The following is a 50,853-nucleotide window of genomic DNA, read 5'->3' on the forward strand; positions in this document are numbered from 1 at the left end:
CAGCGGATCGCCGATCTGCTGCCGCTTGGCTTCCCGTTCGTGACCGGCAAACAGGCTGATCATCATGGCCTCCTCGGCGTGTCCTTTAAGCCAATGATGCCAAAGCCGAGGTTTTTAGAGGTGCCCTAAAGCCGCTCCTATAACAGCAGGCGGACCGGCCGCTTCTAACGAATCCCTAATCCCGACTCCCCAATCCCCGCCTTCCCATGCCTGCGCCGCAGTGCCAGACTCGGCGGCCGAACGGACGAGCGAAGCGACGCATGAGCGACAAGATTCCCCTGTTGATCGATACCGACCCCGGCGTGGACGATGCGCTGGCGCTGCTGATGGCCTTCGCCGATCCGCGCCACGAGGTGGTCGGGCTGACCATCGCCGCCGGCAACGTCGGGCTGCGCCACACCGTGCGCAATGCGCTGAAGCTGTGCGAGGTGGCCGGGCGCGAGGACGTGCCGGTGTTCGCCGGCTGCGCCGACCCGCTGCTGCATCCCTCGGTGGACGCCGGGCACGTGCATGGCCAGGACGGCTTCGGCGACGTCGACCTGCCGCCCGCCGCGCGTGGCGCCGAGGCCGAGCATGCCGCGCTGGCGATCCTGCGCCTGTCGCACCAGTACGCCGGGCGCCTGCTGCTGGTCGCGCTGGGGCCGCTGACCAACATCGCGCTGGCGCTGAAGCTGGACCCGACCCTGCCGCAGCGCGTCGGCCGCTTCCTGGTGATGGGCGGGGCGATCACCTGCCACGGCAACATCACTCCGGCTGCCGAGTTCAACATCGCCTTCGATCCGGAGGCGGCGCACATCGTGTTCAAGGCGTTCCCGCACATCGAGGTCGCCGATTGGGAGGCGACGGTGGCGCACGGCCTGCCGCACCGCGAGGTCGAGCAGTGGCTGGCGGTGGATGCGCCCAAGGCGTGCTTCTACGAGCTGATCTCGCGCAAGACCCGGCTGTGGTCGGAAGACGCGCGCGGTGAGCACTGGTATGCCGCCGATGCGCTGGCGATGGCCTGGGCGCTGCAGCCCGATGGCGCCGAGGAGGTGCAGTCGCGGCCGATGCAGATCGAGCTGTCCGGGGTGCACACCCGCGGCGCCACCCTGGTCGACTGGAACCGCCAGTTGGGCCTGGCGGACAACGCGACCATGCTCATCCGCTACGACCATGCACGTTTCCTGGGACTGGCCCGCACGGCGGTCGGTGCCGGCTGAGCTTGAGGTTCCCGCCCATGCTCGGGCGGGCTCTTCCGGGAGCAGGGCGTCCCAGGTGACGTCCGCTCCATCTGCCGATACGTAAACGTTGCGTGCAGGGCAGGAGGGCTGTTATAGTTTCCCTCTTGTCCAGCAGCCACCTACGGTGCGAGCCCATGAAGGCCGACATCCATCCCCAGTACCGCGACGTCGTGTTCCACGATGTCACCTCCGATTTCAAGATCCTGACCCGTTCGACCATGTCCTCGAAAGAGACGGTCAAGTGGGAGGACGGCGAAGAGTATCCGCTGATCAAGGTCGAAATCTCCTCGGCTTCGCACCCGTTCTACACGGGCAAGCACAAGGTCATCGACACCAGCGGCCGCATCGACAAGTTCCAGAAGCGCTACGCGCGCTGATCGGAACCGTCGAACGGATGTAAAGCGACGGCCGCCTGCGCGGCCGTTTTGCTATCCGCTGTCTCCTCCCGGCGTTGATGCGCCGGTGTCATCCTTCCGTGAAAGTGCGGCGAGGATGCAACGCTGTGTCGCTTTCCTGCCGCCATCGTGCAGCGTGGGTGGTGAGCGACGACGCAAATGCTGCTGTGCGATAATGGCGCGATCCGTGGCGATTGCCGTGGACTTCCTTCACGCGTCTGTTCGCAACGTAATCGGACAGGCGCCTTCCATCGAGGAGCGCACACTGTGTCCGATCTTGATCAGGTCACGTTGAACGCCGGCGACAAGTCGGTCGTTCTTCCGGTACTCAAGCCCACCCTGGGCAACGATTGCGTCGACATTTCCAAGTTGACCAAGGAGACCGGTCTCTTCACCTACGACTCGGGCTTCACCGCGACCGCCAGCTGCAAGTCGGCGATCACCTACATCGACGGCGACAACGGCGTGCTGCTGTACCGCGGCTACCCGATCGAGCAACTGGCCGAGAAGTCCAACTTCCTCGAAGTGGCCTACCTGCTGATGAACGGCGAGCTGCCCACCGCCGACGAATTCAAGAAGTTCGACCACGAAGTGACGCATCACACGATGATGCACGAGTCGCTGAAGAACTTCCTCGGCGGCTTCCGCCACGACGCGCACCCGATGGCGATGATGGCCGGTACCGTGGCCTCGCTGTCGGCGTTCTATCACGACACCCTCGACCTCAACGATCCGGAGCAGCGCCGCCTGGCCGCGATCCGCCTGATCGCCAAGGTGCCGACGATCGCCGCCGCCGCCTACCGCTACTCGATCGGCTGGCCGATCCGCTATCCGCGCAACAACCTCGGCTACGTCGAGCGCTTCCTGCACATGATGTTCGAGGTGCCGAGCGAGCAGCTGCAGATGAACCCGGTCGTGGCCAAGGCCCTGGACCTGCTGTTCATCCTGCATGCCGACCACGAGCAGAACGCCTCGACCTCGACCGTGCGCCTGGTCGGTTCCACCGGCGCCAATCCGTACGCCGCGGTCGCCGCCGGCATCACCGCGCTGTGGGGCCCGGCGCACGGCGGCGCCAACGAAGCCGTGCTGAAGATGCTGGAAGAGATCGGCACCGCCGACAACGTCGAGAGCGCCGTGGCCAAGGCCAAGGACAAGAACTCGAGCTTCCGCCTGATGGGCTTCGGCCACCGCGTGTACAAGAACTTCGACCCGCGCGCGAAGATCATCCGCGAGATGACCCACAAGGTGCTGGGCGAGTTGGGCGTCAACGACCCGCTGCTGGAAGTTGCGCTGAAGCTGGAAGAGGCCGCGCTGAAGGACGACTACTTCGTGCAGCGCAAGCTGTATCCGAACGTCGACTTCTACTCGGGCATCATCTACAAGGCGCTGAACATCCCGGTGGAGATGTTCACCGTGATGTTCGCCATCGCCCGTACCGCCGGCTGGGTCTCGCACTGGCTGGAACAGCAGGTCGATCCGGAAATGAAGATCGGCCGTCCGCGCCAGATCTACACCGGCTACGACAAGCGCGACTACGCCAGCGCCGACCAGCGCTGATCGATCGCCGTCAGGTTGTCCGGAACGCCCCGCCTTGCGGGGCGTTTTCGTTGGGCGGCGCCGAAGCGGAAAGAGGGGGGGGCGCCTCGTTGCGTCCGCTGCGCGCCGGAGCACCGGCTTCGACGCGGTCGTACGGTGCCCGTCGCATCCATTGCCGCATCCGCGACGCGGCGCGGTACGCGCTAGCCGTACTGGTAGTCGGCGATGTCCTGCTCGGTCAGCAGTTGCCGCAGTTGCGGCATCGAGGCGCGCCGCATCGGCTTTTCGTCCACCTGCGACAGCGGCGCCTGGCGCAGCGCGTCGTAGGGCAGCACGGTCAGGTCGAAGGTCAGTTCCTCGGCGGCGAACAGCCACACCGGGAAGTCCTCGCTGCGCTCGCGGTCCAGGCGCAGGCGACGGCTGCGCAGCTCGGCGGGGATCCGGTGCTCTTCGAGGAAGCGCGCCACCGCTTCGGCGTCGTCGCTGTGCAGGTGCAGTTGCACCGGGCTGTTGGCGTCGGCGGTGCCGTCGTGCACCGGTCCGGCCAGGCGTGGCGCGAACGCATGCAGGAAGTCCATCGCCCGCAGCGCCGCCTCGCGGCGCCGGCGCAGCTCGCCGGCATGGTCCGGGCCGGCGAACAGCCGCTGGTATTCGCGCAGGGCGTCCTCGATCTCGCTGTTGCGCGGCAACGAGGCGTCGTCGTGGATGCCGAGCCGGTCGGCGGCCTTGAGCTTGGCCTGGTGGAAATCGCGGATGCCGCCTTCGGCCATCAGCCGGGCGGCTTCGTGCGCCAGCCGGCGACGGCGTTCGTGCGTGCGGGTCCGGGCATGTTGCCGAGCGTGGTGCATGGTGCGCCTCCCCTCAAAGCCTGACCCGACTGTACCGCAGCCTTGAGAAATTCAGGTGTACCCGGCCGCACTGCGTGATGCGGTGTCCGTCGCGCGAGGCGCGCCCGGCGGACCAATGCCCCCGGCGGGCGCCGGGGGCGGGGGAGGCGAGATCAGAAGATGTCGAATGCCGCGTCGTCGGTCTTCTGGTCCTGCAGGCTTTCGTCGAACTGCTGGATGCGGTCCATGTCCTCGGTCTTGACCCATTCCGTGGCGCCGTTGAAGCTGACCTGGACCATGCCGCCCGGCGGATCATTGCGGGCGATCGGCTGATCCTTCAGCGCGACGCGCATGTAGTCGATCCAGATCGGCAGCGCCGCCTTGCCGCCGTACTCGCGGTAGCCGAGCGAGCGGTAGTCGTCGCGGCCGACCCACACCGTGGTCACGTATGGGCCGCCGAAGCCGGAGAACCAGGCGTCGCGGTGGTCGTTGGTGGAGCCGGTCTTGCCGCCCACGTCCTCGCGGCCGAGCACCTTGGCCGCGGTGCCGGTGCCGCGCTGGACCACGTCGCGCATCATCGACACCAATTGATAGGCAGTGCGCTCGTCGATGGCGCGCGGCGCCACCTTGGCCTCGGGGTCGGCAGGCTTCTCGGCTGCGGCCGCCGTGGCCGCGGTCTCGGCCGGCTTGGCCGCCGGCGGGGGCGTGGCCGCACCGAAGTTGAAGCCGTCCACCACCTGGCTGACCGGGGCGGCATTGCCGCCAACGCTGCCGCAGCTGCGGCAGGCAGTCAGCGGGTGCTCCTGGAACAGCACGTTGCCGTCGCGGTCGGTGACCTTGTCGATGATCCAGGTGTTGACCAGCGAGCCGCCGTTGGCGAACACGGTGTAACCGCGCGCCACCGACAGCGGGGTCAGCGAGGCGGTGCCCAGCGACATCGACAGGTTCGGCGGGAGCTCGGCTTCCTGGAAACCGAACTGGCTGATGTACTTGCGTGCGAAGTCCACGCCGATGGCGTCCAGCAGGCGCACCGAGACCAGGTTGCGCGACTGCACCAGCGCCTCGCGCAGGCGCATCGGGCCGCGGAAGCCGCCGCCGTCGTTCTGCGGCGACCAGGTCTTGCCGCGGCGGTCGCGGAACACCACCGGCGCGTCGAGCACGATCGAGGCCGGATTGAAGCCCTTCTCGAACGAGGCCGCGTACAGGAACGGCTTGAAACTCGAGCCGGGCTGGCGACGCGCCTGGGTGGCGCGGTTGAACTTGTTGCCGGCATAACTGAAGCCGCCGACCATGGCGCGCAGCGCGCCGTTGTTGGCGTCCAGCGAGACCAGCGCGGCCTGGCCGCGCGGGATCTGGGTGATCTCCCATTCGCCCGGCTTGTCGCCAGCCTGGATGCGCACCAGGTCGCCGCGCTTGAGCAGGGTGGCCGGGCTGCGCCCGGTCCAGCGGCTGGCGGCGACCGGCAGCACCAGTTCGGTCTTGTTGGCGAGCACCACGGTGGCGCTGCCGTCGCTGCCGGTACTGGCGACGATGCTCGGCAGCATCCCGCCCTGCGCGTAGACGCCGCTCAGGTGGCTGGCCAGCGCTGCCGCATCGGCATTGGCGGGCACGTCGAAATGCTTCTCCACCCCATGCCAGCCGTGGCGGCGGTCGTAGACGACCAGGCCCTGGCGCACCGCATGGTTGGCGGCGGTCTGCAGGGTCGCATCGATCGTGGTGTAGACGTGGTAGCCCTTGTCCAGCACGTCGCCGCCGAAGCGCGCGATCATCTCCTGGCGCACCAGTTCGGCCACGTAGGGTGCCTCGACCTCGACCGGGCGCTCGTGCGGCGCGGCGTGCATCGGCACCGCCTTGGCCGCCTCGGCCTCGGCCGGGGTGATGAAGCCCAGCGCGGCCATGCGGCTGAGCACATAGTTGTCGCGGCGCTGCTTGGCGCGCTCGGGGTTGCTGATCGGGTTGCCGCTGGAGGGGAACTTGGGGATGCCGGCCAGCGAGGCCATCTCGTCCAGGCTCAGTTCGTTGAGCTTCTTGCCGTAGTAGTACTCGGCGGCGGCGGCGATGCCGTAGGCGCGGTTGCCGAAGAAACTCTTGTTCAGGTACAGCTCGAAGATCTCGTCCTTGCTCAACTCGGCCTCGATCTTGCGCGCCAGCAGGATCTCCGCCAGCTTGCGCGTGTAGCTGTACTCCGAGCTCAGGAAGAACTGGCGGGCGACCTGCTGGGTGATGGTGGAGCCGCCCGGCACGCGCTTGTCGTTGGTGGTGGCCAGCAGCCACACCGCGCGCGCGATGCCCTTGTAGTCGACGCCGCCGTGCTCGTAGAAGCGGGCGTCCTCGGTGGCCAGGAAGGCCTGCTTCAGCCGCTCCGGCACGTCCTTCATGGTGATGGGGTAGCGCCGGGTCTCGCCGAACAGCGCCATCAGCTTGCCGTCGCTGGAGTAGACGTACATCGGCTCCTGCAGTTCGACCTTGCGCAGGGTCTGCACGTCCGGGAGCTTGGAGGAGACGACGTAGTACAGCCCGCCTGCCACGGCGGCGCCGACCAGGCCAAGGAGGACGAACAGGACCAGCGCCCAGCGCAGCCAACGACGAAAACGGGGCATCGCGAGAGATTCCGATTGCAGATTTCTTGGGCGCAGAGTATAGAGTACGCCGGGGAACGGCTGGGGCCGGTTCCGGGGATGCGACGGGTTTGCTGCCGCAGGTCATGCCGTGACACGGATCGCGACATGCAACCGGGCGGTTGCCAATTGCAAAAAATTTGTTATTAATGCGCTGGCGCAACATTGGCGTCCAAGTGCCCGCCGGCAGGGGAAAATCCGTGGGGCTTATCCCAAAGAGTCAGCAACCGCTGATCGGCATCGACATCAGCTCGACCGCGGTCAAGCTGCTGCAGCTTTCGCGTAACGGCAACCGGTTCCGCGTCGAGCATTACGCCGTCGAACCCTTGCCGCCCAATGCCGTGGTCGAAAAGAACATCGTCGAGGTCGAGGCGGTGGGCGAGGCGATCCGCCGCGCCGTGACCCGTTCCGGCACCCGCGCCAAGCATGCCGCGGCCGCCGTGGCCGGTTCGGCGGTGATCACCAAGGTGATCCCGATGCCGGCCGAGCTGGACGAGAGCGAGCTGGAAGCCCAGGTCGAGCTGGAGGCGGTGAACTACATCCCGTATCCGATCGATGAAGTGAACCTGGATTTCGAGGTGCTGGGCGTCATTCCCAACAACCCCGAGATGGTGCAGGTGCTGCTGGCCGCCTCGCGCTCGGAGAACGTGGAACTGCGCCAGTCGGCCCTGGAACTGGGTGGGCTGGTGGCCAAGGTGATGGACGTGGAGGCCTTCGCGGTCGAGAACGCCTTCGCGTTGGTGGCCAGCGAGCTGCCGGTGGCCGCCGACGGCATCGTCGCCCTGGTCGACATCGGCGCGACCATGACCACCCTCAATGTCCTGCGCGGCGGGCGCAGCCTGTACAGCCGCGAGCAGGTGTTCGGCGGCAAGCAGCTGACCGACGAAGTGATGCGCCGCTACGGCCTGACCTACGAGGAAGCCGGCATGGCCAAGCGCCAGGGCGGGCTGCCGGAGAGCTACGAGGTCGAGGTGCTGGAACCGTTCAAGGAAGCCACGGTGCAGCAGATCAGCCGCCTGCTGCAGTTCTTCTACGCCGGCAGCGAATTCAACCGGGTCGACCACATCGTCCTGGCCGGCGGCTGCGCCGCCCTGGCCGGGTTGCCGGAAATGGTGGAGGAGCAACTGGGCGTGGCCACGGTGGTCGCCAACCCGTTGGCGCAGATGACCCTGGGGCCGAAGGTCCAGGCGCATGCGCTGGCCCAGGATGCGCCGGCGCTGATGATCGCCACCGGCCTGGCGCTGAGGAGCTTCGACTGATGGCGAAGATCAATCTGCTGCCCTGGCGGGCGGAACGGCGCAAGCAGCGCGAACGCGAGTTCTATTCGATGCTTGGCCTGGCCGCGTTCGCCGGGGTGCTGCTGGCGGGGCTGATCTGGTTCTACTACGACCTGCAGATCAGCGGCCAGAACGAGCGCAACGCGTATCTGCAGACCGAGATCGAGAAGGTCCAGGCGCAGAACAAGGAAATCGACACCCTCGACGAGAAGAAGCGCCGGCTGCTGGCACGCAAGCAGGTCATCGAGGAACTGCAGGCCAAGCGCTCGCAGATGGTGCACCTGTTCGACTCGCTGGTGCGGACCATTCCCGACGGCGTGGTGCTGACCTCGGTGAAGCAGGAAGGCGACATGCTGACCCTGGAGGGCCGCTCGCAGTCCAATGCGCGGGTCAGTACCTACATGCGCAATCTCGAAGGCTCGGGCTGGATGACCAATCCGGAGCTGACGGTGATCGAGGCCAAGGCCCAGGAGAAGGAAGCCAAGGGCCCGATCGTCGACACCAAGGCGCTGCCGTACGTGTTCACGCTGCGGGTCAAGCTGCCGGTGCCGGGTGAGAACGCCGATCCGGCGGCCGACGGGACGGCACCGGCGGGAGCCGCCACGCCTGGCACTCCTGGCGCAGCTCCTGCGGGCGGCGCGCCCGGCACGCCACCGCCTGCGCAGGCGCCGGGCGCAGCCCCTGCGGCTGCACCTGCCCCCGGCAACTCTGCCGCACCGGCTCCGGCCGCGCCGCCGGCACCCGCCGCCAAGCCAGCGCAACAGGGACCGGCGTCATGAGCAAGAAATTCAACATCAAAGAGCTGGATTTCAACAACATCGGCAACTGGCCGCAGCAGGCCAAGATCGTGTTCTGCGTGCTGGTGACGCTGTTCATCCTGACCCTGTCGTGGTTCCTGCTGATCAGCAGCAAGAGCGACGAACTGCAGGCGCTGGAACAGAAGGAAACCGAGCTGCGTGCCACCTTCGAGAAGGAACAGAGCCGTGCGGTGAACCTGCAGCCGCTGAAGCAGCAACTGGTGCAGATGGAACAGGTGCTGCAGCAGATGCTGCGGCAACTGCCGAGCAAGACCGAGATGCCCGACCTGATCATCGACATCTCGCAGACCGCGTTGTCCAGCGGCCTGACCAACGAGTTGTTCCAGCCGGGTCCAGAGTCGCCGAAGGAGTTCTACGCGGAGAAGCCGATCGCCCTGCGCATGGTCGGCAGCTACCACCAGTTCGGCGCCTTCGTCAGCGGCGTGGCGTCGCTGCCGCGGGTGGTGATCCTCACCATGCACGACATCAATCTGAAACCGCGCGACAAGAGCAACGGCATCACCGCACGCGGCGAACTGGAGCTGTCCGGCACGGTCAAGACCTATCGCTACCTGGACGACAAGGAAATGGCGGACCAGGAGCAGGCCGCGGCGGCCGCGAAGAAGGCGGGCAAGCAAGGCGGTGGCGCATGAGCCGGCAGCAGCGGATGGTCAGGATGTTCGCCGCGGGCGCGCTGGCGCTCGTGCTCGGCGCTTGCGGCCGCACCACCACCAGCACGCCGGGGGATGCGCCGAACCTGGAGAACTGGGTGAAGGAAGTGCGCGCGCGACCGGCGCAGCCGCTGGAGCCGTTGCCGGTGATGCAGCAGTTCGAGACCTTCGAGTATGCCGCGCAGGGCCTGCGCGATCCGTTCAGCGATGCCTGGGCCAATCCCGACGGCAGCAGCGGACTGCGTCCGGATCCGAACCGCCGCAAGGAGCCGCTGGAGCAGTTCCCGCTGGACAGCCTCAACATGGTGGGCACGCTGGGCAGCGGCGCGGGCCAGGTCGCGCTGGTGATGGCGCCGGACAAGGTGACCTACCGCGTGCGTCCGGGCGTGTACATGGGGCAGAGCGATGGCCGCGTGACCGGGGTGCACGAGGATCGCATCGATTTGATTGAACTGGTGCCGGATGGCGCCGGCGGCTGGCTGGAACGTCCTGCCTCCGTCGCGCTGGACGATCAATGATTGATTATGGGGATAGCACGATGACTTTTTCCAAAGCCCTGAGCCTGCGCCCCATCCGGCGCCACGCGACGATGCGGCTATGCGCGTTGGGGTTGGCGGCGATGCTCGGGAACGCGGTCGTCGCCAGCGCGGCGCCGCCTGCGGCGCCTGCTGTTGCGCCTGCGGCATCCGCGACGGCGCCGGCCAGGCTCACGGTGTCGAAGGTCGACTTCAAGCGCGGCGATGGCGGTGCGGGGCGACTGATCCTGTCCTTCAACGGCACCGGCGCCAGCCCCGACCTGCGCACCCAGGGCAACAACGTGGTGGTCGACGTCGGCAACGCGATGCTGCCGCCGGAACTGCAGCGGCCGCTCAACGTCACCGATTTCGCCACCCCGGTGCAGCGCATCGATGCCAAGCCCTATGCGGGTGGCGCGCAGCTGACGCTGAGCACCAATGGCCCGTTCGAGTCGCTGGCCTACCAGTCGGGCAACGAGTACGTGGTCGAGATCACCCCGCGCGCCGCCGCGCCGGCCGTCGGCGCGGTCACCGCGGCCACGGTCAGCCAGGCCGCCGCACAGGTGGCCGAGCGTGGCTACAGCGGCAAGCCGGTGACCTTCAACTTCCAGGACGTGCCGGTGCGCACGGTGCTGCAGCTGATCGCCGAGGAATCCAATCTCAACATCGTCGCCTCCGACACCGTGCAGGGCAGCGTCACCCTGCGCCTGGTCAACGTGCCGTGGGACCAGGCGCTGGACATCGTGCTGCGCGCCAAGGGCCTGGACAAGCGCCGTGACGGCAAGGTGATCTGGGTCGCGCCGCAGCAGGAACTGGCCAAGTTCGAGCAGGACAAGGAAGACGCGCGCATCGCGATCGAGAATCGCGAGGACCTGATCACCGACTACGTGCAGATCAATTACCACAGCGCCACGGCGATCTTCAAGGCGCTGACCGAGGCCAAGGGCATCGGCGGTGGTGGCGGTGGTGGCGGCGGAAATGGCGGCAGCAACGGCAACAGCCAGAACGACAACGGCTTCCTGTCGCCGCGCGGTCGGCTCGTTGCCGACGAGCGCACCAACACGCTGATGATCAGCGACATCCCGAAGAAGGTCGCGCAGATGCGCGAGCTGATCAACGTGATCGACCGGCCGGTCGATCAGGTGCTGATCGAAGGCCGCATCGTTATCGCCACCGATACCTTCGCCCGCGATCTGGGCGCGCGCTTCGGCATTGCCGGCCGCCGGCAGTACGGCGGCAATACCGGTGTGGTCAGCGGCAACTTGGCCAACAACACCTCGATCATCAACAACAACGTGCACAACATTCCGGGCGGGCTGAACTTCAACATGCCCGCCGGCACCTTCACCACCGGCACGCCCGGTGCCATCGCCTACACCTTGCTGGGTGCCAATTTCTCGCTGGACATGGAACTGTCGGCGCTGCAGGAAGAAGGGCGTGGCGAGGTGATCTCCAACCCGCGCATCGTGACCTCCAACCAGCGCGAGGCGGTGATCAAGCAGGGTAAGGAAATCGGCTACGTCACCATCACCGGTGGTACCGGCGGCACCGCCGCCACCCCGAACGTGCAGTTCAAGGAAGTGCTGCTGGAGCTGAAGGTGACTCCGACGATCACCGACGACAACCGCATCTTCTTGAACATGAACGTCAAGAAGGACGAGGTGGAGCGCTACGTCACCCTGCAGAACTACGGCACTGTGCCGGAAATCAATCGCCGCGAAATCAATACTGCGGTGCTGGTCGACGACGGGCAGACCGTGGTGATCGGCGGCGTCTACGAGTTCACCGATCGCAGCAGCGTGTCCAAGGTGCCGTTCCTGGGGGACGTCCCGTTCCTGGGCAACCTGTTCAAGCAGCGTGGCCGCAGCAAGAGCAAGGCCGAACTGCTGATCTTCGTGACCCCGAAGGTGATGCGCGTGGCCAAGCGCGCCGGCTGATCGGCGCTGACAGGCGGGATCCTCCGACGGGAGAGGCGCAAGCCTCTCCCGTCGTCGTTTACGCCGCGTGGATGAGGAAATCCTGAATTCGCAGCACGCGGCGTCGGCCGCGCGCGGAACCATTTTCACCGGCGATCGGTCAGACTGAGCAAATGAACACTCCATCCCCGACCCTCGATTCCCCACCGGCCGCGCCCGAGCAGCAGCGCCTGCACGCCGCGTTCGTCGCCCTGCGCGACGGCCTGTCCCAGACCATCGTCGGCCAGTCGGCGCTGGTGGAGCGCCTGCTGATCGCGCTGCTCGCCGACGGCCACCTGCTGGTCGAAGGCGCGCCCGGTCTGGCCAAGACCACGGCGATCCGCGCACTGGCCTCGCGCCTGGAGGCGGACTTCGCCCGCGTCCAGTTCACGCCCGACCTGCTCCCGGCCGACCTCACCGGCACCGAGGTGTGGCGTCCGCAGGAGAGCCGCTTCGAATTCCTGCCCGGGCCGATCTTCCATCCGATCCTGCTCGCCGACGAAATCAACCGCGCGCCGGCCAAGGTGCAATCGGCGCTGCTCGAAGCGATGGGCGAGCGCCAGGTCACCGTCGGCCGGCATACCTATGCGCTGCCGAAGCTGTTCCTGGTGATGGCGACGCAGAACCCGATCGAGCAGGAAGGCACCTTCCCGCTGCCGGAGGCGCAGCTGGACCGTTTCCTGATGCACGTGCGCATCGGTTATCCGGAAGCGGCAGCGGAAGCGGAGATCCTGCGCCTGGCGCGCGAGCGCGCACGCGAGACGCTGGAGGCCGGCGAGGCGCCGCCGCCGCGCATGCCGCTGGAAGACGTGTTCGCGGCGCGCCGCGCGGTGCTGGCGCTGCACATGGCGCCGCCGCTGGAGCGCTATCTGATCGAGCTGGTGTTGGCTTCGCGCGATGCCAGCGGCTACGACGCCGCGTTGGCGCGGCGCATCGCCTGGGGCGCGAGCCCGCGCGGTTCGATCGCGTTGGAACGCTGCGCGCGCGCCAGGGCCTGGCTGGCCGGGCGCGATTTCGTCACGCCCGACGACGTGCGCGCGGTCGCTGCCGATGTGCTGCGCCATCGCGTGCTGCCCAGCTACGAAGCCACCGCCGAGGGCTGGGACGGCGATCGCCTGGTCGCCGCGCTGCTGGACAAGGTGCCGCCGCCGTGACCGGGTGTCACCAAGCACGGCTGTTGCCCGCCGCCCGCCGACGCGCGGAGTAACGACGATGGCACCGCAGCCGACCGCGCCGGGCACGCCGCACGCCGCTGCGCCGGCCGAGGCGGGGATCCGTCCCAGCCTGGCCGAGCTGGTGGCCCTGCGCGCCGCGGTCGCGCGAATGCCGCCGCCGCGGCGCGGTCGCCATGGCCTCAGTGGGGCTGCCCCGTCGCCGATGCGCGGGCGCGGCATGGAATACGCCGAATCGCGAGAGTATGTGGTGGGCGACGATGTCCGCCACATCGATTGGCGGCTGACCGCGCGTAGCGGCCGCACTCACACCAAATTGTTCCAGGCCGAGCGCGAACGGCTCAGCCTGATCGTCGCCGATACCGCGCCATCGCTGTATTTCGGCACCCGCGTCCGCTTCAAGTCGGTGCAGGCGGCCCGCGCCGGGGCGGTCGCGGCGTGGGCGGCGCAGCGCCAGGGCGATCGCCTGGCCGCCCTGCGCGGCAGCAGGAGCGAAGCGCCGGTGCCGCCCGCCTCCGGGCCGCGCGGCGTGCTGCGCGTGCTCGATGCGTTGGTGCGCTGGTATGCGCAGCCGCCGCAGAACGACGCCGGCCTGGGCATGGCCCTGGATCACGCGGCCAAGCTGCTGCGCCCAGGATCGCGTTTGACCGTGCTGGCCGATCCGGCCAGCGCGCAGGCGGTGCCCGCGGCACGTTGGGCCGGCTTGGCGCTGCACAACGAAGTGGAACTGCTGCTGCTCGCCGATCCGCTGGAAGTGCAGCCGCCGCGCGCGGCCCTGCCGTTCTGGGCGAGCGGCCGCCGCGTGGAAGTGGATCTGCTGGCGAGCGCCGCGCAACAGCGCTGGCGCGCGCAGTTCGTGCAGCCGTTGGAAACCCTGGCGGCAGAGCTGCCGGGCCGCGGCGTGCAGGTGCGGGTGCTGCTGAGCGACGCGCCCAGCGAGTCGTGGTTGCTGCCGGTGCAACGGGGGGCGACGGCATGAGCCCGCAGCAATTGCCTCTGCGCGATGTGCATCTGCCGCCGGCACCGGCCTGGTGGCCGCCCGCACCGGGCTGGTGGATGCTGGCGGCGGTACTGCTGCTGGTGATCGGCGCGGTGCTGTTGGTGTGGTTGCGCCGCCGCCAGCGCGTGCAGCGCTGGCAACGCCAGTTCGACGCGGCGACGCGCACGGGCGAGCCGCCCGCGCAGGTGGCCGCGGTCTCGGAGCTGTTGCGGCGTGCGACGCAACGCCGCGACCCGGCCGCTGCCGCGTTGCAGGGCGAGGACTGGCTACGGTTTTTGGATGGCGGTGACAAGCGTCAGGCGTTCTCCGCCGGCCCAGGCCGTGTGCTGCTCGACGGTGGCTATCGGCCCAGCGTGGACCCGGCGCAGGTGCAGGCGCTGCTGCCGCTGGCACGGCGCCGGTTCCTGGCGCTGATGGCGGCGCGGCACGGAGGACGGCGATGAGCCTGTTGCCGTCCTCGTGGCAGAGCCTGAGCGACCTGTTGGCCGGCTTCGCCTGGCCCTGGATGTGGTTGGCGATGCCACTGCCGCTGCTGGCCAATCTGCTGCTGCCGGCGCGGCGCGGCACTGCGCCGGCCCTGCGCGTGCCGTATGGCGAGCGTCTGCAGGCCGTGGCCGCGGCACCGGCGCGCGGTGGGCTGTGGCGCGCCAGCGTGTGGCTGGCCTGGCTGGCCTGGTTCTGCCTGTGCGCGGCGGCGGCGCGGCCGCTGCAATTGGGCGAACCCATCGCGCCGCCGCAGCAGGCGCGGCAGCTGATGCTGGCGGTGGATCTGTCCGGCAGCATGAGCGAGCCCGACATGACCCTGGGCGGACGCGTGGTCGATCGTTTGACCGCGGCCAAGGCGGTGCTGGCCGACTTCCTCGATCGCCGCGATGGCGACCGCATCGGCCTGCTGGTGTTCGGCCAGCAGGCATATGCGCTGACCCCGTTGACCGCGGACCTGGCCACCGTGCGCGACCAGTTGCGCGACAGTGTCGTCGGCCTGGCCGGGCGCGAGACCGCGCTGGGCGATGCGATCGCGCTGGCGGTCAAGCGCCTGCGCGAGCAGAAGCAGGGCGAGCGCGTGCTGATCGTGCTCACCGATGGCGTCAACACGGCCGGCGTGCTCGACCCGCTGAAGGCCGCCGAACTGGCCAAGGCCGAACATGTGCGCGTGTACACCATCGCCTTCGGTGGCGATGGCGGCATGTCGCTGTTCGGCCTGCCGATCCCCGGCAGCGGCGGCGACGATCAGGTCGATGAGGATACGCTGCGCAAGATCGCGCAGGACACCGGCGGGCGTTTCTTCCGCGCTCGCGATACCGGCGAACTGGCCTCGATCTACGCCGAACTGGACCGGCTCGAGCCGGTGCGCTCGGCCGGTCCGGCGGTGCGGCCGCAGATCGAGCGCTATGTCTGGCCGTTGGCCGCGGCGCTGACGCTGGCGTTGCTGTCCTTCATCTGGCCCTGGAGGCGGCAGTGACCCGCGTGATGGAATTCCTCCAGGCCCTGCACCTGTTGCGCCCCGCGTGGCTGTGGGCCTTGCTGTTGCTGCCGTTGCTGGGCTGGAGCTGGTGGCGCCGGCGCCGCCGCCGCGACATCTGGCGGCGCACGGTGGACCCGCATCTGCTGCCGCACCTGCTGGCGCGTGGCGACGCCAAGGGCAGGGCCGGCCTGCTGCTGGGTGCGCTGGGCTATGCGCTGGCGGTGCTGGCGCTGGCTGGGCCGAGCTGGCGCCAGGAACAGCAGCCGCTGTGGCAGGCGCACACGCCGCTGGTGATCGCGATGGACCTGTCCGCGCAAATCGACGCGCGCGATCTGCCGCCGTCGCGGCTGTTGCAGGCGCGGGCCAAGCTGGCGCGGCTGCTGCACGAGCGCGCCGGCGGCGAAGTGGCCCTGCTTGCGTATGCCGGCGAGCCGTACACGGTGGCGCCGCTGACCGACGATGCGGCGAACGTGGGTCTGTTCCTGGATGCGCTGTCGCCGCAGGTGATGCCGGTGGCGGGGCAGCGGACCGACCTGGCGATCGACTGGGCGGCGCAGTTGCTGCGCCAGGCCGGCTTCTCCCGCGGCGACATCCTGGTGCTCAGCGATCGGGCCGACGCGCAGGCGCAGCAGGCGGCGGCACGCGCGGCCGGGCAGGGGTATCACGTGTCCGTGCTGGGGTTGGGTACCGCGCAGGGTGCCGCCTATCGCGACGACCAGGGCCGGCTGGCGCATGCGCAACTGGATGCGGACGCGTTGCGGGCGCTGGCCGCCGCTGGCGCGGGACGCTATGCCGCGTTGACGCCGGATGACGCGGATCTGCGCGCGCTGGGCGTGCTGCGGCCGCAGGAAGAAGAGGCGACGGCGGCCGACGAAAGCCATGGTCGCGTGTGGCTCGATCAAGGCTATTGGTTGCTGCCGCCGCTGATGCTGCTGGCATTGCTCGCGTTCCGCCGTCGTGGCAGTGCCGCGGTGCTGCTGCTGGTGTTGGCGCCGCTGGCGATGCCGCTGCCGGTCCATGCGCAGGCAACGGCGGGGCCTCAGGCACAGACGCCGGCGTCCGGTCCTGTCGCAGGCGGATGGTGGGAACGTGCCGACCAGGTCCGCCAGCAACGGCTGGACGCGGGCGTGCAGGCCTATCGCAAGGGCGATTTCGCCGCTGCGCAACAGCAGTTCGAAGGCATCGACAGCGATGCCGGCTGGTACAACCTGGGCAATGCGCTGGCGCGCCAGGGCCGTTACGACGAGGCGATCGACGCCTACGACAAGGCATTGAAGCTGCATCCGCAGATGGCCGACGCGATCGCCAACCGCGCCGCGGTGGAGGCCGCGCGCAAGCGCCAGTCGTCGCAGAACTCCAAGTCCGGTCAGCAGGGCAAGGACGGCCAGCAGCAGAAGAGCGGGCAGTCGCAGAATGGCCAGCAACAGAACGGCCAACAACAAAACGGCCAGCAGCAGTCGGGCCAACAGCAGAACGGTGCGCAGAAGGACCAGCAGCAGAAGGACAAACAGCAGAACGGCCAGCAGCGGAACGGCCAGCAGGGACGCGATGGCGCAAAGGATGCGCAACAGGCGCCGCCGAAACCCGGCGATGCGCAGGCGCAGCAGCAGGCCGATGCGGCGCAGCGCCAGCAGATGCAGCAGGCGATGGCGCAGCAGGGCGGCGCCGACAAGCAGGCGGCCGAACGTGCCGCTGCCGCCGCGAACGAAACGCCGCAGCAGCGCGAGCAGCGCCAGGCGGTGGAGGCGTGGTTGCGGCGGGTGCCGGACGATCCGGGCAATCTGCTGCGCGCCAAATTCAGGCTGGAACACGAACGCAGGCAGCGGGAACAAGAGCCATGATCCACTTCAAGCGACTGGGCCAGGGGGCACGCGATTGCGCGGTACTGATGGTGTTGGCCGCGCTGCTGCTGGCCTTGCCGGCGGCTGCCGCCACGCGCGCGTGGCTGGATCGGGACAACGTTGGCGCCGGCGAGGGGGTGACCCTCAACATCGAGACCGACCAGGCGGCGGCGACGCCGGAGTACGCGCCGCTGCGCGCGGATTTCGCGCTCAGCAACGAGGTCAAGAGCCGGCAGATGCAGATCGTCAACGGTGCGGTCTCGACGAAGTCCTTGTTCGGGGTGATGCTGACGCCGCGCGGCACCGGCACGCTGGAGATTCCGTCGCTGCAGGTCGGCAACGAGCGCACTGCGCCGTTGCGGCTAGAGGTCGCTGCGGCCAGTGCCGCGGTGCCGGCCACCACCAATGCCGATGTGCCGGCGCAGGTGGGCAACGCCGACGTGTTCGTGCAGACCGTCGTCGACGACGCGCGGCCCTATGTGCAGCAGAGTGTGGGCGTGGTGGTGCGGCTGTATCTCGGTGTGCCGCTGAGTTCCGGCGAACTCGATCTGGATGCGCCGGCCGGTGCGTCGCTGCAGCGCGTCGGCGACGACATCCAGAACCGTCGCCAGATCGACGGGCGCATGTACACGGTGGTCGAACGGCACTATCTGCTGGTCACCGAGCGGAGCGGCTCGCTGTTGCTGCCGGGGGCGCGTTTCAGCGGTCGTGGTCCCACCGGTTTCTTCGACGACTACTTCGGCCGCGGCGGCGAACTCAATGCGCGTGGCACCGCACAGACCCTGCAGGTGCGCGCGCAGCCGGCCAATGCGCCGCAGCCTTGGCTGCCGCTGCACGAACTGCGCCTGCGCTACACCGCCACGCCGCAGCGCGCCAAGGCCGGCGAGGCCGCCGACATCGTGGTCGAGGCGACCGCACGCGGCGCGACCCAGGCGCAGTTCCCCGAGCTGCCCACGCCCAGCGTCGATGGCGCGCAGGTGTTCGCCGAGCCACCGCAGGTGCAGGAACGCTTCGTCGACGGCGGTCCGCAGGTGACCGTCAGCCGCCGCTACTCGATCGTGCCGCAGGCGGCCGGTCCCTTGTTGGTGCGTGGCCTGCGCATGCCGTGGTGGGACGTCGGCGCGGGTGCCGCACGCGAGGCCAGCCTGCCGGACCTGACCCTGCAGGTGCAGCCAGGACAGGGCATGCCTGCGCCGGCCCCGGCCAGCCCCACGGCGCCGACGCTGAGTGTGGTGCCTGCCGACAATGCGGTGGCGCCGACGCACACGTTGCAGGAACGGCTGGCCTCGTTGCCGCTGTGGATGGCGCTGGCCGCGGGCTTCGCGGTGCTGTGGCTGGCGACCCTGATCTGGGCCTGGCGCCGCGTCCGCCGCACGCGCGCTGCCGCAGCGCTGCCGGCGACGGCGCCCGATGCTGCGCCTGGCGCGACATCGGCACCCGCGACTGCACGCGTCGCGCTGCCGGAGCTGCGCAAGGCCCTGGACAGCGGTGGCCTGGACGACGTCGCGGCGATCCTGTGTGCCCAGGCCGGCGTCGCCGACCTGGATACGGTGGTGCAGCGCCTGGACGATCCGACGCAGCGCGATGCGGTGCGACGCATGCAGCACGCACGCTGGGGCGGTGGCGGCGATGTGAGCGGCGCGCGCGCCGCGTTGCGCCAGGCGTTCTGGGCTGGGCCGCGCTGGCGCACTAAGCCGCGCAAGCAGGACAAGGACGAGTTGCCGCCACTGTACCCGCGTGATGCGTGAGGCATTGGCGCTCGCGGCCCGCGATTGGCGGGCGCTGTGACGCGGGTGTTTGCCGACGAGGACGCGGTGGTGCCGGGACGATGGCGCCGCTTGCTCAGTCGAGGAAGCGCATTCCCGCATACGGCCGCGCGCGACACGAGGCCAGCCGCGAATGCAGGTCGCCGACATGCGCCTCCAGGCGATGCCCATCCGGATCGAGGAAATACAGCGAGTCGCCTTCGCTGCGATTGCGCTGCCACAGCGGCACTGCGTGATCTTGCAGGCGCTGGGCAAAGTCGGCGAAGGCGTCGGCGGCGATGGAGAACGCATAGTGCGTGTAGTCGGCCGACGCCGCGGGGCCGCGCTGCGGGTCCAGCGACAGGCAGAGCCACAGTTCGCCCAGACTCAGGTAGGCGCCGTGGTCCCAGCACGCATGCGCGCGCAGACCGAGGACATGCCGGTAGAACTCCAAGCTGCGCTCCACGTCGCGCACGGCCAGCGTGAGGTGGTTGAATCCGGTCAGCATGGGCGGCGTTCGAGACGGTTGATGTGGGCACTTTAGCGTCTGCGCCGTAGGCACGCTGGCCGCCGTATGGCCCTGCTGCGGGGCGCAGGGCGGACACCGGTCATGCGATGACTTAAGAACGGCCAGTGTGGGTTTGTTAAGCTCCACGCTTCTTCTGGCCAGGCGCTGCTCATGACCGATACCCCCGTGAAGGCCGAAACCGGCATGCCGTTGCACTGGAAAATGGCGATCGGCTTCGTCCTCGGGCTGGTGCTGGGCCTGGCGGTGCATCTGAGCGTGGGCGGCGATGCGGCCTGGGTGCAGGCGCTGACCAAGTACCTCACCACGCCATTTTCCAAGCTGTTCCTCAACCTGATCTTCATGCTGATCGTGCCGCTGCTGTTCTCGGCGCTGGTGATGGGCATTTCGGAGATGGGCGACATCCGCGCGCTCGGCCGCATCGGCTGGAAGACGCTGGGCTACACGGTGGTGCTGTCCGGCGTGGCGGTGCTGCTGGGCCTGGTGCTGGTCAACGTGCTCAAGCCCGGCATCGGCGTGGATCGCGAGCTGGCGCAGCAGTTGCTGCAGCAGAACGTGGAGCGCACCGCGCAGATCGTCGACCAGAGCAGGCACCAGCCGCACGGCATGGACATGCTGCTGTCGATCGTGCCCGACAACGTGGTCGAGGCCGCGTCCAGCAACGGCGCGATCCTGTCGCTGATGTTCTTCGCGGTGATGTTCGGCGTGGGCATGGTGCTCAGCGAAGACGCCAAGGTGGCGACGCTGCGGCGCGGCATCGAGGGCGTGTTCGAGATCTCGATGACCCTGATCGGTCTGGTGATCCGCCTGGCGCCGTATGCGGTGGCGTGTTTCATGTTCAACCTGGCGGCACTGTTCGGCTTCGAGTTGCTGGTGCGGCTGGGTGCCTACGTGGGCGTGGTGGTGCTGGCGCTGGGCCTGCACATGGTGGTGAGCTACGGCGTGGCGGTGCGCCTGGCCGGGCGCTCGCCGCTGTGGTTCTTCCGCGCCACCCGCGAAGCGACGGTGATGGCGTTCTCCACCGCGTCCAGCAACGCCACCCTGCCGACCGCGCTGCGCGTGGCCGACCAGATGGGGCTGCCGCACAAGGTCTCGCGCTTCGTGCTGACCGTCGGCGCCACCGCCAACCAGAACGGCACGGCGCTGTTCGAGGGCGTGACGGTGATCTTCCTGGCGCAGTTCTTCGGCGTGGAGCTGAGCATCGCGCAGCAGTGCATGGTGATGCTGGTCTGCATCCTCGGCGGCATCGGCACCGCCGGCGTCCCGTCCGGCTCGCTGCCGGTGGTGGCGCTGATTTGTGCGATGGTCGGCGTGGACCCGGTCGGTATCGGCATGATCCTGGGCGTCAACCATTTCCTAGACATGTGCCGCACCGCGCTGAACGTGACCGGCGACCTGGCGCTGACCACGCTGGTGGCCAAGGGTGAGGACGGCCGGGATTAGGGATTGGGGATTGGGATTGGTAAGGCGGCAGTGTCGCCGCCTGATGGGCCACGCGCGGAAGCGGCTTCAGCCGCGATGGACCATCCTGGCAAACGCCTGTCGCGGCTGAAGCCGCTCCTACGCCATCTCAGGCATGCAGCCGGTGACGCTCCGAAGCCCCAATCCCCAATCCCCGCCTGTGGGACAATAGCGGACCCGACGCCACGCGCCCGCTTCCGACAGATCCCTCATGACGACGCCCACCCGCCGCGAACTCGCCAACGCGATCCGTTTCCTTGCCGCCGATGCGGTCGAGGCCGCCAATTCCGGCCATCCCGGCATGCCGATGGGCATGGCCGACATCGCCGAAGTGCTGTGGAACGACTTCCTCAGCCACAACCCAAACAATCCGCACTGGTTCAACCGCGACCGCTTCGTGCTGTCCAATGGCCATGGTTCGATGCTGCAGTACGCGCTGCTGCACCTGTCCGGCTACGACCTGCCGATCGAGGAGCTCAAGCGCTTCCGCCAGTTGCACAGCAAGACCGCCGGCCATCCGGAACGCAGCGAGACCCCGGGGGTGGAGACCACCACCGGTCCGCTCGGCCAGGGCTTCGCCAACGCGGTCGGTTTCGCGCTGGCCGAGAAGCTGCTGGCGCAGCGCTACAACCGCCCCGAGCACCAGATCGTGGACCACCGCACCTGGGTGTTCATGGGCGACGGCTGCATGATGGAAGGCGTGTCCCACGAGGCTGCCTCGCTGGCCGGCACCTGGGGCCTGGGCAAGCTGGTCGCGTTCTGGGACAACAACCATATCTCCATCGACGGCAACACCGCCGGCTGGTTCAGCGACAACACCCCGGCGCGGTTCGAGGCCTACGGCTGGCACGTGATCCGCGACATCGACGGCCAGGACGCCGATGCGGTCAAGGCCGCGATCGAGGCGGCCATCGCCGAGAGCGAGAAGCCGACCCTGCTGTGCTGCCGCACCACCATCGGCTTCGGTGCGCCGACCAAGGCCGGCAAGGAATCCTCGCATGGCGCCGCGCTGGGCAAGGAAGAGCTGGAAGGCGCGCGCAAGGCGCTGAACTGGCCGTATGCGCCGTTCGAGATTCCGCAGGCGATCTACGACGGCTGGCGCGCCGGCGGTGCCGGCACGCTGCGCCAGGCCGAGTGGGAGCAGGCCTTCGACAAGTACGCCAAGCAGTACCCGGCCGAAGCCGCGGAACTGACCCGCCGCTCGCATGGCGAGCTGCCGGAGGACTTCCTCGCCCAGGCCGACGCCTACATCGCCAAGCAGGCCGCTGAATGCCAGACCATCGCTTCGCGCAAGGCCTCGCAAATGGCGATCGAAACCTTCGCGCCGCTGCTGCCGGAACTGATCGGCGGTTCGGCCGACCTGGCGCATTCCAACCTGACCCTGTGGAAGGCCAGCAAGTCGGTCGCCAGCGACGATCCGAACGCCAACTATGTGTACTACGGCGTGCGCGAGTTCGGCATGACCGCCATCGCCAACGGCCTGGCGCTGCATGGCGGCTTCATTCCGTTCGACGCCACCTTCCTGGTGTTCAGCGACTACGCCCGCAACGGCGTGCGCATGAGCGCGCTGATCCCGGCGCATGCGATCCACGTCTACACCCACGACTCGATCGGCCTGGGCGAGGACGGCCCGACCCACCAGCCGGTGGAGCACCTGGCGTCGTTGCGCTACATCCCCAACAACGACGTGTGGCGCCCCTGCGACACGGTGGAGTCGGCGGTGTGCTGGAAGGCCGCGATCACCCGCAAGGACGGCCCGAGCTGCCTGGTGTTCAGTCGCCAGAACCTTCCGTTCCAGGCTCGCACTGAGGCGCAGATCAAGCAGATCGAGCGCGGTGGCTACGTGCTGGCCGATGCCGAGGGCGGCACGCCCGACGTGATCCTGATCGGCACCGGCTCGGAAGTCGGCCTGGCGGTGGAAGCGAAGCAGGCGCTGGATGCCGCTGGCCTGAAGACGCGCGTGGTGTCGATGCCGTGCACCGACGTGTTCGATCGCCAGGACGCTGCCTATCGCGAGTCGGTGCTGCCGTCGGCGGTGCGCAAGCGCGTGGCGGTGGAAGCCGGCGTCACCGCGTTCTGGCGCGCCTATGTGGGCCTGGACGGCGCCGTGGTCGGCATCGACAGCTTCGGCGCCTCGGCGCCGGCGAACGTGCTGTACAAGCACTTCGAGATCACCGCCGAGCACGTGGTGGCGGCAGCGAAGGCGCTGTAAGCCAGCGTCCACGATGGGTGACGGAAAAGGCCGGCGCATGCCGGCCTTTTTCTTGTCAGTGCGTGTGCGTCGTATCAGGGAAAAGCGGATTCCGTAGGAGCGGCTTCAGCCGCGACCGCCGTTCTCTGTAATGCCCGTCGCGGCTGAAGCCGCTCCTACAAAGACGGTATCAGCGCTAGGTGCACTGGCGATGCGGTCAACCGCGCTTGCGCGGCTTGCTGCGCGGTGTCGCCGGTTTGCTGGCGGCGCTGCCGGATTGCTGCGGCTTCGCCAGTGCGCCGCCATCGTGTAATTGCTGCAGCCAGGACAGTGCGTCGACGTAGGACAGGAAGTGCTGCAGGTAGCCGGGCGAGAGCGTGCGCATCAGCGCCAATGCGCGATGCACCAGCACGCCGGAGTTGAGCGGGCCGGCATCGGTGGGGGCCGGTTGCAGCGACTGCCGCAACTGGCTGCGGCTGCGCAGTTCGGTCCACAGCCGGCGCGCGTCTTCGACCGCGGGCAGTTGCGGCGCGGTGAGTCGCGCCGCGGCGGTTGCTGCGGCGGGCGAGGGCGCTGGTGCAGGGGCTTCTGCGCCGCTTGCGTCGGCCGCCCTGGAGGCTTCGCCGCCGGCATCCAGGTCGGTGGCGGTGCCAGCGGCGTGGTCGGTGCCGGCGCGGGTCGCAGTGGCCGCGGGGCGGCACTGTGCCAGCAAGGCACCGAGCGGGCCGGGTTGCGTCGCTCGCACCGTCGCGGCGGGCTCATCGTCGACGACGCCCTGCGGCGCCGCGGCCAGTGTCGCGGCATAGGCATCGAGCAGGGCCGACAGCTTCTGCTCCAGCAGTTCCCGCGCCTTGCCTTGCTGTGCCTCGGTGCGGCGCGCCAGTGCTTCGATGACGCGGAAGCGCAGCGGGTCCAGCCGCTCGGCATGCTGTGCACGCCAGGCGGCGAGGCGATCGGCGGCGGCGATCCGATCAGGGCGCATGCGGTGTCGCGGCGCGCTTGCGCATGCGCGGCAGCGGTGCCATTTCCACGCGGCGATTGCTGGCGCGTCCGGCCTCGTCCACGTTCGGCGCCACCGGCTGCTGCGCGCCGAAGGCCGCGGCGAAGACGGCATCGGCCGGGACGCCTGCCTCGATCAGCGCTCGGGTCACGGTCAACGCGCGTTCGGCCGACAGCTCCCAGTTGTCGGCGAACTGGCGATTGCTCTCGCGCACCTGGCGGTCGTCGGTGAAGCCGCTGACCATCAGGATCTCGTCGCGCGCCTTGAGGTAGCCGGCCAGTGGCGCGGCCAGGCTCTTCAGCAGGTCGCGGCCCTCCGGCTGCAACTGGTCGGAGTTCAGCGCGAACAGCACGTTGCCGCGGATGCCGATGCGGCCGTCGACCAGGGTCACCCGGCCCGCCGCAAGCGGCGCGGCCAGCGCCTGTTCCAGGGTCTTGCGCTGTTGCGCTTCCAACTGACGCTGGCGCATCTCCGCATCCAGCTTGTTCGACAACTGCAACTGCACGCCGATCACCCCGATCAGGATCAGCACGAAGGCGCCGAGCAGCACCGACATCAGGTCGCCGAACACCGCCCAGACCGGCGCGCCGCTGTCCGCGTCGAGTTCCAACTCGTCGCTCATGCTGCGTCGGCCTGGTCGGGCGCCTGGCGCGCGGCGAGCTGGCGCAGCTCCTCGGTGATCTGCTGCTGCGAGAGCATGCTCAGGTCGATCACCTCACGCGCCTGCGCCACGTAGTAGGCCAGTTGTTCGTCGCTGCGCGCCAGCGACTTGTCCAGTGCCTGCTCGATGCCCTGCAGGCGTTCCAGCAGGGCCATGTTCGATTCGCCGAAGGCCTGCACCGCGCCGGAGAACGCGTCGCCCAGGCTGGCGACCTCGGTGGCGCCGGCGACGACCTGCGCGGCGGCGTCGTCGAGCTTGCCGGTCTGCGCTTCGATCTGCTCGGTGAAGCGGCTGCCGACGCGCTCCAGCAAATCCGCCGAGGTTGCGACCAGGGCATCCACCGCGCTGCGTTGCTCGGTGGAGGCGTGGTTGACCGCCTTCAGCAAGGTCTGCAGCGTGGCCAGCAGGCGGTTGCGCTCGTCGAGCATCGCGGTGTCGCGGACCATGCTGTCGGAGAGCTTCTGGCGTAGTTCCGCGACCATGTCGGCCGCGGCTTTCGGCGCTTCCGAGGCCACCTGCACCAGCCGCTCGATCTCGGCGATGGTGTCGCGCGCCTGCGCCTGGCTCTGCTCGGACATCGCCGCGGCGGTCTCCTGCAGGGTGCTGCAGATCTCCTGCTGGCGCTGCGCGATGCGCTCGCCGTGGTGCTCCCATTGCCCGCCGAGGGTTGCGGCCATGCTGGCGAAGCTGTCGGTCCAGGCCCGCAGGCGCGCCTGGTCGCGCGCTTCCAGCGCGTCCTGCAGGCCGGCATGCGCCTGCTGCAGCGTCTCGGCAAGCGCGGCGGCGCGCTGTTCCAGGCTGGCCGCGGCGGTGTCCAGCGCCTGCGCATTGCGCACCGCCAGGGCCTCGTTGATCTCGCGCTGCTGCGTCAGCGCCGCGCGCCAGGCCTGTTGCGCGGCCTCGGCGGTGGCGTCCAGGCGGGTCGCCACGGTCTCCAGCGCCTGCGCATGGCGTGTGGCGAGGGTGTCGTTGACCTCGCGTTGCTGTGTCAGCACCGCCCCCCAGGCCTGCTGGACGGCCTCGGCGGTGGCGTCCAGGCGCGTCGCCACGCTGTCCAGTGCCTGCGCGTTGCGTGCGACCAGGGCTTCGTTGGCGTCGCGCTGCTGCGCCAGCGCGGCGTTCCAGGCCTGTTGTGCAGTCTCGGCAGTGGTATCCAGGTGGCTCGTTACCGTATCCAGTGCCTGCGCATGACGCGCGGCGAGGCCGTCGTTGGCCTCACGTTGTTGCGTCAGGGCCTCGGCCCAGGCTTGCCGGGCGTCGTCGCTGGCGGCCTGCAGGCGGGCTGCGGTCGCCTCCACCAGGGTGCTGGCACGCTGTTCCAGGCCGTCGCCGGCGCGTTGCAGCGCGCTGCCGAGCTCCTGCAGCAGCGCGCCATTGGCGCGGTGCTGCGCGGCCAGCGCGCTGTCCCAGCGCTGCGTGGCCTGCTCGGCGGCCTGGGCGAAGCCGTTGGCCAGGCCGTCCAGTTGCCGCTGCACTGCCTGGCCGACGGTGTCCTGCAGCGCGGCGGTCTCGCGCGCCACGCCGTCGAGCGTGCGTTGCACCACCGGTTCCAGCGCGTCGCCGAACGCACGCGCGTGCGCGGCCACACCGGCCTGAAGGGCCTGTTCGACTGCCCCGGCCAGGCGCGTGTAAGCGGCCTCGGTGCGGCTGTGGAAGGCGTCCTGGCTGCTGACCAGACGGTCGCCGCTGACCGCACTGTGCTGTTCCAGCGCCGCCATCATCGTCTGCATGCGCTCGATCAGGCCCGGCATCAGCGTGGCCTGGGTCTGCAGCAGCTTGAAGGCCTCGTTGCGCTGGTAGGCCAGCGAGTGCGTGCGCAGCGCGGTGGCCGCATGCAGATCCAGTTGCTGCACTGCCTGCAGGCGCTCGCGCCGGCACAGCGCAGCGAGCAGGCCGAGCATCGCCGAGGCGGCCACGCCGGCGATGGAGGTGCCGAAGGCGAAACCCAGGCCCTTCAGCGGCGCCGCCAGCGAGGCGCGGATGGCATTCAGATCGGTGGCGCTGTCCAGCGCCAGGCCGGTGCCGCGCAGCGTCGCCATCATGCCCAGGAAGGTGCCGAGCATGCCCAGGAGCACCAACAGGCCGACCAGGTACGGGGTCAGCGCCGGCACCGGCAGGGCCGCGCGCTCGCCTTCGATGCGCAGGCGCACCGCGTTGCGCAGGCTCGGGTGCAGCCGTTGCAGCCAGCCGCCCAGATCGTCGCGCGCGGACTCGGCCTCGCGCAGCGCGGTCTGCAGGGTCGCGGTGGCCTGGCGGTAGCGGTACAGCTCGGCGATGCCGGCCAGGTAGCACAGGCCGATCAGCGCGGCGAAGCTGGCGCCCAGCGGGTTGGAGCCGAGATAGCCGACGCCGATCCAGCAGACCACGGCGAGGCCGGCGAGGAACAGGACGGAATGGAGCAGGGTCTTGGGCATGAGGGTCGAATCAACGGCTGCGAAGCGCGGCGAGCAGCGCTTCGATGGGATGGAAACGGACGTCCAGTTCGGCGCGCAGCACGCTGTGCAGGTCCTGGCGGAACAGGGCCAGCCAGGCCGCGTCGGACGGCGCCGGCGGAGCATCGGTGAGAGTTGGATCGGGAACAGGCGCGGCGGTGGCGCGCAGGCGCTGGAAATGCGTTTCCAGCAGGTTCGGCACCGTCGCCAGCAGGGTCTGCTCGCGCGGGCTGAGGGTCAGCTCCATGACCGCGTCGACCTCGGCCAGCCGCGCCATGTCGGGCGAAAGCGGGACCAAGGCATCGCGTAGCAGGCCGCGCAGACGCCCGGTGGCGGTGAGCATCGCCCGCTGCAGCGCCAGGTAGCGCTGGCGGAACGGCGCGTACTCGATGGGGGCATCGGGGTCGTGCTGGCGCTTGCCCACGGGCTTGCCGGTTTCCTTGGCGATGTCCAGGGCGATGCTCTCTTCCAGCGCGGCGCGCACGCGGCCGCATTCGGCCTCCAGCGCCGATGGTTCCGGCGCCGCGGGAGCGTCCTCGGCAGGCTCGGGCAGTTTGCCGTCCAGCGCCCGCGACACCGCCACCGCGCGGTTCCAGTCGATCCATTGGCCGAGCCGGTCGGCCAGCGCGGGGCTGGACGCGGGCATCGGCGCATCGCTCAGGCGCGCCAGCAGGCGAATGAAGGCCGGGCCCGGGACGGGCGCCCGTGGAAGGGCTTTCGCCATGTGAGTGGTCAAAAACCCGCAATTTTACACGCGAATGACATCCCCCGCCGGTACCCGCCCCGGAAGGGCGGAAACCGTTGCGTGGCGGGCGCCGCGCGGTATTGGCGGCGTGCAGGTGGGCTGGTGGCGCAGACGGCCGGGGATGCGTGATTGCGCTGGAACGGTGCGCAGGAAAACGCCCGCTATCCCACGCGCGCACCGCAACGCCGGTGGCGCATCGATGTCGGCGATACGCAGCACGGCCTCCGGCGTGCCGCGCCTGAGGCCGATGCCGCGTCAGTAGGTATAGCTCAGCGTGAGCATGTACACGCGCCCGGTTTCCACATAGGCGCCATCGGCACCGGGGTCGTAGGCCATGTAGCGCGTGGACTTGCCCTGGGTCTCGTAGAACGTGGCCGAGTTCAGCAGGTTCTTGGCGGCGATGCCGAGGTCGATGCCGTGCGGCAGGTGGTAGGTGGCGGTGAAGTCCAGCGACTTGACCGGTTGCAGGTAGTAGTTGAGCCGGTCGCTGGTCAGGCCGAGCAATTGCAGGCCGGTGTAGTTGTAGCTCAGGTCGGCGCGCAGGCGGCTGTCGTCGTAGAACAGGTCCAGGTTGTAGATGCGCTCGGGCGCACGCGGCAGCCAGGTCTTTTCGGGCTGGTCGGCGCGCTTGCTGTCGGCGGAACTGTGCTGCAGGGTCAGGTTGGCGGCGATGCCGAGATTGCCCCAGAACCCCGGCAGGTCCTGCAGGCGCTTGCTGCCGGCCAGCTCCACGCCGTACAGCCTGGCGGTACCGCCGTTCTGCGGCATGGTCACCGGCACGCCGTCTTCGAAGGTGGTGCCGGTCGGGACCAGGCCGCCGAGCGTGTTGTCGTTGCTGGTCGCCGACTGCGAGGTGTAGATGAAGCCGGTGATGCGCTTGTAGTAGGTCGAGGCGCTGAGCACGCCGCCGTTGCGGTCGTAGAACTCCGCGGACAGGTCGGCGTTGTCGGCCTTGCTCGGTTGCAGGTCGGGATTGGGTCTGGAGATGCCGATGACCTTCTGGGTGGGATCGACCGTGTACACGGTCTCGCCCGAGATCAGCCCGAACGCCGGACGGCTGAAGCTGCGCCGCAACGAGGCGCGGTAGACGGTGAGCTCGTCCGGGCGATAGTTGAGGCTGATGCCGGGCAATACCTCGCCGTAGCTGCGGCCGCTGCCGACGAAGCGGCCGTTGATGCCGTCGCCGTTCGATTGCCACGCGTCGGCGGAATAACGGGTCAGTTCGTAGCGCACGCCAGGCAGCACCGTCACCGCGCCGACATGCAGCGTGGCCATCACGTAGCCGGCGTAGATCGCCTCGGTGCTGGAGGTAGTGTTGGCGTTGTAGTCGTTGGCGGTATAGATGCCGGCGCCATTGGGATCGTTGACGTACTTGTACGGCACCGCCTGCGCTCGCACCCAGTCGCGGTCCAGGATCTTGAACGGGCCGGCATAGTGGCCATCGAAGGCGGCATAGGTGAGGCGCCCGGGCAGCGCGCTCAGCGGCGGGCCGCCGGCGTTGGGGAAGACGTAGTTGGTGCCGCCGAAGTAGGGACCGTTGTAGACGAAGTTGCCGTCCTTGTGGAAGAACGGGTGATCGTAGGAACCGCGGTCGGCGTGGTCGAGCGACAGGCCGGTCTTGACCTCGTCGAGCACGTCGCCGTCCACGCGGTAGCGGATGTCGGCATGCGCGCTGGCGCGGTTGTCGTGGCTGCCGGCATCGTGGCCCTGGGTCTTCCAGAACAGCGCCGAATCCAGGCTGTAGAAGAAGTTCTTCAGGGCCGGCGAACTGGGTTCGATGCTGGGATAGGTGGGATCGTTCAGGTCGAACGCGAAACTGCCCGGGGTGAAACCGTACAGGCTCGCGGCGACGTAGTCCGGTCGGCTGCGCGTGCCGCGGCCGAACGATCCGCCGTAGTCGAAGCGCAGGCGGTCCAGCGTGGTCTGTCCGCCCAGTTGCAGGGTGGCGAGGGTTTCCTTGATGTCGTGGGTGTTGAAGTAGCCGCCACGCACCGCGGTCGGCTGGTTGTTGACGGTTTCCAGGCGTGCGCTGGATTGGTCCTGTTGGCCGGTGACGTTGTAGCTGCCGTAGATGGCACGGGCGAAGAGGGACGTGTGCTCGCCCTGCCAGTCGAAGGCGAGGTTGCCGCCGTAGCGTTCGATCTGGCTGGTGTAGACGCTGTACTTGTAGCGGGCGCTGAGCAGCGGGCCGACGTCGCGCAGATCCACCGCCTTGGCCTGCGCCGGGTCCGCCGGGAAGTACGCGCTGTTGGGTGCCGGCGCCTGCGCCATGTTGTTGTTCTTGCCGTAGTAGGCCGAGGCATAGACGCCGAACGCGTGGTCGTCGCCGAACTTCCAGGCCAGCTCCTGTTGCACCGTGCCGCCGGTGTGCTTGCCGCCGAGGTCGGAGGCGAGCGCGTTGAACTGGCCTTGCGTGGTGGTCTTGCCGTAGAAATCGCCGTCGAAGTCGAACGCGCTGGGCGTGCGCATGTCGATCGCACCGCCGATCGCGTCGCCCGGCAGGTCCGGAGTCGGCGACTTGGAGACCTGCACCGACTGGATGCCGAACGGCGCCAGCATGTTCAGCGAGATCGCGCGCGTGGACGAATCGGTCTCGGGCATGCCGAAGCCGTTGAGGCGGTAGTTGTTGTAGCTGGCATCCAGGCCGCGGATGCTGACGTAGGCGTTCTCGCCGGTGGTGGCCTGGCCCAGGTGCATGTCGCTGTAGGCCGATAGGCCCGGCAGGTGCGCGACCACGTCGGCGATGCCGGCCGAGGGAATCGCGTCGATCTGCTGCTTGCTCATCACGCTGTTGACGCCGTTGGACAGGCGCTGTTCGTCCAGCGAACCCGGCACGGTGGCCTGCGCGGCCTGCACGTTGACCGAATCCAGGGTGGTGGTGCGCGCGCTGGCGTCAGGGACGTCATCGGCGTCGCTGGCGTGGGCGGCGGGCGAGAGCGCAAGCGCGAGGGCGATGGCACAGCACAAGGGGCGAGGACGATGGAAAGAGAGCATGGGGGGCGACTCGTTGGGGGAAACAGCGGTTGCGATCCGGGGTCCGGACGCGCCGATGCCGGCGCGCGGATCGCCAAGGCCTTCCATTGCGTGCGTCCAGGCTGTGGCCGCGACCCGTCGCGGCCGCGGGCGATCAGTGGCGCAGGTCGACGCCGTGGCAGTCGACGTGCGGACGTTGCGGATTGCAGCGGGCGACAGCGTCGCCGGGAAAGCGCACCACGTAGCCGGAGGCGGCCGGTTCGTGATCGGGGAAGTCGGTGCTGAGCAGTTGCGCGCCGCTGGCGAGCATGACGTCGCGCCGTGCGGTGTCGTTGCGCTTGGCTTCCTTGAGGTCGGCATCGGTGCGCGTGCGCACGAGATAGCCGGCCTTCACCAACTGCGCGATTTCCTCGGCGCTGCCGTCGTTGCGCTCGACGAAGGCGGCATCGTCGGTGCCGGGATCGGCGTTGGTGAAACACACGCGGCCGCGCAAGGACGGATGGCCCGCGACGTAGGCCGGGCCGACCGAACGCTGGTCGAGCAGGAACACCACCTTGCCGCGCGCGGCCGCCAGCGCCGGCCAGCCATGCGCGAGCACGGCAGCGTTGAGCGTGGCGGCGCTGCCGCGTACCTGGTCGGGGCTGATGTAGTCGTTCGCGGCGAACACCGAGCGCAGTTCGGCGTCCAGCGCATCCAGCGCCTCGCCGTCGAACGGCTCGGGCTGCACCGTGGGAAAGGCCGCCGGCACGGTCGATTGCTTGGTTTCCAGCAGGATGAAGATCGGCAGATGCCTGGGATGCCGTTGCGACCACGCCCGTACCTCGCGCAGGCAGGCCAGCAGCGGTTGGCAGGTGCTGCGTTGGTCGAGGTCCTGGATGTGCATGACCTTGAAGCCCGGTTGTTGCATCACACCCGGCGCGGCGATCGGCGGCGCCGGCGGCAGCCCGGCCTTGGCGAGTTGGTCGATCATCGCCGGGTGTGCGTAGCGCCCACCCTTGGCGTCGGCGTAGATGTCCAGTTCGATCTGGCGCACGCCATCGTCCAGTTGCTGCGTCAACGGCGGATGCCGGTAGTCCAGCACCGCGAACGTCGCCGGGTCCAGGCGTTTCCACAGCGCCGCTTCACTGGGCGCGAAGCCGGCGTGGTAGCTGTTGTGGCTGCCGATGTACTGCAGGTCGGTGAGTCTGGGCTGTGCGTGCAGCGTCAACGGCAACAGCGCCAATGACACCAGCCGCGCGCGCAATGCGGCTGATGCGTTGCGGGGCTTCGACGACCTCGGGACAGAGTGCTTGGAAGGCATCGCGGGCACGCTTGGTAACGATATCTCCACAGCATCCCGAACGGAGTTGACGCGTTTCCTGCGTGCGTGTTGCGGAATCGTGTCATGGCTGGTGCCGTGCCACGATCGTGCGCAGCGTCCCATGCGCGCGCGATCGTCGTCACCTTGTTGCGCCTGGTTGAAGGGCGCCTCCGAGAATTCGCTTTTGCCGCGACTCAGCGCGCGGCGGTCGCTCTTGTAGGAGCGGCTTCAGCCGCGACGGGGCATTCCCGGTAAGTCGCGTCGCGGCGGATGGCCCAAGGCCACGTCGAGCAGCTCCTACATGTGAGCTGCGTCGATGGGCGGCGCCTGCGCACGCGTCACTGTGGCGCGCGCGTGCGCTGCAGGGCGAACGCCAGCAAGGTCGCTTCCAGGCGCTCGCCGAGGCTGCGCGGCGCGTCCAGTCCCATGCGCTGCATGCAGGCGGTATCCGCCGCGGGACGCGCCATTACCGCACTTGCCACCGTCTTCAGCTTGGCGCCGGTACTGGCGGTGTGTTGCTGCAGCCAGGACAGCGCGCGCAGCAGGCGCTGCTCGACCTCGGTGAAATCGCTGCCCAGCGGGTAGTCGGGCAGGGTGCCATCGCGGCGGAACGGCGCCAGTGTGTCGCGCACGCGTTCGGCGCGGTTGCGCAGCCAGTGTGCCGGTGCGGTGAAGTCGGCGGCCAACTTGCCGTTGGCCTTCGCGGCTTCCAGCAACGCGGGCTGTGCCTGCACATCGGCGATCCCGGTCATCGCCGCGATGCAATCCTCGTCGGTCAGGCCGCGCAGGTCGGCGATGCCGTACTCGTTGACGTAGAGATCGCGCAGGTGCCGCGGAATGGTGGTGTGGCCGTAGTTCCAGCGCACGTTGGACTGCGTTGCGCCGCCGTCGCTGCGCACGGCGCGGAACATCAGTACGCTGCGCGCGTCGTCCAGCGCATGCGCCATGGCCACGAAGTTGTACTGGCCGCCGACGCCGGACACCACGCGGCCATCGTCCAGCGCATCGGACACCGCCGCGCCGAGCGCGGTGGCCATCATGCACGAGTTGAAGAAGCGCGCCTCGCGCCGCTGCACCCGGCGCAGCGCCTCGCCGCTGTAGAGCTGGTTGATCTCGCTGATGCGGCGCATGCCGATCGCCGCACGGGCCTGCGGGTCCATGTCGCGCAGCCAGGCGTAGAACTCCGGCGAGCCCAGGTAGAATGCGCCTTGCAGGTATTCGCCCTCGCGCTCCAGCCGCTGCAGGTCCTGCGCATCGGCGCTGCCGTCGGCCACACGCTGCAGCAGCGGTGCGTCGTCGAGCACCTTGCGCCGGATCACCCCGCACTGGACCAGCTGCCGGAAGCCCTCGTTGAGCATCTCGCTGCAGCCGAACAGGCCGACCTCGAACGGATCCAGGCCGCCGCATTCGCGCACCGCCGGATGCCGCTCCAGCGCCGGATCCAGCGCCGCCAGCACCTGCCGGTAACGCGCGTTGTCGGTATGCCGCAGCACCAGCGCGTGGCACAGCGCATCGGCCAGGGTGCCGATGCCGATCTGCAGCGTGCCGCCGTCGCGCACCAGGGTGCTGGCGTACAGGCCGATGGCGTAATCGGCATCGGCGACCGGCTGCCGCGGCAGCCCGAACAGGCGCGGATACGGCCCCGGCGGGGTCACCACCACGTCGAAGAAGCTCGGCTCCACCGCCGCGCAACCGCCGATCCACGGCAGCTGCGGATCGACTTCGGCCACCAGCAGCGGCCGCGGCAGGCCGCGCCGCTGCACCGCCGCGAGGGTGTCCTGGGTGATGTCGTTGTTGCACGAGAACGACAGCCGGGTGCTGTCGGGTTCGCGCGCCACCTTCTGCACGATCAGGTTCGGCGCGCGCTGCGCCACCGCGTCGGCGGCATGGGTGTAGTTGAGGCTGGTGTAGCTGCGCTGCGCCTGGGTCGAGCGCAGCAGCGCGCCGGACTGCATGTAGAACTCTTCGACCTGGATGTGCGCCGGCAGCGCATCGCGCTGCATCGCCTGCACGTAGCGCAGGCGCGGGAAATCCTCGCCGAAATGGCGTTGCACGAACGGCCGCGCGAAGCGCCCCTGCAGCCCGCCACCGGGCGCCGGCGGATGCAGCGACAGCGCGGTGTAGATCTGCAGCGGCCGTGTCGGATCGTGTTCGATGCGGTCGTACAGCGCGTTGAGCAGGCGGTGCGGTTTGCCCAGCCCCAGCGGCGCACCCACGCGCAGCGGGCCGGCGATGCGCTGCAGGATCAGGTCGGCAGCGGCGTAGAGGTCGTCGAGATGATCGGTCATCGATATAGCTTAGAGGGGCGCGGCCCTTCCATGCACGAACGCTGCCGAGTTGGCACACCCGGCGTGTGTGCATGGCCTGCCGAGCGGCCGAAGCCATCGGCCGCTCCCGGTCCTGCCGCCAGCGGGCAGGATCTACAGCATTTCCGGCTTGAACAGACGCCGCCGCGAGATCTCCGGGCCGGACAGCATGAAGCGGCCGTCGCCCCGGTAGTGCAGGGTGCGCGGCCGCTTGGGCGAGGCCGCGACGTGCGCCTTGACTACCTCCCACACGAACAGGCCGTGTTTGCCGATCTGGCTGCCGTCGTGCAGGCGGCATTCGAAGCTGGCGTAGCACTCGGCGATCAGCGGCGCCGTCACATGCGTGGCGGGCTCCGCGGTGAGGCCGAAGTACGCGAACTTGTCCAGGTCCGCGCCGCTGCTGTTGCCGATGCCGACCACGGTGTCGACCAGGTCGGCAGTGGGCAGGTTGATCACGCATTGCCGGCTGCGCCGGATCAGGTCGAAGCTGTGGTTGGTGCTGGAGATGCAGCAGGCCAGCCGCGAGGGCGAGAACTCCAGCACCATGTGCCAGCCCAGGGTCATGACGTCGCGCTGCTGCTTCCAGGCCGAACTGACCAATACCACCGGGCCCGGCTCGAGGAAGCGGCGCACGTCCTGCGTGGGGAAGTCGAGCTTGCGGTAGCGGCGCATGCGACGTCTGCCGTGGCGGGAACTTCAGTCTCTCCGGCCCCGGTGAACGCGATGTCGGCGTCAGTCCAGCCGATGCACCGCGTCGGCGATGCGCGCCACTTCCTCGGCCTGGTGGCTGACGTAGAGCATCGGCAGGCGCACTTCGTCGCGCACGCGCTGCAGGTAGGGAATCAGTTCGCTGCGGCGATCGGCGTCCAGCGCCGACAGCGGTTCGTCGAACAGCAGCAGCGACGGCTGCGCCAACAACGCGCGGCCGATCGCCACGCGCTGTGCTTCGCCACCGGAGAGCGTGTCGGGGCGCCGCCCCAGCAGGGCGCCGATGCCGAGCAGGTCGACCACCGCGTCCAGGGCGAAGCGCGCCGGCTGGCCGCGGCCGTGGCGGCCGTAGCCGAGGTTGCGGCGCACGTCCATGTGTGGGAACAGCCGAGCGTCCTGGAACACGTAGCCGATGCCGCGGCGGTGCGCCGGCAGGTCGATGCCGGCGGCGCTGTCGTACAACACCCGGCCATCGATGGCGATGCGCCCGCTGCGCGGCGGCAGCACGCCGGCGATGGCGTTGAGCAGGCTGGTCTTGCCGGCGCCGGACGGGCCGACCAGGGCGACCACCCGCGCCTGTTCCTCGATGCGCACGTGGCGGGCGAAGCGCCCGCGCTGCAGGTGCAGGTCGATGCTCAGCATCGGCGCAGGCTCCGGGCGCACGCGCCGCTCATGCATCCGCCTCCGCGCCGCGCTGGCGCCGGACCAGCCACTCGGAGGCCAGCAAGGCGCCCAGCGAGATCGCCAGCGCCACCGCCGCCAGCCGCCAGATGCCGGCCTCGGCCCCGGGCACCTGCAGCAGGCTGTAGATCGCCGAGGCCAGGGTCTGGGTCTGCCCCGGGATGTTGGAGACGAAGGTGATGGTGGCGCCGAACTCGCCCAGCGCCTTGGCGAAGCCGAGCACGCCGCCGGCGACCACGCCCGGCCACGCCAGCGGCAGGGTGATGGTGAAGAACACCCGCCACGGAGCGGCGCCGAGCGTGGCGGCGGCCGCTTCCAGGCGACGGTCGGTGGATTCCAGCGCCAGGCGGATCGCCCGCACCATCAGCGGAAAGCCCATTACCGCGCTGGCCAGCGCCGCGCCGGTCCAGCGGAACGCGAACTGCACGCCGAGGTGCTCGAACAGCCAGCCGCCGATCGGACCCTGCAGCCCGAACAGCTGCAACAGCGCATAGCCGGTGACGATCGGCGGTATCACCAGTGGCAGGTGCAGCAGCGCGTCCAGCAAGGCCTTGCCGAAGAAGCGGCGCCGCGCCAGCAGCCAGCCGCAGGCCACCGCGAACGGCAGGCTGGCCAGCGCCGCGACCAGTGCGACCTTGACGCTCAGCGCGATCGCGGTCAGTTCCTGCGCGGTGAACTCGAACAATGCCAGGCCTCAGCGGGCGAGCGAGAAGCCATGGCGACGGAAGATCGCCTGTGCCGGCGGGGTGCCCAGCCAGCGCACGAAATCGGCGGCGCTCTTCGCCTGCGCACTCGCCCGCAGCGGTGCCACTGGATACACGATCGGCGCGTGGCTGTCGGCGGGGAAGGTCGCCACCACCCGCACCTTCGGCTCGGCCTGGGCGTCGGACCCGTAGACGATGCCCAGCGGCGCCTCGCCGCGCGCCACCAGCATCAGCGCGCTGCGCACGCTCTCGCTCTCGGCCAGCCGCGGCTGCACGATGTTCCACTGGCCCAGCGCCTGCAGCGCCGCGCGCGCGTACTTGCCGGCCGGCACGCTGGCGGTCTGGCCGACCGCCAGCCGCCCTTGCGCACCGAGCGCGGCGAGCAGCGCGCCGGGCTTGCGCAGCTCGACCTGCGCCGTGCTGGCGGCCGGCGCCACCAGCACCAGGGTGTTGCCGAGCAGGTCGCGGCGCAGCGCTGGGTCGATCAGCTTGCGCTGCTGCAGGTAGTCCATCCATTCCTGGTCGGCGGACACGAACACGTCCGCCGGCGCGCCCTGTTCCACCTGCCGCGCCAGCGTGGAACTGGCGGCGTAGGACACCTGCACCGGGGTGCCGTGCGCTTGCTGGTAGGCGCTGGCGGCCTCGTCCAGCGATTCCTTGAGGCTGGCGGCGGCGAACACGGTCAGCGGCGTCTGCGCGGCGGATGGCAGCGCGATGGCGGCGGCAAGTGCGAACAGGCAGAGGCGGCGCAGGAGACGGGACATGGGTGGCTCCAGAAGATCAGGCGGTGATGACGGTGATCGTGCGAACCTGGCGCACCCATCGCGCGGGCCGTTGGTCCTGCGGCACGATCAGGCGCAGTGGGCCCACGTCGGCTGCCAGTGGCTCGCCGCCGCAACGGTCGACCAGCAGCACGCGCCGCGCACCCAGGGTCGGGTCCAGCTCGGCCAGGGTGAACACGGCGATGTAGCCGTCGCGTGCAGCGACCTCGATCCGGCGTTGCAACTGCGCGCCACGCAGCGGCTCGGTCGGCATCGCGTGTTGCGCCTGCAATAGGGCGGCGAGCGCCAGGCCTTCGCAGTCCAGACGCTGGCCGTGCGCCTGTGCCACGATCCGTTCGTGTGGAACCGCGGCCAGCGCGGTCGGGTCTAGGTCAATGTGCATGGCGCCCGCGTCGTGCATTGCCGCGTCGCCTGGCGCCGGCGCGGCCTGCGCCAGGGCCTGCGTGAGGGCGAGGGTCAGGGAGAGCAGGGCGAGCAAGCGGGATCGGTGCATGCCCGCATCCTAGCGTCTTAGTGCGCCGGAGGCGCCAGATCGTCGGTGCGGCCGGCCTGGATATTGGCGCGCACCGACGGCTGCATCAACCGCGGCTCGGACAGGGTCGCATCGCGCGCCTGGCGCAAGGCCACGAAGGCCGCTTCGTCGATGCCGTCGCGCACGTGGATGTTGGCGCGGCGCTGTTCGCCGATGCTGGTCTGGCAAGCCACCGCGCGGCCGCCGGCGCCGTAGTCGTGGCACACGAACACGCGGGTCGCCTCCGGCAACGCGTACAACCGCTGGATCGAGCGGTACAGCGTGGCTGCGTCGCCGCCGGGGAAATCGCAGCGCGCGGTGCCGCTGTCGGGCATGAACAGCGAATCGCCCGGGAACAGCGCATCGCCGATCAGGTAGGCGACGCTGTCGCCGGTGTGGCCGGGTACGGCGATCACCTGCGCCTGCAATCCGCCGATCGCAAAGCGCTCGCCATCGGCGAACAGATGATCGAAGCCGCAGCGCGCCTGCGCCTGCGCCTCCAGGCCGAACTGCGGCGCGAAGCGGGCGCGGACCTCGCGGATGCCGTCGCCGATCGCCAGCGTCGCCTGCGGCCAGCGCTGCTTGAACCACTGCGCGGCGGACACATGATCGGCGTGGGCGTGGGTCTCGAGGATCCAGCGCAAGGGCAGCCCACGCTCGCCCAGGCACGCGGCCAACGCCTGCGCCGGTGCGTCGTCCAGTGTGCCGGTCTGCGGGTCGTAGCCGACAACCGGATCGATCACCGCGGCGTCGTGGCCATCCTCAACCACGTAGCTCCAGGTGCCGGAACCGGCGTGGTGGAAGGCGTGGACGTGCGGATGCTGGCTCATCGATCGCTCCTGGTGGCGGCAGGTGGCGCGGCGCTGCAGTAGATGCCGTGCAGCACCTCGAGGATGCGCTGCACCGGGCCGGGCACCAGTGAATAATAGATGGTCTGGCCATCGCGACGGGTCTGCACCAGTCCATCCTCGCGCAGCAGCGCCAGGTGTTGCGACAGCGCCGACTGGCTCAGCTCCACGCGCGCGTTGAGTTCGCCGACCGATTGTTCGCTGTCCACCAGCAGACACAGCAGCAGCAGCCGCTTCTCGTTGCCGAGCGCCTTCAGCAGGCGCGCCGCCTCGCTGGCGTGCGCGCGCATCGCGGCAGGGTCCAGGGCGGTCGCGGCGCGGCGCGGCATGGGCTCAGAAATCGACCGGGCCACCGGCCGCGGTCCAGCCCAGGAAGCCGCCGGTGAGCGAGCGCACCGCGGTGTAGCCCAGGTGCTGCAGGCTCAGCGCCGCCAGGGTGGAACGGCCGCCGCTGGCGCAGTACAGCAGGATCGGCTGGTCGCGTCGGGCCAGCGCCGGATCGGCATCGAGGCGGAATTCGAGGATGCCGCGCGGGATGTTGATCGCGCTGGGCAGATGGCCCATGGCGAACTCGCCGGGTTCGCGCACGTCGATGATCCATTCGCCTGGCAGTGCCGTGGCGGCGGCATCGGTGTGGACAGGGGTTTCGTGGATCTGCGCGCGTGCGCGGTCGACCAGGGCTTGGGCGGAGGAGGCGGGCATTGGGGGTGCTCGGCGGGAAAGTACGCCCATCATATCAGTTGACTCTAATATAAGAAAATTCTAATTTATCTCGCGGCCAGCCTTGGGCGGCCGCGACCGGCTCCGCTGTCATGGAGCCGCCCGCCGACGGCGCGAATGCGCGCCTTTTCAGGAGTTCGACATGGGTGTGCAGGCTGGGCCAAGCGGCGCCGGGATCATGGAACGCGTGCGGCGGCCAGCGCAGGCCGATGCCGCGCCGCTGCGTCGGGGCGCAGGCGTGGCCTGGGTGGCTCCCGCGTTGGTGGCGCTCGCGGTCCTGACGCTCGCCGGCTGCCGCCACGAGGCCGCTGCGATGGTGCCGCCGCCATTGCCGGCATTGGCGACGGCAACGGTGATGCCGGCCGACGCGGCGTCGCGCACCTGGGATGGGGTCGTCGCCGCGGTGGAATACGCCGAGCTGAGCGCGCAGACCGGCGGGCGCGTGCGCAGCGTCACGGTGGACGTGGGCGACCGGGTCGTGGCCGGCCAAGTGTTGCTGCAACTCAGCGCGGTGGAGCAGCGTGCCGGCGTGGACAGTGCGCAGGCGCAGTTGCGCGCCGCGACGGCCAGCGCCGGCGAGGCCGAGGCCAGCTACCGCCGCTATGCCGCTCTGGCCGATGCGCAGTACGTGTCGCGCGCGCAACTGGATCAGGCCCGCGCCACGCGCGATGCGGCACGTGCGGCCCGCGCTGCGGCCGCCGCGCAGCTGGCCCAGGCGCAACAGCCGGCCGACTACACGGTGGTGCGCGCGCCGTTCGCCGGGGTGATCAGCGCGCGCCAGGTGCAGCCGGGCGAGGCGGTGGCGACCGGGCAGGCCTTGCTGTCGCTGTACGTGCCTGGCGCGCAGCGCATCGAGGTGCAGGTGCCGCAGTCCGATGCGGAGGCGATCCGCGCCGCGCCGCGCGCGCAAGTGCGGCTGGACGATGGACGCAGCCTGCAGGTCCCGCAGGTGGCGGTGTTCCCCACCGCCGATCCACGCAGCCACAGCGTGACGGTGCGGGTGCCGCTGCCGTTGCTGCAGCCGGCTCCGGCACCCGGCACCACGGCCAAGGTCGGCTTTGCGCTCGCCGCCGGCGATGCCACGGAGGCCATGCCGTTGAGCATGCCGGTCTCGGCACTGCTGCAGTGGGGCGAACTCAGCGCGGCCTATGTGCTGGCCGACGGGCGGCTGAGCCTGCGCCAGCTGCGGATCGGGCGGCGTGACGCGCAGCACGTGGAAGTGCTGGCCGGGCTGCGCGCGGGCGAGCGGGTGGCGCGCGATCCGGCCGCCGCGGGGCAGGCGCTGGCGGCGCAACGGCGCGCGCTGGCGGAGCGCTGAGATGGCCGCGGGTTTCGGGATGTCCGGCCGCCTGGCGGCGTTCTTCCAGGCCAATCCGCTGACGCCGGTGCTGGCCCTGCTCGGCCTGCTGCTCGGCCTGGCGGCGGTGGCGATCACCCCGCGCGAGGAAGAACCGCAGATCGACGTGACCATGGCCAACGTGTTCGTGTCGCTGCCGGGTGCCGATGCGCGCGAGGTCGAACAGCTGCTGAGCACGCCGCTGGAACAGAAGCTCGACGAGATCGAGGGCATCAAGCACGTGTACTCGGTGAGCCGCCCGGGTCAGGCAGTGCTGACCGTCGAATTCCAGGTCGGGGTGCCGCGCCAGGCCGCGTTGGTGCGCCTGTACAACCAGGTGTATTCCAATCTCGACGTGCTGCCGACGCGGATGGGCGCGAGCGCGCCGGTGGTCAAGCCCAAGGGCATCGACGACGTGCCGGTGATGAGCGTGACCCTGTGGAGCGACGATCCGCAGCGCAGCGCCGCCGACCTCGGCGAGATCGCGCGTACCCTGGAGACCGAGCTCAAGCGCATTCCCGGCACCCGCGACATCTACAGCATCGGCGCGCCGCCGCGGGTGGTCACGGTGACCCTGGACCCGGCGCGGCTGGCCGCATACGACCTCACCGTGGCCGACCTCGGTCAGGCGCTGCAGGGCGCGAACGTGGTGCGCCCGCTCGGCGACCGGATCGGCGGCGGCCGCGCGGTGCCACTCAGTGCCGGCCGCTTCCTGGCCGATGCCGATACGGTACGCGACCTGGTGATCGGCATGCACGGTGGCCAGCCGCTGCAGTTGCGTGACGTGGCGCAGGTGCAGGCCGGCGCCGACCTGCCCGATGCGTATGTGTGGTACGGCGCGCCGCCCGCGCATGGCGGCCCGGCGCAGGGGCGCGCGCCGGCGGTGACCCTGGCCATCGCCAAGAAGCCTGGCAGCGACGCCTCGGCGCTCACCCGCGCGGTGGGTGCGCGCCTGCAGGCCTTGCGCGGCGAACTGCTGCCGCAGGGCGTGCAGGCGGAGATCACCCGCGACTACGGTGCCAGCGCGGCGGCCAAGGCCGCCAAACTTATCCACAAGCTGGTGTTCGCCACCGCCTCGGTGGTGCTGTTGGTGCTGTTCGCGCTGGGCTGGCGCGAGGCCATCGTGGTCGGCAGCGCGGTGGTGCTGACCCTGGCGCTGACGCTGTTCGCCTCGTGGGCGATGGGTTTCACCCTCAATCGCGTGTCGCTGTTCGCGCTGATCTTCTCCATCGGCATCCTGGTCGACGACGCCATCGTGGTCGTCGAGAACATCCACCGCCATCTGCGCGCCGGCGGCAAGACCTTGCGCGAGGCGATCCCGCCGGCGGTGGACGAGGTCGGCGGCCCGACCATCCTCGCCACCTTCACCGTGATCGCGGCGCTGATGCCGATGGCCTTCGTCAGCGGCCTGATGGGGCCGTACATGCGGCCGATTCCGATCAACGCCTCGGTCGGCATGCTGCTGTCGCTGGCGATCGCGCTGGTGGTGACGCCGTGGCTGGCGCTGAAGCTGTTGAAGCGGCATGTGCCGGCACGCGCCGCGCAGGCAGAGGCCGGTGGCGACGCGCCGCCGCGCCTGCAGCGCCTGTTCGTGCGCTTGTTGCACCCCTTCCTGGATCCGGTGCGCGGCGCGCGCCGGCGCGGCTGGCTGTTCGCCGGCATCGCGGCGCTGCTGCTGGCCGCGATGGGCCTGGTCGGACTGCAATGGGTGGTGCTGAAGATGCTGCCGTTCGACGACAAGTCCGAACTGCAGATCGTGGTCGACCTGCCCGAAGGCAGCACGCTGCAGAACACCGATGCGTTGCTGGTGGACCTGGCCGGGGTGCTCGACCGCACGCCTGAAGTGCACGACTACCAGGGCTATGCCGGTACCTCGGCGCCGGTCAACTTCAATGGCCTGGTGCGGCAGTACTTCCTGCGCAGCGGCAACAACGTCGGCGACCTGCAGGTGAACCTGGTCGACAAACACCAGCGCACGCGCCACAGCCATGCCATCGCCCGCACGCTGCGGCCGCCGCTGGCGGCGATCGCACGCCGGTATGGCGCCTCGCTGAAGGTGGTGGAGGTGCCGCCGGGGCCGCCGGTGCTGTCACCGCTGGTGGCCGAGGTGTACGGGCCGGACTATCCGCGCAGCCGCCAGCTCGCGCTGGCGTTGGCGCGGCGCTTCCTGCACACGCCGAACGTCGTCGATGTCGACACCAGCGTGGAGAGCGCGGCGATCCGCGAGACCCTCGTGGTCGATCGGGTCCGCGCCGCCCGACTGGGCGTGAGCCAGGCGGCCATCGCCGACGCCCTGAGCACGGCGGTGCAGGGCCTGGACGTCACCTGGCTGCACGATGGCACGTCCAAGGTGGCACAGCCGGTGCGGCTGCGCCTGCCGGCTGCCGCGCAGGCCGCCAGTGCCCGCCTGCTGGCGTTGCGCGTGCGCGGCGGCGACGGACAACTGCTGCCGCTGTCGGCACTGGTGACAGTGCAGCGCCTGCACTGGGACGACAGCATCGCGCACAAGGACCTGCGGCCGGTGGTGTACGTCACCGGCGACGAGGCCGGGCGCCTGGACAGTCCGCTGTACGGCATGTTCGACCTGGTCGGGCAACTGCGCCGGCACACGCTCGGCGGCGAGGCGCTGCAGCAGCATTTCATCGCGCCGCCGGCCGACACCGCCGACTTCGCGGTGAAATGGGACGGCGAATGGCAGATCACCTACGAGACCTTCCGCGACATGGGCATTGCCTACGCGGTGGGCCTGTTGCTGATCTATCTGCTGGTGGTGGCGCAGTTCCGCAGCTATCTGCTGCCGCTGGTGATCATGGCGCCGATTCCGCTGACGGTGATCGGGGTGATGCCGGGCCACGCGCTGCTCGGCGCGCAGTTCACCGCGACCAGCATGATCGGCATGATCGCCCTGGCCGGCATCATCGTGCGCAATTCGATCCTGCTGGTGGACTTCATCCGTCATGCCTTGGCGCAGGGACGCAGCGCCGAACAGGCGGTGATCGAGGCCTGTGCGGTGCGCGCGCCGCCGATCGTGCTGACTGGCCTGGCGGCGATGCTGGGCGCGCTGTTCATCCTCGACGATCCGATCTTCAACGGCCTGGCGGTGGCGCTGCTGTTCGGCATCCTGGTCAGCACCGCGCTGACCCTGCTGGTCATCCCGCTCTTGTACTACCCGCTGGCGCGGCGCGAAGCGGCGACGTGAGCGCGATGGTGCGTCCACATCCCGTTTCCGGTGCCGGCGTAGAGTCATAAGTCCCTTCTTCGCAGTGGAGCCTCCGCCATGCCCATCGGCGATCCGATCCGCGTCACCCTGGAGCAGGACACGGACTTCGCGTTCCGCATCCGCTTCGACAAAACCGCGCTGGAGTCCTGGCTGAGCGACGAAACCGCGCCGCTGGGCCAGGAGCGCGGCCCTAATCCTTCGCGGATCCTGCTCGCCGGCATCGCCAATTGCCTGGCGGCCAGCCTGCTGTTCGCGATGCGCAAGTACAAGAACGATCCGGCCGGCGTGGTCGCGCACATCACCGCCACGCCGATGCGCAACCCGGAAGGGTTCTGGCGCATTCCGCAGGCGTCGGTGGAACTGCAGTTGCCCGGCGCCAACCAGGACTATGCGCAGTTGGAGCGGATCCTGGCCCAGTTCGAGCAGTTCTGCGTGGTCACCGAGAGCGTGCGCCAGGGCATCGACGTGCAGGTGACGGTCAAGGATGCGCAGGGCACCGTGCTGCTCGGCGACAAGAGCATCGAGGCCGGGGCATGAGCGAGCCGCTGCATGTCGCCTGCCCGCACTGCGCCGCGCTCAATCGCGTGCCGGGCGAGAAGCTGGCGGCGTCCCCGCAGTGCGGGCGCTGTCATCGCGCCTTGTTCGACGCCACGCCGGTGACGCTGACCGCCGAGACGTTTGCGGCGCACGCTGAGCGTAGCGACCTGCCGTTGCTGGTGGACGTTTGGGCGCCGTGGTGTGGCCCGTGCCGGACCATGGCCCCGCATTTCGCCGCTGCCGCGGCGCAATTGGAGCCGCACCTGCGCCTGGGCAAGCTCGACAGCGACGCGCAGCCGGCGTTGGCCGGGCGCTTCGGCATCCGCAGCATTCCGACGCTGATTGTGCTGCGGCAAGGCCGCGAACTCGGCCGGCACAGTGGGGCTATCGGCACCGCCGAGATCGTGCGCTGGGCGCGGGCGCAGTTGGATGTGGCGTAGTTGCTTTTGTAGGAGCGGCTTCAGCCGCGCTGGGGCTTTTCTGGGAACGCCCTGTCGCGGCTGAAGCCGCTCCTGCGATCCGCAATAGGCTTACTTGCCCAGCGCTGCGTTCAGCGTGGCCGCCAGATCGGCACCGGCCTGGCGCAACTGCGCCTCGGCGACCGGGCGCCAGGTCGTCACATAATCGGCCGGCAGCTTGGCGCCAGGTGGATAGAAGCCCGGGCGCATCATGATCTTGCAGGAGGCCTCGGCCCAGGCGGCCGCCGGCGGCGGCAACGCACTGCCGGCCGGCGAGGGCGCCGGCAACGGCTGCTTTTCCAGCTCGGCCAGATAGGCCTGCTCGTCCAGCCCGCGGCTGCGCAACAGGCCGCTGTCCCACAGCGCGTGCAGATTGGTGCCCTTGCCCTCGAACTGGATCTGCACGGTGTTGGCGCCCTTGTCGCGGGCGTAGCCGGCATGCAGCGGCTGCTGCACGTCGCCGGCGAAATGCACGACGAACTTCAGTGCCTGCGCGCGCGCGGCCTGCGGCTGGCTGCGGTCGGCGAGGATCGCGGTCTGGCGGCGCAGCGCCTCGACCGCGCAGTTGCCATCCGGGCAGTCGCGGGTCTGTTCGTAGTGGCAGTCGTTTTCGGCCAGGTTGACGTAGTGCCAGCGCGCGCTGCGCTTGCCCAGGTCGGGATCGTGTTCGCGGAGTTGGTCGGCCCAGTTGGCGACGCCGGCCAGGGTCGGGTCGGGTTCGCCCTGCAGCAGGGCCTGGACCTGTGCGCGGGCTTGCGGAGTGAGTTGCGTGTCGGCGAGATCGGCGACCAGGCGGTGGCCCAGCGGGCCCCAGGCGAAGGCGGCGGAGGGTGCGGCGGCGAGGGCCGCGGCGAGCACGGTGCAAACGAGGGAAGAGGTTTTCATGCGCGGATTCTAGCCGGCGCCGACGACGCGGCCATGACCCGTGCCGGGTCCCCGTTGCGCTGCCGCTCAGCGTGGCGGACACGCCGCGCAGCAGGTAGGCCAGCCGCTCCAGGCCGAGTCCGCGGACGCGGCCCGATGCGCGGGCTCAGAAGTACATCAGGTAGGCGACGCCGTAGGTGACCGGATCGAGCTTGGCCTTGCCGAGCGTGCCGCCATCGACCTCCACGTCGCTGCGCATGCTGGTCCAGCGTGCATCCACGCGGATCGCGCTGCGCTCGCCGACGGCGAAGTCCACGCCCGCATGCAACGCCGGACCGATGCTGTCCTTGAACTTCACGTCGTTGGACGCGAACGCGCCCTTGCTGTCGCTGCCGAGGAAGGCGGTGTAGTTGAGGCCGGCGCCGACGAACGGGGAGATGTCGCCATTGCCGTTGAAGTGGTACTGCAGCGAGATGGTGGGCGACAGCATCCAGGCGCTGCCGATGTCGCCGCCGCGGTCCACGCCGATCTTCTGCTGGCCCACCAGGCCCTGGATCTCCATGCCGAGGTTGCCGCGGAAGAAGTATTCGTAACTGAACGACACGGCCGGCGCGGTGTCGGCGTCGAAGCGCTGGTCGCTGCCGCGCAGCGTGCCGTTGGAGCCACCCGGCACCATGCCGTGCAGGCCATAGCTGGTGGTGAAGTGGCCGGCCGATTGCGCCGCGGCAGGCAGGGCGATGCTGGCGAAAGCGGCGACGGCAAGGCGACGGAGCAGGCGTGGCGGCATGGGAGACCCCGGTGGACGACGAGTGGGCGGATGCGAACCCAGTGTCGGCCCGGCGGGCGCCGATCCACATCCGTGTGGCGCGTAGTCTGCCAGAGAAGCGCGGCGGACGCGCTGCGCTCCGGGGCTGCCGCCGCGTCGACTTGGGCGGCCACGTGCGATCCTGTGGCCGCCGGCGCCGCAGGTCGCAGCGGCGCCGGTGCCCGCCTCAGAACTTCATCACGTAAGCCAGGCCGTACACCAGCGGGTCGATGTGCGCGGTGCCCAGGTCGCTGCCGTTGACCTTGACCTTGCTGTCGATGTCGATCCAGCGCATGTCCACGCGTAGTGCCGACTTGTCGGTGAGCGCGATGTCCACGCCGGCGTGCGCGGCCAGGCCCCAGGAGTCGTCCAGCTTCAGCTTGCTGCCGGCCAGCGCGCCGGTGGTCTTTTCGCTGAAGAAGGTGGTGTAGTTGAGGCCGGCGCCGATGAAGGGCGCGACCTTGCCGGCGCTGTTGAAGTGGTACTGCAGCGACACCACCGGCGGCAGGTGCTTGGTGCTGCCGACCTTGCCCACGCCCTTGACGCTGATGTCATGCTCGAACGGCAGCGCCGCCAGCACTTCCACGCCCAGGTCCTGGTGCACGAAGTACTCGAAGGTCACCGTCGGGCGGATGTTGCTGTCGATGCGCAACGGCAGGGTGCCGCCGGCCAGCGTGCCGTTGTCGGACTTCGGGTTGACCTGGTGGGCGCCGATGCCGACGGTCCAGTCGCCTTGCGACTGCGCCAGTGCAGGCAGGGCGCACAGGGTCAGGGCGGCGGCCAGGCCGGTGAGCAGGAGGGGGGAGGGGGTACGCATGGTGGAGTCTCGATTGGGTGTGGACGCAGTGTCCAGCGCGCCCGCCCGTGCCGCCTTGATCCTGATCAAACCGGCGTGTCCGGCGTGGCGCGGCCGGCCTGCTAGAATGGGATTTCCCCTTCCATCCGCCGCGCCAGGCGCGGCCGCAGGAGCTACTGAAATGGCAATCAAGGTCGGCATCAACGGTTTCGGTCGCATCGGGCGCAACGTGCTGCGCTCGGCGGTGCAGAATTTCGGCAGCGACATCGAGATCGTCGCCATCAACGACCTGCTGGAGCCGGATTATCTGGCCTACATGCTGCAGTACGACTCCGTGCACGGCCGCTTCCAGGCGGAGGTGTCGGTCGACGGCAACCACCTGCTGGTCAACGGCAAGAAGATCCGCCTGACCCAGGAACGCGATCCGGCGGCGCTGAAGTGGGGCGAGGTCGGCGTGGACGTGGTGATCGAATCCACCGGCCTGTTCCTGACCAAGGAAACGGCGCAGAAGCATCTGGACGCCGGCGCCAAGAAGGTGATCCTGTCGGCGCCGTCGAAGGACGACACGCCGATGTTCGTCTATGGCGTCAACGACAGCACCTATGCCGGCCAGGCCATCGTTTCCAACGCCAGCTGCACCACCAACTGCCTGGCGCCGCTGGCCAAGGTGATCAACGACAAGTGGGGCATCAAGCGCGGCCTGATGACCACCGTGCACGCGGCCACCGCGACGCAGAAGACCGTGGACGGCCCGAGCAACAAGGATTGGCGCGGCGGCCGCGGCATCCTGGAGAACATCATTGCGTCCAGCACCGGCGCGGCCAAGGCGGTCGGCGTGGTGATCCCGGAATTGAACAAGAAGCTCACCGGCATGAGCTTCCGCGTGCCGACCTCGGACGTGTCGGTGGTCGACCTTACCGTGGAACTGGAAAAGCCGGCCACCTACGCCGAGATCTGTGCCGAAGTGAAGGCGCAGAGCGAAGGCGCGCTGAAGGGCATCCTCGGCTACACCGAGGACAAGGTGGTGGCCACCGATTTCCGCGGCGACGCGCGCACCTCGATCTTCGATGCCGATGCCGGCATCGCCCTGGACGGCACCTTCGTCAAGCTGGTGTCCTGGTACGACAACGAGTGGGGCTATTCCAACAAGTGCCTGGAAATGGTCAAGGTGGTGGCGAAGTAACCCGCCACGCGTCGTCCGCCGGTGGCGGGCGACGCGGGCTTGCGGCAGCGCCGCTGCCTCGTGCCGCCGTTGGCAGGAGGCACACGCCACCGCGAACGGACGCAAACAAAAGGAGCGCCTCGGCGCTCCTTTTGTGTTCTGGCAGATGTGCTGCGATGGCTTGCCCGCCGCGACGGCGGCCCGGATGCAGCGGGAAGCGGCGCGTCCGCGCCGCCTGCACCATCCCGATCGCCGTTATAGCGCGTCCTTGGAGACGTTGCTCTCGCTCTGCTGGTAATCGGTGACCACGCCCTTGGCATCGAATTCCACTTCCAGGTCGTACGACTTGACGTTGCGCGCGCCGACGCCATGCTCCTGCGCCTCGTTGATCGCCGGGCCGGTGTAGTAACCGGGCAGCATCCGCTTCAGCAGGCCGGTCGCGGTCTTGCGTGCCTTCTCGCCGTGCGATTCGCTGGGGCGATAGCTCCACGATTTCTCGTAACCGCCTTCCTTGCCGGACGTCCTGGAGACGTAGGTGGGCTCGCCATAGACGGCGCGCACCTGCTCCTTGGTGGTCTTGCCGATGACGATGTTCTTCTTGACCGCATCGGGGGTGTAGAGATCCGGATTGTCGACCTTCTCGGCCAGGGCGGGAGCGGCGAAGGACGCGGCCAGCAGGGCCGAGATCAGCAGGGTGCGAAAGGGTTTCATGGTCATGTCCGTTTACCTGGGGAGTGGCGTCTGCAATCCAGCGTGCACCGGTCGCCGTCGAGGCGATGCGTCGGTCCGGCATCAGCGCGGCGCAACGAGCTTAGGCATGGCGAAATGACGCCGTCAATACAGCACGCGGCGGCATTCAGGCAGCGACGACACCTGTGTCGGCGATGCCGATGGCCGGGATCGCGAACGCGATGCGGCATGCCGCCGCTCGCGTACCGTGTCCACGCGGCGCGCGTTGGGCTGTGATCCGCTGCCGCTTTTTTGCGCAGGACGCCGTGCGTCGCGTGCGGACTACAGCGCCTGCAGGATCAGCGAGTGCCAGCCGGTGCGGTAGGTCTCGTAGCCGGGCGAGGCGGCATGCGCGATGCAGTGCGGCCGGCCGTCGAGGTCGATCAGCACGGCGCCGCGCGGCTGCTTGAACAAGGCGTCGCGGCCGTCGAAGTCGATCCGGTCCTGCAGCATGCGCCCGGTCGAGTCGGCCAGGACGTGGCCCTGTGCATCGACGATGCAGACGCGGCTGCGGCCCCATTCGGATTCGGACAGCGGCGTGCGCTGCACGATCGTCTGCGCCAGCGCGTCCCAGCGGAACACGATGCCCAGCACGCCCAGCACGCGGCCATCGATGCGGCCGCCCTCGCGGACCGTGCACGCGTACACCAGCACTCGCTCGCCATCGGCCAGCGCGCTGGCATGTACGCCCTGGAAGCTGAAATCTTCGCCGCTGCGGGTGCGCATGGCCTGCTCGAACCACGGCTGCGTGGAGACGTCGCTGCCGGCCGAGGCGAACTGCCGCGGCCGGCCGTTGGCGCGGATGCGGCCATCGCTGCCGGCCAGGATCAGGTCGAAGTAGACCGTGTACGAATCCAGGATCTGGCCCATGCGCCGCGAGGCGTAGGCCAGCGCCTCGGCGTCGCTGTCGGCGCGCGCCGCCGCCACCACCGCGGCGTCCGTGGCCCACCAGCGCACGTCGCAACTGCGCTCGTAGAGATTGCGGTCGATCAGGTCGATGTTGCTCAGCGCCAGTTCGCTGAGCCGCGTGCGGCGCACGTCGTCCTGCAGCCGGCCCAGGGTTTGCCGCATCTCGGCGCTGGTGCGCGCGGCAACCTTGTCCAGGTCCTGGGTGGCCTCGGCCACGCGCCGCGACAGCCCGTCCATTTCCTGTGCGATGACGCTGAAGCCGCGTCCGGCGGCGCCGATCCGCGCCGACTCGATGCGCGCGTTCATCGAGATCATGTGGGTGGTGCGGTTGATCGCGTCGATGCCCTGCAACGAGCGGCGCAACTGGCCAAGCAACTGGTCGGACAGGCCGACCACCGAGCGGATATGGTCATCGATCCCCGCTTCGGCGGGGTGGGCGGGTAGGTTCATTCAT

The 50,853-nt window shown here is 69.3% G+C and carries 45 protein-coding genes; 21 read left to right on the forward strand and 24 right to left on the reverse strand.

Going from position 1 to position 50,853, the window contains the following annotated elements; genetic code table 11:
- Positions 1-260 precede the first annotated feature (260 nt).
- The 3 genes from ACP93_RS17540 to ACP93_RS17550 all read left to right on the forward strand — a co-directional run bounded on the left by ACP93_RS17540 (position 261) and on the right by ACP93_RS17550 (position 3,172).
- On the forward strand, positions 261-1,199 hold the full coding sequence (locus tag ACP93_RS17540; RefSeq protein WP_048491950.1) for a nucleoside hydrolase: 939 nt from the start codon (positions 261-263) through the stop codon (positions 1,197-1,199).
- A gap of 155 nt (positions 1,200-1,354) precedes the next feature.
- Positions 1,355-1,597, forward strand: a complete 243-nt coding sequence (locus ACP93_RS17545) for a type B 50S ribosomal protein L31 (protein WP_010341537.1) — start codon at positions 1,355-1,357, stop codon at positions 1,595-1,597.
- A 285-nt stretch (positions 1,598-1,882) separates the two neighbouring features.
- Positions 1,883-3,172: a citrate synthase gene (locus tag ACP93_RS17550; RefSeq protein WP_048491951.1), complete on the forward strand. Its 1,290-nt coding sequence runs from the start codon at positions 1,883-1,885 to the stop codon at positions 3,170-3,172.
- Between the two features lie 182 nt (positions 3,173-3,354).
- Here the strand turns inward: ACP93_RS17550 and ACP93_RS17555 are convergent, their stop codons facing one another.
- Both ACP93_RS17555 and ACP93_RS17560 read right to left on the reverse strand, forming a co-directional pair.
- Complete coding sequence (locus tag ACP93_RS17555) at positions 3,355-3,999, reverse strand: hypothetical protein (protein ID WP_048491952.1); 645 nt, start codon at positions 3,997-3,999, stop codon at positions 3,355-3,357.
- A gap of 152 nt (positions 4,000-4,151) precedes the next feature.
- Positions 4,152-6,578: a penicillin-binding protein 1A gene (locus ACP93_RS17560; protein ID WP_048491953.1), complete on the reverse strand. Its 2,427-nt coding sequence runs from the start codon at positions 6,576-6,578 to the stop codon at positions 4,152-4,154.
- 218 nt (positions 6,579-6,796) lie between these two features.
- Here ACP93_RS17560 and ACP93_RS17565 point away from each other — a divergent pair, with 218 nt between their 5' ends.
- The 4 genes from ACP93_RS17565 to ACP93_RS17580 are packed head-to-tail and all read left to right on the forward strand — an operon-like array spanning position 6,797 to position 9,859.
- The gene (locus ACP93_RS17565; protein WP_017908825.1) at positions 6,797-7,855 is read left to right on the forward strand and encodes a pilus assembly protein PilM; all 1,059 of its coding nucleotides are present in this window, start codon (positions 6,797-6,799) and stop codon (positions 7,853-7,855) included.
- A complete protein-coding gene (locus ACP93_RS17570) occupies positions 7,855-8,652 on the forward strand; it encodes a PilN domain-containing protein (protein ID WP_048491954.1) in 798 nt (265 codons plus the stop codon). The genes ACP93_RS17565 and ACP93_RS17570 overlap by 1 nt, the downstream gene beginning before the upstream one ends.
- Positions 8,649-9,323, forward strand: a complete 675-nt coding sequence (locus tag ACP93_RS17575; RefSeq protein WP_048491955.1) for a type IV pilus inner membrane component PilO — start codon at positions 8,649-8,651, stop codon at positions 9,321-9,323. Before ACP93_RS17570 ends, ACP93_RS17575 begins: the two co-directional genes overlap by 4 nt.
- The gene (locus ACP93_RS17580) at positions 9,320-9,859 is read left to right on the forward strand and encodes a pilus assembly protein PilP (protein ID WP_048491956.1); all 540 of its coding nucleotides are present in this window, start codon (positions 9,320-9,322) and stop codon (positions 9,857-9,859) included. The genes ACP93_RS17575 and ACP93_RS17580 overlap by 4 nt, the downstream gene beginning before the upstream one ends.
- A 4-nt stretch (positions 9,860-9,863) precedes the next feature.
- Here the strand turns inward: ACP93_RS17580 and ACP93_RS22355 are convergent, their stop codons facing one another.
- Complete coding sequence (locus ACP93_RS22355; protein ID WP_228136079.1) at positions 9,864-10,073, reverse strand: hypothetical protein; 210 nt, start codon at positions 10,071-10,073, stop codon at positions 9,864-9,866.
- Here ACP93_RS22355 and ACP93_RS17585 point away from each other — a divergent pair.
- The 7 genes from ACP93_RS17585 (at position 10,054) to ACP93_RS17615 (ending at position 19,037) form a co-directional block, all read left to right on the forward strand.
- A complete protein-coding gene (locus ACP93_RS17585; RefSeq protein ID WP_228136080.1) occupies positions 10,054-11,793 on the forward strand; it encodes a type IV pilus secretin PilQ in 1,740 nt (579 codons plus the stop codon). The genes ACP93_RS22355 and ACP93_RS17585 overlap by 20 nt on opposite strands.
- Positions 11,794-11,945: 152 nt before the next feature.
- Positions 11,946-12,965 carry an AAA family ATPase gene (locus ACP93_RS17590; RefSeq protein WP_017914104.1) on the forward strand — a complete coding sequence of 340 codons (1,020 nt, stop codon included), beginning with the start codon at positions 11,946-11,948 and terminating at the stop codon, positions 12,963-12,965.
- 58 nt (positions 12,966-13,023) lie between these two features.
- Complete coding sequence (locus ACP93_RS17595; protein ID WP_048491958.1) at positions 13,024-13,962, forward strand: DUF58 domain-containing protein; 939 nt, start codon at positions 13,024-13,026, stop codon at positions 13,960-13,962.
- Positions 13,959-14,426 (forward strand): DUF4381 domain-containing protein, encoded by a 468-nt coding sequence (locus tag ACP93_RS17600; RefSeq protein WP_048491959.1) that lies wholly within the window; start codon positions 13,959-13,961, stop codon positions 14,424-14,426. Before ACP93_RS17595 ends, ACP93_RS17600 begins: the two co-directional genes overlap by 4 nt.
- The gene (locus tag ACP93_RS17605) at positions 14,423-15,445 is read left to right on the forward strand and encodes a vWA domain-containing protein (protein WP_048491960.1); all 1,023 of its coding nucleotides are present in this window, start codon (positions 14,423-14,425) and stop codon (positions 15,443-15,445) included. Before ACP93_RS17600 ends, ACP93_RS17605 begins: the two co-directional genes overlap by 4 nt.
- 8 nt (positions 15,446-15,453) lie before the next feature.
- Complete coding sequence (locus ACP93_RS17610; RefSeq protein ID WP_048491961.1) at positions 15,454-17,289, forward strand: tetratricopeptide repeat protein; 1,836 nt, start codon at positions 15,454-15,456, stop codon at positions 17,287-17,289.
- 47 nt (positions 17,290-17,336) lie between these two features.
- On the forward strand, positions 17,337-19,037 hold the full coding sequence (locus ACP93_RS17615) for a BatD family protein (RefSeq protein ID WP_162208504.1): 1,701 nt from the start codon (positions 17,337-17,339) through the stop codon (positions 19,035-19,037).
- Positions 19,038-19,131: 94 nt separating this feature from the next.
- Here the strand turns inward: ACP93_RS17615 and fos are convergent, their stop codons facing one another.
- Complete coding sequence (gene fos, locus ACP93_RS17620; RefSeq protein ID WP_048491963.1) at positions 19,132-19,542, reverse strand: fosfomycin resistance glutathione transferase; 411 nt, start codon at positions 19,540-19,542, stop codon at positions 19,132-19,134.
- A 171-nt stretch (positions 19,543-19,713) separates the two neighbouring features.
- On the opposite strand from fos, the gene ACP93_RS17625 reads away from it, so the two are divergent.
- Together ACP93_RS17625 and tkt are read left to right on the forward strand one after the other, a co-directional pair.
- Positions 19,714-21,003: a dicarboxylate/amino acid:cation symporter gene (locus ACP93_RS17625; protein ID WP_048491964.1), complete on the forward strand. Its 1,290-nt coding sequence runs from the start codon at positions 19,714-19,716 to the stop codon at positions 21,001-21,003.
- Positions 21,004-21,232: 229 nt separating this feature from the next.
- Positions 21,233-23,233, forward strand: coding sequence for a transketolase (tkt, locus tag ACP93_RS17630; RefSeq protein WP_048491965.1), 2,001 nt, complete (start codon positions 21,233-21,235; stop codon positions 23,231-23,233).
- A 196-nt stretch (positions 23,234-23,429) separates the two neighbouring features.
- Here the strand turns inward: tkt and ACP93_RS17635 are convergent, their stop codons facing one another.
- The 15 genes from ACP93_RS17635 to ACP93_RS17705 form a co-directional block, all read right to left on the reverse strand.
- A complete protein-coding gene (locus ACP93_RS17635) occupies positions 23,430-24,194 on the reverse strand; it encodes a DUF2894 domain-containing protein (protein ID WP_048491966.1) in 765 nt (254 codons plus the stop codon).
- Complete coding sequence (locus ACP93_RS17640) at positions 24,184-24,834, reverse strand: OmpA family protein (RefSeq protein WP_048491967.1); 651 nt, start codon at positions 24,832-24,834, stop codon at positions 24,184-24,186. Before ACP93_RS17640 ends, ACP93_RS17635 begins: the two co-directional genes overlap by 11 nt.
- Positions 24,831-27,287 (reverse strand): DUF802 domain-containing protein, encoded by a 2,457-nt coding sequence (locus tag ACP93_RS17645; RefSeq protein ID WP_048491968.1) that lies wholly within the window; start codon positions 27,285-27,287, stop codon positions 24,831-24,833. The genes ACP93_RS17640 and ACP93_RS17645 overlap by 4 nt, the downstream gene beginning before the upstream one ends.
- 10 nt (positions 27,288-27,297) lie before the next feature.
- Positions 27,298-28,029, reverse strand: a complete 732-nt coding sequence (locus ACP93_RS17650; protein WP_048491969.1) for a DUF3348 domain-containing protein — start codon at positions 28,027-28,029, stop codon at positions 27,298-27,300.
- Between the two features lie 276 nt (positions 28,030-28,305).
- Positions 28,306-31,044, reverse strand: a complete 2,739-nt coding sequence (locus ACP93_RS17655) for a TonB-dependent receptor (RefSeq protein ID WP_048491970.1) — start codon at positions 31,042-31,044, stop codon at positions 28,306-28,308.
- Between the two features lie 133 nt (positions 31,045-31,177).
- On the reverse strand, positions 31,178-32,323 hold the full coding sequence (locus ACP93_RS17660) for a phosphatidylinositol-specific phospholipase C1-like protein (protein WP_048491971.1): 1,146 nt from the start codon (positions 32,321-32,323) through the stop codon (positions 31,178-31,180).
- Between the two features lie 338 nt (positions 32,324-32,661).
- A complete protein-coding gene (locus ACP93_RS17665; protein WP_048491972.1) occupies positions 32,662-34,611 on the reverse strand; it encodes an acetyl-CoA hydrolase/transferase C-terminal domain-containing protein in 1,950 nt (649 codons plus the stop codon).
- Positions 34,612-34,743: 132 nt separating this feature from the next.
- Positions 34,744-35,301: a flavin reductase family protein gene (locus tag ACP93_RS17670; protein ID WP_048491973.1), complete on the reverse strand. Its 558-nt coding sequence runs from the start codon at positions 35,299-35,301 to the stop codon at positions 34,744-34,746.
- Between the two features lie 60 nt (positions 35,302-35,361).
- Positions 35,362-35,979 carry a molybdenum ABC transporter ATP-binding protein gene (locus tag ACP93_RS17675; protein WP_048491974.1) on the reverse strand — a complete coding sequence of 206 codons (618 nt, stop codon included), beginning with the start codon at positions 35,977-35,979 and terminating at the stop codon, positions 35,362-35,364.
- A gap of 28 nt (positions 35,980-36,007) precedes the next feature.
- Positions 36,008-36,703, reverse strand: coding sequence for a molybdate ABC transporter permease subunit (gene modB, locus ACP93_RS17680; RefSeq protein ID WP_048491975.1), 696 nt, complete (start codon positions 36,701-36,703; stop codon positions 36,008-36,010).
- Between the two features lie 9 nt (positions 36,704-36,712).
- Positions 36,713-37,486 (reverse strand): molybdate ABC transporter substrate-binding protein, encoded by a 774-nt coding sequence (gene modA, locus ACP93_RS17685; RefSeq protein WP_048491976.1) that lies wholly within the window; start codon positions 37,484-37,486, stop codon positions 36,713-36,715.
- 16 nt (positions 37,487-37,502) lie between these two features.
- Positions 37,503-37,997: a hypothetical protein gene (locus tag ACP93_RS17690; protein ID WP_131721667.1), complete on the reverse strand. Its 495-nt coding sequence runs from the start codon at positions 37,995-37,997 to the stop codon at positions 37,503-37,505.
- A 17-nt stretch (positions 37,998-38,014) separates the two neighbouring features.
- Positions 38,015-38,845, reverse strand: coding sequence for an MBL fold metallo-hydrolase (locus ACP93_RS17695; RefSeq protein ID WP_048491977.1), 831 nt, complete (start codon positions 38,843-38,845; stop codon positions 38,015-38,017).
- Entirely contained in the window at positions 38,842-39,192 is a 351-nt protein-coding gene (locus ACP93_RS17700; RefSeq protein WP_048491978.1) for an ArsR/SmtB family transcription factor, read from the reverse strand. Before ACP93_RS17700 ends, ACP93_RS17695 begins: the two co-directional genes overlap by 4 nt.
- Before the next feature lie 4 nt (positions 39,193-39,196).
- Complete coding sequence (locus ACP93_RS17705) at positions 39,197-39,565, reverse strand: rhodanese-like domain-containing protein (RefSeq protein ID WP_048491979.1); 369 nt, start codon at positions 39,563-39,565, stop codon at positions 39,197-39,199.
- A gap of 160 nt (positions 39,566-39,725) precedes the next feature.
- Between ACP93_RS17705 and ACP93_RS17710 the strand changes: the two genes are divergently transcribed.
- The 4 genes from ACP93_RS17710 (at position 39,726) to trxC (ending at position 45,116) form a co-directional block, all read left to right on the forward strand.
- A complete protein-coding gene (locus ACP93_RS17710) occupies positions 39,726-40,901 on the forward strand; it encodes an efflux RND transporter periplasmic adaptor subunit (protein ID WP_106407133.1) in 1,176 nt (391 codons plus the stop codon).
- 1 nt (position 40,902) lies between these two features.
- Entirely contained in the window at positions 40,903-44,118 is a 3,216-nt protein-coding gene (locus ACP93_RS17715; RefSeq protein WP_048491990.1) for an efflux RND transporter permease subunit, read from the forward strand.
- A gap of 78 nt (positions 44,119-44,196) precedes the next feature.
- Complete coding sequence (locus ACP93_RS17720; protein ID WP_048491980.1) at positions 44,197-44,676, forward strand: OsmC family protein; 480 nt, start codon at positions 44,197-44,199, stop codon at positions 44,674-44,676.
- Complete coding sequence (gene trxC / locus ACP93_RS17725; RefSeq protein ID WP_048491981.1) at positions 44,673-45,116, forward strand: thioredoxin TrxC; 444 nt, start codon at positions 44,673-44,675, stop codon at positions 45,114-45,116. Before ACP93_RS17720 ends, trxC begins: the two co-directional genes overlap by 4 nt.
- 90 nt (positions 45,117-45,206) lie before the next feature.
- On the opposite strand, the gene ACP93_RS17730 is transcribed toward trxC, so the two are convergent.
- The 3 genes from ACP93_RS17730 to ACP93_RS17740 form a co-directional block, all read right to left on the reverse strand.
- On the reverse strand, positions 45,207-46,019 hold the full coding sequence (locus ACP93_RS17730; protein ID WP_048491982.1) for a S1/P1 nuclease: 813 nt from the start codon (positions 46,017-46,019) through the stop codon (positions 45,207-45,209).
- Between the two features lie 145 nt (positions 46,020-46,164).
- Positions 46,165-46,785, reverse strand: coding sequence for an OmpW/AlkL family protein (locus tag ACP93_RS17735; protein ID WP_048491983.1), 621 nt, complete (start codon positions 46,783-46,785; stop codon positions 46,165-46,167).
- A gap of 205 nt (positions 46,786-46,990) precedes the next feature.
- Positions 46,991-47,620 (reverse strand): OmpW/AlkL family protein, encoded by a 630-nt coding sequence (locus ACP93_RS17740; protein ID WP_048491984.1) that lies wholly within the window; start codon positions 47,618-47,620, stop codon positions 46,991-46,993.
- Between the two features lie 160 nt (positions 47,621-47,780).
- Here ACP93_RS17740 and gap point away from each other — a divergent pair, with 160 nt between their 5' ends.
- Positions 47,781-48,782 carry a type I glyceraldehyde-3-phosphate dehydrogenase gene (gap, locus tag ACP93_RS17745; RefSeq protein ID WP_048491985.1) on the forward strand — a complete coding sequence of 334 codons (1,002 nt, stop codon included), beginning with the start codon at positions 47,781-47,783 and terminating at the stop codon, positions 48,780-48,782.
- Between the two features lie 234 nt (positions 48,783-49,016).
- Here gap and ACP93_RS17750 read toward each other — a convergent pair whose 3' ends face one another.
- The gene (locus ACP93_RS17750; RefSeq protein WP_228136081.1) at positions 49,017-49,472 is read right to left on the reverse strand and encodes a hypothetical protein; all 456 of its coding nucleotides are present in this window, start codon (positions 49,470-49,472) and stop codon (positions 49,017-49,019) included.
- Positions 49,473-49,772: 300 nt separating this feature from the next.
- On the reverse strand, positions 49,773-50,795 hold the full coding sequence (locus ACP93_RS17755) for a methyl-accepting chemotaxis protein (RefSeq protein WP_228136082.1): 1,023 nt from the start codon (positions 50,793-50,795) through the stop codon (positions 49,773-49,775).
- Between the last annotated feature and the right edge of the window lie 58 nt (positions 50,796-50,853).

Origin of the sequence: Xanthomonas sp. NCPPB 1128 (assembly GCF_001043115.1) — a bacterium.
Classification (GTDB): domain Bacteria; phylum Pseudomonadota; class Gammaproteobacteria; order Xanthomonadales; family Xanthomonadaceae; genus Xanthomonas_A.

Excerpts from the sequence above, each read along its gene's own strand:
- ACP93_RS17600 (WP_048491959.1), top strand. The coding sequence starts at position 13,959 with ATGAGCCCGCAGCAATTGCCTCTGCGCGATGTGCATCTGCCGCCGGCA.
- ACP93_RS17730 (WP_048491982.1), bottom strand. The coding sequence starts at position 46,019 with ATGAAAACCTCTTCCCTCGTTTGCACCGTGCTCGCCGCGGCCCTCGCC.
- trxC (WP_048491981.1), top strand. The coding sequence starts at position 44,673 with ATGAGCGAGCCGCTGCATGTCGCCTGCCCGCACTGCGCCGCGCTCAAT.
- ACP93_RS17670 (WP_048491973.1), bottom strand. The coding sequence starts at position 35,301 with ATGCGCCGCTACCGCAAGCTCGACTTCCCCACGCAGGACGTGCGCCGC.
- ACP93_RS17635 (WP_048491966.1), bottom strand. The coding sequence starts at position 24,194 with ATGCGCCCTGATCGGATCGCCGCCGCCGATCGCCTCGCCGCCTGGCGT.
- ACP93_RS17655 (WP_048491970.1), bottom strand. The coding sequence starts at position 31,044 with ATGCTCTCTTTCCATCGTCCTCGCCCCTTGTGCTGTGCCATCGCCCTC.
- ACP93_RS17695 (WP_048491977.1), bottom strand. The coding sequence starts at position 38,845 with ATGAGCCAGCATCCGCACGTCCACGCCTTCCACCACGCCGGTTCCGGC.
- modA (WP_048491976.1), bottom strand. The coding sequence starts at position 37,486 with ATGTCCCGTCTCCTGCGCCGCCTCTGCCTGTTCGCACTTGCCGCCGCC.
- fos (WP_048491963.1), bottom strand. The coding sequence starts at position 19,542 with ATGCTGACCGGATTCAACCACCTCACGCTGGCCGTGCGCGACGTGGAG.
- ACP93_RS17645 (WP_048491968.1), bottom strand. The coding sequence starts at position 27,287 with ATGCCCAAGACCCTGCTCCATTCCGTCCTGTTCCTCGCCGGCCTCGCC.
- ACP93_RS17610 (WP_048491961.1), top strand. The coding sequence starts at position 15,454 with ATGGAATTCCTCCAGGCCCTGCACCTGTTGCGCCCCGCGTGGCTGTGG.
- tkt (WP_048491965.1), top strand. The coding sequence starts at position 21,233 with ATGACGACGCCCACCCGCCGCGAACTCGCCAACGCGATCCGTTTCCTT.
- ACP93_RS17740 (WP_048491984.1), bottom strand. The coding sequence starts at position 47,620 with ATGCGTACCCCCTCCCCCCTCCTGCTCACCGGCCTGGCCGCCGCCCTG.
- ACP93_RS17575 (WP_048491955.1), top strand. The coding sequence starts at position 8,649 with ATGAGCAAGAAATTCAACATCAAAGAGCTGGATTTCAACAACATCGGC.
- ACP93_RS17705 (WP_048491979.1), bottom strand. The coding sequence starts at position 39,565 with ATGCCCGCCTCCTCCGCCCAAGCCCTGGTCGACCGCGCACGCGCGCAG.
- ACP93_RS17560 (WP_048491953.1), bottom strand. The coding sequence starts at position 6,578 with ATGCCCCGTTTTCGTCGTTGGCTGCGCTGGGCGCTGGTCCTGTTCGTC.
- ACP93_RS17720 (WP_048491980.1), top strand. The coding sequence starts at position 44,197 with ATGCCCATCGGCGATCCGATCCGCGTCACCCTGGAGCAGGACACGGAC.
- ACP93_RS17555 (WP_048491952.1), bottom strand. The coding sequence starts at position 3,999 with ATGCACCACGCTCGGCAACATGCCCGGACCCGCACGCACGAACGCCGT.
- ACP93_RS17735 (WP_048491983.1), bottom strand. The coding sequence starts at position 46,785 with ATGCCGCCACGCCTGCTCCGTCGCCTTGCCGTCGCCGCTTTCGCCAGC.
- ACP93_RS17650 (WP_048491969.1), bottom strand. The coding sequence starts at position 28,029 with ATGGCGAAAGCCCTTCCACGGGCGCCCGTCCCGGGCCCGGCCTTCATT.
- ACP93_RS17675 (WP_048491974.1), bottom strand. The coding sequence starts at position 35,979 with ATGCTGAGCATCGACCTGCACCTGCAGCGCGGGCGCTTCGCCCGCCAC.
- ACP93_RS17715 (WP_048491990.1), top strand. The coding sequence starts at position 40,903 with ATGGCCGCGGGTTTCGGGATGTCCGGCCGCCTGGCGGCGTTCTTCCAG.
- ACP93_RS17580 (WP_048491956.1), top strand. The coding sequence starts at position 9,320 with ATGAGCCGGCAGCAGCGGATGGTCAGGATGTTCGCCGCGGGCGCGCTG.
- ACP93_RS17605 (WP_048491960.1), top strand. The coding sequence starts at position 14,423 with ATGAGCCTGTTGCCGTCCTCGTGGCAGAGCCTGAGCGACCTGTTGGCC.
- ACP93_RS17615 (WP_162208504.1), top strand. The coding sequence starts at position 17,337 with ATGGTGTTGGCCGCGCTGCTGCTGGCCTTGCCGGCGGCTGCCGCCACG.
- ACP93_RS17665 (WP_048491972.1), bottom strand. The coding sequence starts at position 34,611 with ATGACCGATCATCTCGACGACCTCTACGCCGCTGCCGACCTGATCCTG.
- ACP93_RS17700 (WP_048491978.1), bottom strand. The coding sequence starts at position 39,192 with ATGCCGCGCCGCGCCGCGACCGCCCTGGACCCTGCCGCGATGCGCGCG.
- ACP93_RS17570 (WP_048491954.1), top strand. The coding sequence starts at position 7,855 with ATGGCGAAGATCAATCTGCTGCCCTGGCGGGCGGAACGGCGCAAGCAG.
- gap (WP_048491985.1), top strand. The coding sequence starts at position 47,781 with ATGGCAATCAAGGTCGGCATCAACGGTTTCGGTCGCATCGGGCGCAAC.
- ACP93_RS17750 (WP_228136081.1), bottom strand. The coding sequence starts at position 49,472 with ATGAAACCCTTTCGCACCCTGCTGATCTCGGCCCTGCTGGCCGCGTCC.
- ACP93_RS17540 (WP_048491950.1), top strand. The coding sequence starts at position 261 with ATGAGCGACAAGATTCCCCTGTTGATCGATACCGACCCCGGCGTGGAC.
- ACP93_RS17625 (WP_048491964.1), top strand. The coding sequence starts at position 19,714 with ATGACCGATACCCCCGTGAAGGCCGAAACCGGCATGCCGTTGCACTGG.
- ACP93_RS17640 (WP_048491967.1), bottom strand. The coding sequence starts at position 24,834 with ATGAGCGACGAGTTGGAACTCGACGCGGACAGCGGCGCGCCGGTCTGG.
- ACP93_RS17545 (WP_010341537.1), top strand. The coding sequence starts at position 1,355 with ATGAAGGCCGACATCCATCCCCAGTACCGCGACGTCGTGTTCCACGAT.
- ACP93_RS17660 (WP_048491971.1), bottom strand. The coding sequence starts at position 32,323 with ATGCCTTCCAAGCACTCTGTCCCGAGGTCGTCGAAGCCCCGCAACGCA.
- ACP93_RS17710 (WP_106407133.1), top strand. The coding sequence starts at position 39,726 with ATGGGTGTGCAGGCTGGGCCAAGCGGCGCCGGGATCATGGAACGCGTG.
- ACP93_RS17590 (WP_017914104.1), top strand. The coding sequence starts at position 11,946 with ATGAACACTCCATCCCCGACCCTCGATTCCCCACCGGCCGCGCCCGAG.
- ACP93_RS17690 (WP_131721667.1), bottom strand. The coding sequence starts at position 37,997 with ATGCACCGATCCCGCTTGCTCGCCCTGCTCTCCCTGACCCTCGCCCTC.
- ACP93_RS17595 (WP_048491958.1), top strand. The coding sequence starts at position 13,024 with ATGGCACCGCAGCCGACCGCGCCGGGCACGCCGCACGCCGCTGCGCCG.